Source organism: Pseudomonas kielensis (assembly GCF_030505375.1).
Lineage (GTDB): Bacteria > Pseudomonadota > Gammaproteobacteria > Pseudomonadales > Pseudomonadaceae > Aquipseudomonas > Aquipseudomonas kielensis.
Genome location: NZ_CP130043.1, coordinates 3,326,752 through 3,384,422, shown reverse-complemented (window position 1 = coordinate 3,384,422; position 57,671 = coordinate 3,326,752). Strand labels below are relative to the sequence as shown.

Annotated in this window: 41 protein-coding genes (2 of these 41 only partly in view); 20 read left to right on the top strand and 21 right to left on the bottom strand. The window is 61.8% G+C overall.

Annotation, left to right across the window (positions count from 1 at the left end; translation table 11 throughout):
• Window positions 1-4,914, top strand: the 3' portion of a protein-coding gene (locus tag Q1W70_RS15820) for a dermonecrotic toxin domain-containing protein (RefSeq protein WP_302097558.1). The gene continues 657 nt to the left of window position 1, outside the view; 4,914 of the gene's 5,571 nt are visible here — the last part of the coding sequence; its start codon lies beyond the left edge, outside the window; its stop codon occupies window positions 4,912-4,914.
• Window positions 4,915-4,956: 42 nt separating this feature from the next.
• Here the strand turns inward: Q1W70_RS15820 and metE are convergent, their stop codons facing one another.
• Window positions 4,957-7,269 carry a 5-methyltetrahydropteroyltriglutamate--homocysteine S-methyltransferase gene (gene metE / locus Q1W70_RS15815; protein ID WP_166590045.1) on the bottom strand — a complete coding sequence of 771 codons (2,313 nt, stop codon included), beginning with the start codon at window positions 7,267-7,269 and terminating at the stop codon, window positions 4,957-4,959.
• A 108-nt stretch (window positions 7,270-7,377) separates the two neighbouring features.
• Between metE and metR the strand changes: the two genes are divergently transcribed.
• Window positions 7,378-8,295, top strand: a complete 918-nt coding sequence (gene metR / locus Q1W70_RS15810) for a transcriptional regulator MetR (protein WP_166590046.1) — start codon at window positions 7,378-7,380, stop codon at window positions 8,293-8,295.
• A 49-nt stretch (window positions 8,296-8,344) separates the two neighbouring features.
• Here the strand turns inward: metR and Q1W70_RS15805 are convergent, their stop codons facing one another.
• Both Q1W70_RS15805 and Q1W70_RS15800 read right to left on the bottom strand, forming a co-directional pair.
• A complete protein-coding gene (locus Q1W70_RS15805) occupies window positions 8,345-8,983 on the bottom strand; it encodes a LysE family translocator (RefSeq protein WP_166590047.1) in 639 nt (212 codons plus the stop codon).
• Between the two features lie 24 nt (window positions 8,984-9,007).
• On the bottom strand, window positions 9,008-9,442 hold the full coding sequence (locus tag Q1W70_RS15800; RefSeq protein WP_185819098.1) for an NUDIX hydrolase: 435 nt from the start codon (window positions 9,440-9,442) through the stop codon (window positions 9,008-9,010).
• A gap of 141 nt (window positions 9,443-9,583) precedes the next feature.
• On the opposite strand from Q1W70_RS15800, the gene Q1W70_RS15795 reads away from it, so the two are divergent.
• From Q1W70_RS15795 to Q1W70_RS15785, 3 genes are all read left to right on the top strand, one after another.
• Entirely contained in the window at window positions 9,584-10,393 is an 810-nt protein-coding gene (locus Q1W70_RS15795; RefSeq protein WP_166590049.1) for a helix-turn-helix transcriptional regulator, read from the top strand.
• Window positions 10,394-10,467: 74 nt separating this feature from the next.
• Window positions 10,468-12,084, top strand: coding sequence for an FMN-binding glutamate synthase family protein (locus tag Q1W70_RS15790; RefSeq protein ID WP_166590050.1), 1,617 nt, complete (start codon window positions 10,468-10,470; stop codon window positions 12,082-12,084).
• A gap of 54 nt (window positions 12,085-12,138) precedes the next feature.
• Complete coding sequence (locus tag Q1W70_RS15785) at window positions 12,139-12,423, top strand: putative quinol monooxygenase (RefSeq protein WP_166590051.1); 285 nt, start codon at window positions 12,139-12,141, stop codon at window positions 12,421-12,423.
• 1,209 nt (window positions 12,424-13,632) lie between these two features.
• Here Q1W70_RS15785 and Q1W70_RS15780 read toward each other — a convergent pair.
• Window positions 13,633-15,054: an amino acid permease gene (locus Q1W70_RS15780; RefSeq protein WP_166593065.1), complete on the bottom strand. Its 1,422-nt coding sequence runs from the start codon at window positions 15,052-15,054 to the stop codon at window positions 13,633-13,635.
• 491 nt (window positions 15,055-15,545) lie between these two features.
• On the opposite strand from Q1W70_RS15780, the gene Q1W70_RS15775 reads away from it, so the two are divergent.
• Window positions 15,546-18,656: a transglycosylase domain-containing protein gene (locus Q1W70_RS15775; protein ID WP_166593066.1), complete on the top strand. Its 3,111-nt coding sequence runs from the start codon at window positions 15,546-15,548 to the stop codon at window positions 18,654-18,656.
• Window positions 18,657-18,823: 167 nt separating this feature from the next.
• Window positions 18,824-23,539 carry an NEL-type E3 ubiquitin ligase domain-containing protein gene (locus Q1W70_RS15770; RefSeq protein ID WP_436799865.1) on the top strand — a complete coding sequence of 1,572 codons (4,716 nt, stop codon included), beginning with the start codon at window positions 18,824-18,826 and terminating at the stop codon, window positions 23,537-23,539.
• 97 nt (window positions 23,540-23,636) lie between these two features.
• On the opposite strand, the gene Q1W70_RS15765 is transcribed toward Q1W70_RS15770, so the two are convergent.
• The 5 genes from Q1W70_RS15765 to Q1W70_RS15745 all read right to left on the bottom strand — a co-directional run bounded on the left by Q1W70_RS15765 (window position 23,637) and on the right by Q1W70_RS15745 (window position 29,416).
• Window positions 23,637-24,128: a CS1 type fimbrial major subunit gene (locus Q1W70_RS15765; protein ID WP_166593067.1), complete on the bottom strand. Its 492-nt coding sequence runs from the start codon at window positions 24,126-24,128 to the stop codon at window positions 23,637-23,639.
• A 63-nt stretch (window positions 24,129-24,191) separates the two neighbouring features.
• Window positions 24,192-24,935 (bottom strand): molecular chaperone, encoded by a 744-nt coding sequence (locus Q1W70_RS15760; protein ID WP_302097554.1) that lies wholly within the window; start codon window positions 24,933-24,935, stop codon window positions 24,192-24,194.
• Between the two features lie 59 nt (window positions 24,936-24,994).
• Window positions 24,995-26,260 carry a hypothetical protein gene (locus Q1W70_RS15755; protein WP_409258935.1) on the bottom strand — a complete coding sequence of 422 codons (1,266 nt, stop codon included), beginning with the start codon at window positions 26,258-26,260 and terminating at the stop codon, window positions 24,995-24,997.
• A gap of 32 nt (window positions 26,261-26,292) precedes the next feature.
• Window positions 26,293-28,815, bottom strand: coding sequence for a TcfC E-set like domain-containing protein (locus Q1W70_RS15750; protein WP_185818399.1), 2,523 nt, complete (start codon window positions 28,813-28,815; stop codon window positions 26,293-26,295).
• Between the two features lie 112 nt (window positions 28,816-28,927).
• Window positions 28,928-29,416, bottom strand: coding sequence for a CS1 type fimbrial major subunit (locus Q1W70_RS15745; protein ID WP_182342147.1), 489 nt, complete (start codon window positions 29,414-29,416; stop codon window positions 28,928-28,930).
• A 555-nt stretch (window positions 29,417-29,971) separates the two neighbouring features.
• On the opposite strand from Q1W70_RS15745, the gene Q1W70_RS15740 reads away from it, so the two are divergent.
• Complete coding sequence (locus tag Q1W70_RS15740; RefSeq protein WP_166592568.1) at window positions 29,972-30,550, top strand: PadR family transcriptional regulator; 579 nt, start codon at window positions 29,972-29,974, stop codon at window positions 30,548-30,550.
• Window positions 30,547-31,323, top strand: coding sequence for a siderophore-interacting protein (locus Q1W70_RS15735; protein ID WP_302097553.1), 777 nt, complete (start codon window positions 30,547-30,549; stop codon window positions 31,321-31,323). The genes Q1W70_RS15740 and Q1W70_RS15735 overlap by 4 nt, the downstream gene beginning before the upstream one ends.
• A gap of 28 nt (window positions 31,324-31,351) precedes the next feature.
• Here the strand turns inward: Q1W70_RS15735 and Q1W70_RS15730 are convergent, their stop codons facing one another.
• Window positions 31,352-32,008: a Pr6Pr family membrane protein gene (locus tag Q1W70_RS15730; RefSeq protein ID WP_166592566.1), complete on the bottom strand. Its 657-nt coding sequence runs from the start codon at window positions 32,006-32,008 to the stop codon at window positions 31,352-31,354.
• Window positions 32,009-32,017: 9 nt separating this feature from the next.
• A complete protein-coding gene (locus Q1W70_RS15725; protein ID WP_095166001.1) occupies window positions 32,018-32,248 on the bottom strand; it encodes a VF530 family protein in 231 nt (76 codons plus the stop codon).
• A gap of 278 nt (window positions 32,249-32,526) precedes the next feature.
• On the opposite strand from Q1W70_RS15725, the gene Q1W70_RS15720 reads away from it, so the two are divergent.
• From Q1W70_RS15720 to cmoB, 7 genes are all read left to right on the top strand, one after another.
• Window positions 32,527-33,909: a carbohydrate porin gene (locus Q1W70_RS15720; RefSeq protein WP_302097551.1), complete on the top strand. Its 1,383-nt coding sequence runs from the start codon at window positions 32,527-32,529 to the stop codon at window positions 33,907-33,909.
• A gap of 211 nt (window positions 33,910-34,120) precedes the next feature.
• Window positions 34,121-36,529, top strand: coding sequence for a glucose/quinate/shikimate family membrane-bound PQQ-dependent dehydrogenase (locus Q1W70_RS15715; protein WP_182342156.1), 2,409 nt, complete (start codon window positions 34,121-34,123; stop codon window positions 36,527-36,529).
• 295 nt (window positions 36,530-36,824) lie between these two features.
• Entirely contained in the window at window positions 36,825-39,251 is a 2,427-nt protein-coding gene (lon, locus tag Q1W70_RS15710; RefSeq protein WP_166592563.1) for an endopeptidase La, read from the top strand.
• Window positions 39,252-39,420: 169 nt separating this feature from the next.
• Complete coding sequence (locus tag Q1W70_RS15705; RefSeq protein WP_166592562.1) at window positions 39,421-39,813, top strand: protease inhibitor I42 family protein; 393 nt, start codon at window positions 39,421-39,423, stop codon at window positions 39,811-39,813.
• Between the two features lie 2 nt (window positions 39,814-39,815).
• Window positions 39,816-40,466: a lysoplasmalogenase gene (locus Q1W70_RS15700; protein ID WP_166592561.1), complete on the top strand. Its 651-nt coding sequence runs from the start codon at window positions 39,816-39,818 to the stop codon at window positions 40,464-40,466.
• A 211-nt stretch (window positions 40,467-40,677) separates the two neighbouring features.
• Entirely contained in the window at window positions 40,678-41,421 is a 744-nt protein-coding gene (gene cmoA / locus Q1W70_RS15695; RefSeq protein ID WP_166592560.1) for a carboxy-S-adenosyl-L-methionine synthase CmoA, read from the top strand.
• Window positions 41,418-42,374, top strand: a complete 957-nt coding sequence (gene cmoB, locus Q1W70_RS15690) for a tRNA 5-methoxyuridine(34)/uridine 5-oxyacetic acid(34) synthase CmoB (RefSeq protein ID WP_166592559.1) — start codon at window positions 41,418-41,420, stop codon at window positions 42,372-42,374. Before cmoA ends, cmoB begins: the two co-directional genes overlap by 4 nt.
• A gap of 26 nt (window positions 42,375-42,400) precedes the next feature.
• On the opposite strand, the gene tadA is transcribed toward cmoB, so the two are convergent.
• The 7 genes from tadA to Q1W70_RS15655 all read right to left on the bottom strand — a co-directional run bounded on the left by tadA (window position 42,401) and on the right by Q1W70_RS15655 (window position 49,915).
• Window positions 42,401-42,898, bottom strand: coding sequence for a tRNA adenosine(34) deaminase TadA (gene tadA, locus Q1W70_RS15685; protein ID WP_166592558.1), 498 nt, complete (start codon window positions 42,896-42,898; stop codon window positions 42,401-42,403).
• Window positions 42,898-44,274, bottom strand: coding sequence for a multicopper oxidase family protein (locus Q1W70_RS15680; protein ID WP_302097548.1), 1,377 nt, complete (start codon window positions 44,272-44,274; stop codon window positions 42,898-42,900). Before Q1W70_RS15680 ends, tadA begins: the two co-directional genes overlap by 1 nt.
• A gap of 151 nt (window positions 44,275-44,425) precedes the next feature.
• On the bottom strand, window positions 44,426-44,983 hold the full coding sequence (locus tag Q1W70_RS15675) for a hypothetical protein (RefSeq protein ID WP_185818396.1): 558 nt from the start codon (window positions 44,981-44,983) through the stop codon (window positions 44,426-44,428).
• 189 nt (window positions 44,984-45,172) lie between these two features.
• Window positions 45,173-46,750, bottom strand: a complete 1,578-nt coding sequence (guaA, locus tag Q1W70_RS15670; RefSeq protein ID WP_166592556.1) for a glutamine-hydrolyzing GMP synthase — start codon at window positions 46,748-46,750, stop codon at window positions 45,173-45,175.
• 99 nt (window positions 46,751-46,849) lie between these two features.
• Window positions 46,850-48,319, bottom strand: a complete 1,470-nt coding sequence (guaB, locus tag Q1W70_RS15665; protein WP_095166020.1) for an IMP dehydrogenase — start codon at window positions 48,317-48,319, stop codon at window positions 46,850-46,852.
• Window positions 48,320-48,435: 116 nt separating this feature from the next.
• Window positions 48,436-48,984, bottom strand: coding sequence for a sugar ABC transporter ATPase (locus Q1W70_RS15660; protein ID WP_166592555.1), 549 nt, complete (start codon window positions 48,982-48,984; stop codon window positions 48,436-48,438).
• 163 nt (window positions 48,985-49,147) lie between these two features.
• Window positions 49,148-49,915, bottom strand: a complete 768-nt coding sequence (locus tag Q1W70_RS15655) for a sulfite exporter TauE/SafE family protein (RefSeq protein ID WP_302097547.1) — start codon at window positions 49,913-49,915, stop codon at window positions 49,148-49,150.
• A gap of 99 nt (window positions 49,916-50,014) precedes the next feature.
• Between Q1W70_RS15655 and Q1W70_RS15650 the strand changes: the two genes are divergently transcribed.
• The 4 genes from Q1W70_RS15650 to leuA all read left to right on the top strand — a co-directional run bounded on the left by Q1W70_RS15650 (window position 50,015) and on the right by leuA (window position 55,265).
• Window positions 50,015-50,911, top strand: coding sequence for a LysR family transcriptional regulator (locus tag Q1W70_RS15650; protein WP_302097545.1), 897 nt, complete (start codon window positions 50,015-50,017; stop codon window positions 50,909-50,911).
• Between the two features lie 43 nt (window positions 50,912-50,954).
• Window positions 50,955-52,334, top strand: a complete 1,380-nt coding sequence (gene xseA / locus Q1W70_RS15645; RefSeq protein WP_166592570.1) for an exodeoxyribonuclease VII large subunit — start codon at window positions 50,955-50,957, stop codon at window positions 52,332-52,334.
• A 3-nt stretch (window positions 52,335-52,337) separates the two neighbouring features.
• On the top strand, window positions 52,338-53,159 hold the full coding sequence (locus Q1W70_RS15640) for a M23 family metallopeptidase (RefSeq protein ID WP_302097543.1): 822 nt from the start codon (window positions 52,338-52,340) through the stop codon (window positions 53,157-53,159).
• A 426-nt stretch (window positions 53,160-53,585) separates the two neighbouring features.
• Window positions 53,586-55,265 (top strand): 2-isopropylmalate synthase, encoded by a 1,680-nt coding sequence (leuA, locus tag Q1W70_RS15635; protein ID WP_166592551.1) that lies wholly within the window; start codon window positions 53,586-53,588, stop codon window positions 55,263-55,265.
• A 134-nt stretch (window positions 55,266-55,399) separates the two neighbouring features.
• Here leuA and Q1W70_RS15630 read toward each other — a convergent pair whose 3' ends face one another.
• The 3 genes from Q1W70_RS15630 to der form a co-directional block, all read right to left on the bottom strand.
• Window positions 55,400-56,191, bottom strand: a complete 792-nt coding sequence (locus tag Q1W70_RS15630) for an amidohydrolase (protein ID WP_166592550.1) — start codon at window positions 56,189-56,191, stop codon at window positions 55,400-55,402.
• Window positions 56,179-57,327 (bottom strand): pyridoxal phosphate-dependent aminotransferase, encoded by a 1,149-nt coding sequence (locus Q1W70_RS15625; protein ID WP_166592549.1) that lies wholly within the window; start codon window positions 57,325-57,327, stop codon window positions 56,179-56,181. Before Q1W70_RS15625 ends, Q1W70_RS15630 begins: the two co-directional genes overlap by 13 nt.
• 123 nt (window positions 57,328-57,450) lie before the next feature.
• Window positions 57,451-57,671 carry the end of a ribosome biogenesis GTPase Der gene (der, locus tag Q1W70_RS15620; protein ID WP_166592548.1) on the bottom strand. Its footprint extends 1,243 nt past the window's final position, so only the last 221 of its 1,464 coding nucleotides appear in the window; its start codon lies beyond the right edge, outside the window — the gene reads right to left on this strand; it ends in the stop codon at window positions 57,451-57,453.

Below are 57,671 nucleotides of genomic sequence, written 5' to 3'. Positions count from 1 at the left end.
ACCCTCACGCGCAGCGACACCCGCGTCGTCCCGCTACCCGGCGCCTTTGTGATCAGCCGCGAGGCCCAGCAACTGGCCACTCAACTGCTGTATTTGCCGCAGCAGCAGCCCGCGGTGAAGCGCTTCCGGCAGCGCTCGGAGATGGAAGACTGGCTGATCGAACATCAGCAGCAGGTGTTCGGCGTATCCGAAAGCGCTGCTGAAAACCGCATCACCTACAACCTGCAAGAAACAGCGTTGAATGCAGGGCTCGCGCAGTTGCTGGCGCACCGACTCACGGTGCAGATGCTCAGCGCCATCAAGGGCCGTGACGACGACATTGCCGAGTACGCAGCCTACGCCCTGGACACCGTCGAGCAACTGGAGCAAACGCATCGTACAGATCCGCTGTTCAGCGCACCGCCAGCGCTGGCGATCACGACTCAAGGGGACACTGCTAGCGATGAAGCCCCGCTATTTGGGCTGCTCAACCCCGATATTCCCATGAGCAGGCGCCGGCATTCGCTGGCCCAGCAATGCGCCGCCATCGAGCAGCGTTTTGCACAAGACCCCAATGATCCACAACTGCAAAAACTCAAGCAGGCACTCGACGCACTGAACGCCGCGCAGCAGGCCAGCCGTGACGCCGCTTCGGCGTTGCTGGACAGCCGTGATGCCTCGAACTTGCTCGAACTGCGCCACCCTTCCAACCCGCATTACACCGCCCTTTACCAGGCGCGCCTGCGCGGCCTGCGCGCCGAGGCCGAGATTCAATGGTGCCTGGGCCAGATCAGCCTTGCCGAGCATGACCTGATCACCGCCATCGTGGATGACCCGGATCGGCTGAGTCCTCATCCGCACGTCACGGTTGCCCGATTGACACTATCGAGTCGCGAGCAGACACCCCAAGACAGCCCCCCTCACACCCGGGAGCTGGAAGAGGTGCTGCTGATCACTCACCCCTCTGCCGAGGACGGCCTTTCACCCCCTGGCCAGTTGCTGTATTGGCCCGGGCACTTTGGCGGCTTGCAACGCTTCGCCTCTCGCCAAGCCCTGGAGCAGGAGCTGTTCAAACTTGGCTCGGGCGAGCGCGTATTTGCACTGCACGTGACCGCACTGAGTCGTGCCCCCTTCAAGTACGCGCTCGACAATCAGCTCCACGCCTGTGAGCAGCAGGTCATTGAACTGATCCAAAACAACCCCCTGCCCGCCCACGCCGCACAACGCAGACTTGCGCTGGAGAAACTGCGTGAGCAGATGCTTGCCACATTGACGGTGCCGGTATCGGCGGCTCGGGACCAGGCCTACGCCCGACACCTCGAGCAACATCGCAGCGATACCCTGACCCAGGCGCTGCCGCAGTGGCTCAAGGCACTTGCCGGCGATCAACGCGTGCAACTCAAGCGCCTGATCCAGGCCTACATCGCGGCCATGAAGCGCTCCCATGAAATACTCGAGCGCGACCTGCCACCGCGCGCGGACTTCAGCAACAAACACCTCGAAACGCGCCTGCGCAAGGACTTCAACCTCAAGCACGGGTTTGCGGTGGTGCTCGACCTGCCCGACTCAACCACCTGGCAGAAGCGCGTCATACAAGGTGCCGCGCCGGGTACCCCCCAGGAGAGTGTCCTGGTCGCCAGCCCCGGCCGCAGCCCGCTGTCGCTCGTCGAGCTGGCACAGCGCAACATTGATCAGCCCCTGTGGTGGCGGCTGTCGCTCATGCGCTGCGTGATCAGCGCGGATGACGAAACAGACCGCAAGGCACTGAGCACCGGCATCAATCCCCAGTATCTGCGCGCACTCGTGACCGAGCTCGACCTGGCCGCGAAGTACGAACAACTGATCCGCGAAACCTTCATTGGCTTGCCGCACGCAGCGGCCTTCAGTAACGAACATCGTCGAGAATGCCTGGTCGAACCCTGGCGCCTGATGCTCAAACTGCAGGGTGAGTTCGCCCAGCTGCAACGGCACATCGATGCCGGCGGCCGGCAAGTACTTGAGATCGCAATCGACGCGGCGTCTGCGCAGGCCTATGCCCCCGGCGGCAAAAGAATCGTACTGATACCGGCGCACTTGACCGTTGGCGGTGCGGACACGCCCTCTGAAGGCCCAAGCACCTTGTCGGGCGTCACCTTCATAGAGGAGCAGATCAGCGGCCTGACGCTCCTCTATTTGCCCGACAGCCCAGACGGCGAGTACCTGCGCCAGTTCCCGAGCCTGGAACAGGCCCGTCAACGCCTGTTCGACGTGTGCGTGCAGGAACCCATGGTCGAGTATCTGGCGGGGCGCGCGCTGACAGGCAACTTCGCCCACCATGTCAGCCGCATCAAGCAGGCACAGCTGAACAATTTCGACGCACTGATTGGCACGGGCCAGCCCTGGCCGGCCAGCACTTCACTGGCCGCCCATTTGCTCAATGTCCACATGGGGCGGTTGATAGAAGCCCATCGAGCAACGGCACGCAGCAACGATGCCTTGTACCTTGAACTCTGCGCTCTGAAGTCAGGCGCGATGTTCAATTACCTGAAAATGGCCGTGGGGATGGTGCCTTTCGTCGGTAGCGCCCTGGCGCTATACGATGCCTGGGACGCCGCCAACCTGGCGGTCGCGGCATTCTTGCGCGGGGATGTCGGCCAAGGCCTGGCTGAAGTGGAGTCAGTCCTGTTATCACTGATTGATGCCGCCATGGACATCTTTCCCGCCGCGGGTGTCGGCTCCAGCGCCGCCCCCAGGGCTCGCGCGCTGACGCGAATTCGCCAGCTCAAAGCCTTGGTTAAAGACCCCGCAGCGTTGCATACACCGCTGCAGCGTCCGGCCCGCCAGGCGGTGGAGCGTTTCCTCGGGTATGAGTACGAACAACCGATCAGCCTGGCCAGCCTGCAACCGGGTAGCGACGGTATGTACCGCAACGTCTACCGCCACGCAGACGGTAATTTCATCGTCCGCCAGGGGCGCATCTACCAGATCGAGTGGAGCACGGACTCCAGGAACTGGCGCCTGAGCGGGACGCGACGCAAAACCTATAAGCAACCCATCGGCCTCAATGAGGCAGGTCACTGGGACACTTACTACCATGCCCACGGCGTGACGTTCGAAGGTGGCGGGCTCGGTGGCGGTGCCGTGCTGGGGCGTCTGGCCGACGGGCTCGATCCGATCTGGCCAGAGGCAATTCGCGAACGATTGCCACGCTGGTGGACCGACCGGGTGTTTCGTCGACATCACACCTTGACCGCGGCCGCCGACGATCTGGCCCCGCAACTGGATGCCCAGGTCGCCCGGACCAACACCGCACTTGATCAGTACAACAGCAGCACCGCAGACAATCGTCCCGCACTCAGGCAGGTCGCCGAAGCCGCCTGCACAGTCGACATTGAAATGGCCACCCGGCACTACCAGACGCTGGTTGAGTTACTCCCCCTGACGCACGGCAACAAGCGCCGCACGCTCCTGGAGATACAGAGTAATGACTCCCTGATACTGGCTGATCGGTTCCAGCAGCGCCTGTACATTTCCAATCACAGAGCCGTTGACTTGCTCAATCGCACCGATGAACTCATTCGCCACCTGGACACCCTGCCGGACGAAGCGCTGACCGAACGCCTGCGTGCGCTCGAGACCATCAGAACAATACGCCTGGCGTTCATTGGCGAACTGGACACGATCGACGCTCAACTGCTGGACTTCCATCTATGGCTTGAGCGCGTGACCGTCAGCGCGCAGAAAAGCCAACTGATTCCAACCGCCAGGATGCTGACCGAGCGCTTGAGTGCCGCCAACAGGCTCTACCTGAAAACGGGGCACCTGCTGGAAGTGATCAATCGCTTCGACTCCGCCAGCGAAGTCTCCTGGCTGTATCTGCAGACCCGGGCAAACCCTCTGCGCACCCGGGTCGATCGCGCCCTGTTCAGCCAATTCAGCCTGCCGGAAACCAGCGCCACCAAGGCGCAGCGCAATCAGATACTGCAGGACTGCATCGATGCCTATGCCCAATTCCGACGCGAAATGAACGTCTGGACCGCCAGCTATCCCCAGCACTTTCACCTGGAGGCCGTGCCGCCGCTGATCGAGGGCCTCGAAAAAATGGCCGAGCGTGCCCGCAAAGCCATCGCTCAACCGACATCCGCCGCCATCCCGGGGCAGCGGCAAAAAAAGGTGTTCACCACAGAAGACAATCAGTTGCTGATCGGCACCGAGCGCTGGGAGCCGACCACCCAAACGCGGCAATACGTCCTCACGGGCAAGGGCGGATACACCGAAGTATGGGAACAAGGCAGCCATGAGCGGTTTCGCCTGCTCAACCCGCCGCCGCAAACGTCCCGCATCGCTCAACACAATCTGGACGCCTTGATCAGCGATGCCCGGCAGCGGCTGGAATCGCAAGCGAGCTACCAGGCCAAAGTCCAGGCCTATGCAGCGCAAGACATGCTACCGGTGGACCTGGAGCACATGATGCTCAGCGAAGCCAACGAACTGCTCCTGCGTGCGCGGCATATCGAGCAAGTGGCACCAGACAACACGATCTTAAGCCGTCTGCGGGACAAGGCCGCGGCGCTAACCGCCCAGGGCAGGCAACTGCGCACCCAACAGACCTTGCGCAGCAAAAACCCGACCGATGGCATGCTCGATGACCTGGCCCGCCAAAACGCGGTGGATATCCGTAAAACCAGCCCGATGAAAAACCTGGGCAAACGCAAGGATGGTCGAATCGACTACTTGCAGGAATACGAAATCCACGACCTGGCGCAAACTCCGTCCCAGGTGCTGTGGTATGCCCACTTCCACTACACCAAGGCCACCCCTGATTTGCGGGCATTCGAGAAAGCCCACCTGAAATTACCCGAGCACCGGTTTGCCACCCATGCCGACGCACCCAACCTTCCCTACTCCGATATCGCTAAACACTCAGTCGCGCTGATTCATTTCGAGAACCTTTGACCGACAAGAGAGCGGGTTCGCCCGCTCTCTTCCCGCCATGCATCAAGCCAACTGACTGCGCAACTGGCGCGCTGCTGCCACCATGTTGACCAACGCGGCTTCCGTCTCGGGCCAGGCCCGGGTCTTGAGGCCGCAGTCCGGATTGACCCACAGCCGCTCGGCCGGGATGCGCTGCACCGCCTTGGTCAGCAACTTGACCATCTCCTGGGTGTCCGGCACTCGTGGCGAGTGGATGTCGTACACCCCAGGGCCGATATCGTTCGGGTAGTCGAAGGCCTTGAAGGCTTCCAGTAACTGCATGTCCGAACGCGAGGTTTCGATGGTGATCACGTCGGCGTCCATTGCCGCAATCGACTTGATCACGTCATTGAACTCGCTGTAGCACATGTGGGTGTGAATCTGGGTTTCATCGCGCACCCCAGACGCGCTCAAGCGAAATGCCTGCACCGCCCAATCCAGGTATTCCTGCCACTGCGCCTGGCGCAACGGCAGGCCCTCGCGAAACGCCGCTTCATCGATCTGGATGACCTTGATCCCGGCCCGTTCGAGGTCCAGCACTTCATCGCGCAGGGCCAGCGCCAACTGCTGCGCCTGGACTTTGCGCGACACATCTTCCCGGGGGAACGACCACATCAGCATGGTCACGGGACCGGTGAGCATGCCTTTCATGACCTTGTCGGTCAGGCTTTGGGCATAGGTGATCCAGTCCACGGTCATGGCTTTCGGACGACTGAGGTCGCCGTAGATAATCGCCGGTTTCACACAGCGCGAACCGTAGCTCTGCACCCAGCCAAAGCGGCTGAACAGATAGCCGTCCAACTGCTCGGCGAAGTACTCGACCATGTCGTTGCGCTCTGCCTCACCGTGCACCAGCACATCCAACCCGAGGCGCTCCTGGATCTGCACGGCGTGGCGGATTTCGCTGTGCATGGCATCGGTGTAGTCGTTGGCCGACAACTTGCCCTGCTTGAACGCCTGGCGAGCGAGGCGAATAGCCCCGGTCTGGGGGAACGAGCCGATGGTGGTGGTCGGGAAGACCGGTAGCTGCAAGCGTGCCCGTTGCTGCTCGATGCGCTGGGCAAAGCCCGACTGGCGCTGGCTGTCACTGTCGCCGATGGCCTCGACCCGCGCCTGCACCTGGGCCTTGTGAATGCGTGGCGACTGGGCGCGGCTGGCCTGGATCGCACGGCTTTGCGCCAATGCCGCTTGCACCTTGGGCGACTGCGGGTCGTTCAGGGCATCGCGCAACACGGCAATCTCGCCGCACTTCTGCACAGCAAAGGCCAGCCAGCTTTTCAGTTCCGGATCGAGCTGGTCCTCGCGTTCCAGGTCCACCGGGCTGTGCAGCAATGAACACGAACTGCTGACCCACAGGTTGTCGCCAAAGCGCTCCTGGGCCACTTGCAGTTGCGCCAGTACCGGCTCCAGTTCACAACGCCAGACGTTGCGACCGTTGACCAGGCCCACCGAGAGAATCTTGTAGGTCGGCAGCCGATCGAGCACGTGCAGCAGTTGGTCGGGCGCACGCACCGCGTCAATGTGCAGGCCCTGGACCGGCAGGCCGACCGCCAGCCCGAGGTTGTCCTGCAGGCCGCTGAAGTAGGTGGCCACGAGTTTTTTCAGCGGCGAATACTGCAGGATGTGATAGGCGCGTTCGAAGGCGCTCTTCCAGGCCTGTGGCAGGTCGAGGGTCAGGATCGGCTCATCGATCTGTACCCACTCCACGCCTTGGGCAGCGAGGCGGCCGAGGATTTCGTTGTACACCGGCAGCAGGCGTTCCAGCAGGTCGAGCTTGTCGAAGTCATTGCCTTTGGTCTTGCCCAGCCACAGGTAGGTCAGTGGGCCGATGATCACCGGCTTGACGGTGTGACCAAGGGCGCGGGCTTCGTCGACTTCATCGAACAGTTGTTCCCAGCTCAGCGTGAACTGTTGGTCGACGCTGAATTCCGGGACCAGGTAGTGGTAGTTGGTGTCGAACCACTTGGTCAATTCCTGGGCATAGGGCGCCTGGGCATGTTCACCGCCGCAGCAGGTGGCGGTGGCACCCCGGGCCATGGCGAACAGGCTGTCGAGGGTCGGTTGACCCTGGTCATCACGGGTGCTGTCAAAGCGTTGGGGAATCACTCCGAAGGTCAGCGAATGGCTCAGGACCTGGTCGTACCAGGCGAAGTCGCCCACCGGCAACAGGTCGATGCCGGCTTCTTTCTGCAACTGCCAGTGCCGGGCGCGCAGGTCGCGGCCGACCGCTTGCAGGGCCGCTTGATCAAGGTCGCCCTTCCAATAGGCTTCGAGGGCTTTTTTCAGTTCGCGATCAGCGCCGATGCGGGGAAAACCGAGGGTGTGGGCCAAGGCCATGGCGTTTAACTCCTGAATAAATGATGGGCCTATTGTCGACAGCCTGGCCATCATGAGACAAACTCAACCTTTTCGTGTTCATCACAAAATTTATTCATGGAGGCCACGGTGCTCGAAATCCGTCACCTGAAGACCCTGCACGCCCTGCGTGAAGCCGATAGCCTGGTCGAAGCCGCCGAACGCCTGCACCTGACCCAGTCGGCCCTGTCCCACCAGTTCAAGGAGCTGGAAGAGCGCATGGGCATGCCGTTGTTCGTGCGCAAGACCAAGCCGGTGCGCTTCACCAGCGCCGGCCTGCGCCTGCTGCAACTGGCCGACGCCACCCTGCCGCTGTTGCGCGGGGCCGAGCGCGACATCGCCCGGTTGGCCGGTGGCACCGCCGGCCGCCTGCACATGGCGATCGAATGCCACAGCTGTTTCCAATGGCTGATGCCGACCATCGACCAGTTCCGCGATGCCTGGCCGGAAGTCGAACTGGACCTGGCCTCGGGCTTTTCCTTCGCCCCGCTGCCGGCCCTGGCCCGTGGCGACCTCGACCTGGTGGTGACCTCCGACCCGCTGGAACTGGCCGGGATCACCTACGTACCGCTGTTCACCTACGAAGCCATGCTCGCCGTGGCCAACCAGCATCGCCTGGCGAGCAAGCCCTACATCGTGCCCGAGGACCTGCTCAGCGAAACCCTGATCACCTACCCGGTGGAACGGGATCGGCTGGACATCTTCACCCGCTTCCTAGAGCCGGCCGACATCGAGCCGGCTCAGGTCCGGACTTCGGAGCTGACGGTGATGATGATGCAATTGGTGGCCAGCGGCCGTGGCGTGTGCGGCATGCCCCACTGGGCCCTGCATGAGTACAGCTCACGGGGTTATGTGAAGGCCAAGCGGCTGGGAGAAAAGGGCCTGTTCGCCACGCTGTACGCCGGCATCCGCGCCGACATGCTGGATGCGCCGTACATGCGCGACTTCCTGCTGACGGCCAAGGACACCTCGTTTTCCACCCTGGATGGGGTCAGTGTGGTTAGGTGAGCGGCGAGCTTCAAGCTTCAAGCTCGCAGCTCATAGCTCGCAGCTACCCCTAAACCATCCGCTTGGGTTCAGACAGCAGGCGTACCGCCAGGGCCGCCAGGACGAAACCCATGAAATAGCGCTGCACTGCCAGCCAGGTCGGGTTGTTGACGAACCAGCTGGCGATGCCCGCGGCGAACAGCGCGATCAGCAGGTTGACGGTAAAGCTGACGCTGATCTGGGTCAGGCCCAGGGCAATACTCTGGAAGAAAATCGAGCCGTGCTCAGGGTTGATGAACTGCGGAAATACCGAGAGGTAGAACACCGCGATCTTCGGGTTCAGGGCACTGGTGAGAAAGCCCATCAGCATCAGTTTGCGTGAAGAGTCCGGCGCCAGCTGCTGCGCCTCGAACGGCGAGCGGGCGCCGGGCTTGATCGCTTGCCAGGCCATCCACAACAAGTACAAGGCCCCCGCCCACTTCAGCACCTCATAGGCCATCGGCACCGCCAGGAACACCGCCGTCAAGCCGGCCGCCGCCGCGAACAGGTGCACAAAAAAACCCGCCACCACACCCACCAGCGAGATCACCCCGGCCTTGCGCCCCTGGCAGATCGAACGGGAAATCAGGTAGATCATGTTCGGCCCCGGTGTCAGCACCAGGAGCAAGGACGCCGCGGCGAAAATCAGCAGGTCTTGGAGGGTAATCATCAGGCAGTCCTTGTCAGTGATGGGTCAGGCCGGAGCCTTCAGTGAATGGCGATAAAACGGCAGGATCAGGTCCCGTGTCAATGGCGCCAGCGACACATCCGGCTCCACCTGCGGATCGATCCACAGCACTTCTTCGATTTCCGCCGCCGGGCAAACGTCCTGGCGGATCTGCAGCAGGAAGATTTCAGCCGCGACCACAAAGCCCGGCTCATTCGCCGCCGGCGCGCAGAACGGTCCCAGGTAACGGGCCTGAGCCGTGTCGATGCGCAACCCCAACTCCTCTTCCAGCTCGCGGGCCAGGGCCTGCACCGGCTGCTCATGGGCTTCGATCTTGCCGCCCGGCTGCATGAACGCAGTGGTGCCACGCTTGCGGACCAGCAAGGTGCGGCCATCGGGGCCAATCAACAGTGCAGCGGCGATGCGGATAACAGGGGGCTCAACACAAACGGAATCGGTCATGGACACTCAGCGGCCTTGGCGCAAAGAGCCCAAGGATCCCACGGGCGCCGGGGGTGCGTCACGCCCCACCGATTGCCCCTGCCGCCTGTCTGGGCCAGTATGTTCGGCAACTTCAGGCTGTGAGCCGACCGGGAACGCTGAATGAATCACTCGCTGCAGGATATCGCCTGGCACCGCTCCATCGGGCAGTTGATCGATGCCCTCGACAAACCCAATTTCTGGACCCAACTGGTGCGCCTGCTGGACCAGTACCTGAGCTTCGACAGTTGGGTGGTGGTGCTGTACGACGGGGAGCAGCGGCCCCAGGTGTTCGGCGAATGCCCGAGTGCGGACGGTAGCCCCGACCCACTGTTCCAGGACTACCTGATGGGCCTGTTCCTGCTGGACCCGTTCTACATCGCCAGCCGCGAGCAGGCGCGTACCGGCCTCTATCGCCTGTCCGAAGTGGCGCCCGAGCACTTCGAACTGACCGAGTACTACCAGCGCTACTTTCGCCTGAACGTGGTGGCCGATGAAATCCAGTTCAATTGCCAGCTCGAGGGCGAGCGCACCCTGTGCCTGTCGCTGGGCAGCCAGCAACGTTTCAGCAGCGAGCAGATCGCCCTGCTGTCGCTGATCCAGCCGTGGGTCCTGAGCCTGCTGCGCCAACGCCTGCCCTATGAGAGCGAGGTGCCCGCCAGGCCTGAGCCGCCGATTCAGCACACTGACTGGCGCGTGCGCCTGGAAGCGTCGCTGCAACAGATCAAAGGCGCGCAATTGACCGCCCGCGAGCTGGATGTCGGGCGCTGGATGCTCAGCGGTTGCTCCAGCAAGGAAATCGCCCGTAAGCTGGAAATCTCTGCCGAAACCGTGAAAGTCCATAAGAAACACATCTACAGCAAGCTGGGGATCAAATCCCAGTCCGAGCTGTTTTCGATATTTCTGCAGGCACAAGGAAATCCCGAGCTGTAGCAGCTGTCGAGCAGCGCGACAGCTGCTACAGAAAACTGTGCCGAACTTGATGAGTCCGAACCCAAGGAACCCGTATGAGCCTGTCACTCCTGAGCCGCTACGCCTTCTTTGCCCTGTGTGTCATCTTCACCCTCGCCAGCCTGCCATTCCTACAGTATGAGTGGGTCTGGCCGCTGACCATCGTCACCGGCCTGCTGAGCCTGCTGGGCATCTTCGACCTGCTGCAAAGCCCCCATGCGGTGCGCCGCAACTACCCGATCCTGGGCAATATCCGTTACCTGGTGGAAGGCATCCGCCCGGAAATCCGCCAGTACCTGCTGGAATCCGACAGCGACGCCCTGCCCTTTTCCCGGGCCCAACGCTCACTGGTCTATTCGCGCGCCAAGAATGAAAGCGCCGACAAACCCTTCGGCACCCTGATCGATGTCTACCAATCAGGGTTCGAATTCATCGGCCACTCGATGCGCCCAGCCCCGGTGACCGACCCCAGCAGTTTCCGGGTGATCGTTGGCGGCCCGCAGTGCAGCCAGCCGTACTCGGCCTCGGTGTTCAACATCTCGGCCATGAGCTTCGGCTCCCTCAGCGCCAACGCCATCCGCGCCCTGAACCAGGGCGCGAAACTGGGCAACTTCGCCCACGACACGGGCGAAGGCAGCATCAGCCCCTATCACCGTGAACACGGCGGCGACCTGACCTGGGAACTGGGCAGCGGCTACTTCGGCTGCCGCACGGCCGATGGCCGCTTCGACCCGGAGCGCTTCGCCACCCAGGCCCAAAACCCGCAAGTGCGGATGATCGAAATCAAGATGAGCCAGGGCGCGAAGCCGGGCCATGGCGGGATTCTGCCCAAGCACAAGGTGACCCGGGAAATTGCCGACACCCGTGGCGTGCCCATGGGCGAAGACTGCGTCTCGCCGTCGCGCCACAGTGCGTTTTCCACGCCGATTGAAATGATGCACTTCATCCAGCAATTGCGTGAGCTGTCGGGCGGTAAACCGGTGGGCTTCAAGTTCTGCCTGGGCCACCCCTGGGAATTCATGGGCATTGCCAAGGCGATGCTGGAAACCGGCATCCTCCCGGACTTCATCGTGGTCGACGGCAAGGAAGGCGGCACCGGTGCCGCGCCCGTGGAGTTCACCGACCACATTGGCGTACCGATGCGCGAGGGCCTGCTGTTCGTGCACAACACCCTGGTGGGCCTGAACCTGCGGGACAAGATCAAGCTGGGCGCCAGCGGCAAGATCGTCAGCGCCTTCGACATCGCCAGCGTACTGGCCATCGGTGCCGACTGGGCCAATTCGGCCCGCGGCTTCATGTTCGCCATCGGCTGTATCCAGTCGCAGTCGTGCCACACCAACAAATGCCCGACCGGCGTCGCCACCCAGGACAGCTTGCGCCAGCGCGCCCTGGTGGTGCCGGACAAGGCCCAGCGGGTGTTCAACTTCCACCGCAGCACCCTCAAGGCCCTGGCGGAAATGCTCGCCGCCGCCGGCCTCGAACACCCCTCCCAGTTGTCAGCCAAACACCTGGTACGGCGCATGTCGGCCACCGAGATCAAGCTGTTCTCCCAGCTGCACGTGTTCCTCAAGCCCGGTGAACTGCTGACCGGTGAAGTGAACGGCGAGTTCTATTCACGGATGTGGCAAATGGCTCGGGCCGACAGCTTCGAAGCCAATGACGTGGCGGCCTGACATTACCCCCTGCCCGTCGGCACGGACGACGGGCCTACCCCCAAGGAAGAACCCATGCTCAAAGTGATTGCCCAGGATTTCATCCAGCCCGAACACATCGACACCGTGCGCCCGTGGTACGCCGAGCTGGTGGAGAAAACCCGCCTGGAACCCGACTGCATCGCCTACGACCTGTTCGTCGACCAACACGACCCGGGGCATTTTGTCTTCGTCGAACAATGGCCGAACCAGGCTGCGCTGGACGCCCATTGCCAATCCGAACACTTCCGCCGGCTGGTGCCGCAGATCAACCAGTACCAGGCCCGGGAGTGCGAGGTACTGCTGATGGACGCGTTCTGACACCCCTCACGGCGCGCATCCACTCGCCAACGTAACCAAAAAGGCTTGCCCCAAGCGTACGGCCTGGTTTTTCTGGGTGGAGTATTTCTGTGGGATGCCTTTATGGGAGCGAGCTTGCTCGCGATAGCGCCAGCACATTCAACATCAATGGCGCCTGATCCACCGCCATCGCGAGCAAGCCTTGCGCCTAAAGGTTTGATGGGTATATGCCAGATCTGTGCGTACCCAGAGCCACTGCGGGAGCGGGCTTGCCCGCGATGGGCATAGGTATCTACACAACTGTGGTGCGACGTTGCACCTGTGGAGAGTGAACCTGGCTGGGTCGACCAGGATGTTGGATTAGTCCGAGTACATATCCATTCTTGCGGTAACGGCCACCTATGGTTCCGCTCTTACAGCGGCTCACTTTTGAGAGCGCAAAAGTAAGCAAAACGCTCTTACCCCACCACTCGGCACCTCGCTTGGGCTCGGTGTTCCCTCACTCCGGCTTGAATCCGTGGGCCGCCGCCACGCGCCATCCATGGCGCGGGGCGGCTAACCCGGCGTCCTGCCGGGTTGCCCACGGCTTCAAGCCTGCGTTCGGCCAGCGTGGTTAACGGGGCGCCCAGGATCAAAAGCCAGAGCCAGAGCCAAAGCAAAAGCAAAAGCAAAAGCAAAAGCAAAAGCCAGATCAAAATATGGCTGACTTCGTCAGCGTCTGAGGAAGTAGAAGCTACACCGCGCATGCCCTAGCAATCAGGTCGGCTTTCAGGCCGCCTCGCTTTGTTTTTGATCCTGGGCGCCCCGTTAACCACGCTGGCCGGAGTCCGATATTGATTTGGGGGGTAAACCGGCAGGACGCCGGTTTAGCCGCACTGGGCCAGGGATGGCCCATTGCGGCGGCCCCCCAAATCAATGTCGGAGTACGGGCATGCCGAGCCTAAGCGAGGCACCAAGTGGTGGGGCAAAAAGCGTTTTGCTTACTTTTGTGCTTGTCAAAAGTGAGCCGCTGTAAGAGCGGAACCATAAGTGGCCGTTACCGCAGAAATGGATATGTACCCGGCCTAATCCAACACCCCGGTCGGCCCACTCCCACAGGTCTAGTGACCATACGCAAGATTTGCGGGCAGCCAGGTTTACTGCAGGAGCGAGCCAGGCGGCATGCATACAACACAATGTAAAAAGCCCCGGTCGATTGACCGGGGCTTTCAGGTACAACGCATCAGGCCATCAAGACGCCTGGCTGACCGCACCTTGTGTGGCATTGGTCGGTTGCAGCTTGAACACATAGAACAGCACGGTCAGCAGCACCAGGAACGCCGGGCCGACGTACAGGGCGATGCGGGTTTCCGGGAAGTAGGCCATCAGGCCGACCACCAGCACCAGGAACGCCAGCGCCAGGTAGGAACTGATCGGGTACAGCCACATGCGGTACTTCAGGGCTGCACGCTCGGAGGCGCTCAGGCCGCGACGGAACTTGAGTTGCGCCAGCAGGATCATCACCCAGGTCCAGATTGCGCCGAAGGTGGCGATCGCCGTCACCCAGACGAAGACTTTTTCCGGAACCATGTAGTTCAGCAACACGCCCAGCAACAGCACGAAGATCGACAGCAGCAAGGCCCGACGCGGGACGCCGTTGCTCGAGGTGGTGGCGAAACCGGCAGGTGCCTGACCGTTCTGCGCCAGGCTGTAGAGCATGCGGCCGGTGCTGAAGATGCCGCCGTTGCAGGACGACAGCGCCGCGGTGATCACCACGAAGTTGATGATGCCTGCGGCAGTCTTGATGCCCAGACGCTCGAAGGTCATCACGAACGGACTACCCTGGGTGCCGATTTCGTTCCACGGGTAGATCGACAGGATCACGAACAAGGCACCGACGTAGAACAGCAGAATGCGCCAGAACACCGAGCCGATGGCATTAGGGATGGTCTTCTGCGGGTTCTTCGCTTCACCGGCGGTCAGGCCGATCATCTCGACGCCCAGGTAGGCGAACATCACCATCTGCAGGGACATCAGCACGCCTTGCACGCCGTTGGGCATGAAGCCGCCATGGGTCCACAGGTTGGAAATGCCCAGGGCCACGCCATCGTTGCCGAAGCCGAAGGCAATCACACCGATGCCGCCGACTACCATCGCGATGATGGTGACGATCTTGATCAGGGCGAACCAGAACTCGAACTCACCGAATGCCTTGACCGCGATCAGGTTGATCGAGCCCATGCTGATCAGTGCGGCGAGCGCCCAGATCCAGCGCGGCACATCCGGGAACCAGACGCCCATGTACACCGCCACCGCGGTAATTTCCGCCACGCAGGTCACCAGCCACAGGAACCAGTAGTTCCAGCCAGTGAGAAAACCTGCCAACGGGCCCAGGTAGTCTTGCGCGTAACGGCTGAACGAGCCCGCCACGGGGTTGTGCACGGCCATCTCACCGAGGGCGCGCATGATCACCAGGATCGCCAGACCGCCGATGATGTAGGACAGCATGATTGCCGGGCCGGCCATTTCAATGGCCTTGGCCGAACCCAGGAACAGACCGACACCGATACAGGCGCCGAGCGCCATCAAGCGAATATGCCGTTCGCCGAGTTCGCGTTTAAGCGGGCCGCCCTGAGCGGTCTCGCCGTGGGGCTGGTGATTGCCGACTGGCATAGGGGTACAACCTCGTCTTGTTATTGGATATGACCACCGAGTGTCGAAGCACAGACCGATAAGCCGATACTTCCTGAAACCGGATCCACTTCGTGGGTGGGCCCGTCTTGTAGGACAAAACCTGCAAGATCAGCGGGGCGCGCAGTATAAAAAGCTTATCGCAGTTATTTTCACTCTATAAACGACAAAATTCAGATGGAACTCTCGACAAAAGCCCCATCTGCAGAGGTGTATCACCTGGATTTCGCGCATTCACTGAGCTGAAAAGCGGCGCGGAGTATTGCACAGCGATGGTGCAACGTCATGCCCCTACCTAGGCCGTATTTACCGGTTTGAAGGCTCTAGTGCGAGGATTCCAGCGGTTCGCCGACGACCGGTAGGTGCTGCGCACCACGCGCTGCGATTGTGCTCATACAAATTTTTCACCCCGCGCAACCAGCGTCTAAGCTTCAGACAAGTCCGATCAATCTGCGTGAATGGATCAGTCGACTATGGGCGCTTTGTGGCAAACCGACTCGAGTAAACCTGTGGTGCCAACTGACAGCGTGGAAGAAGCGCCTTTACCGAAAAAAAGCCGTCGCCGCTATGCCTGGCGTTCGTTCTGGCTATTGCTGGTGATCATCCTGATCGTGCTCGCCTTTGCCATTGAAAAAGAGGTGCGCACCTCGCGACTCCAGGCACGGGAGTTCAGCCGCTTCGCGGCGTCCTTGAGCTACTCGATGCACCCGGGGCCCAGCGATTCGATTTTCTACCCGGGCGCCGGGCCTTTCGACAAACGCCTGGGCTACAGCGCCCTGGGGGAATTTTTGCCGCGCTTGCTCAAGCGCGATTATGTGATCGCCGCGCAAACCCGCTTCTCGCCCAAGCTGCTCGAATACAGCAAGAACGGTTTTTTTGTGCCCTACGCCGAGAAAATCCAGGCCGGCCTGTCGATCACCGATTGCACCGGCACCGCGCTCTATCAGTTCAAATACCCACAGCAGCTGTATTCGAGCTTCGCGTCGATTCCGCCACTGGTCACCCATAGCCTGCTGTTCATCGAAAACCGTGACCTGCTCGACCCCAAGGAACCCAAGGCCAACCCCGCCGTCGACTGGCCGCGTTTCGCCAAGGCGGCCTGGTCGCAAGTGGCCAAGATGCTCCACTTGCCCGGACAGACCGCCGGCGGCAGTACCCTGGCCACCCAACTGGAGAAGTACCGCCACTCGCCGGATGGCCTGACCGTCTCCGGTGGCGAAAAGATTCGGCAGATGATTTCCGCCAGCGTGCGCGCCTATCAGGACGGCCCGCAGACCCTCGAGGCCCGGCAGAACATCGTGCGTGACTACCTCAACAGCGTGCCGCTGTCGGCCGTCCCTGGCCATGGCGAAGTCCATGGCATGGCCGAGGGCTTGCGCGTGTGGTACGGCGCCGACTTCACCCAGGTCAACCAGGCCCTGGCCAGCGAGGCCAGCGACCCGCAAAGCCTGGCCCAACGCGGCCTGGCCCTGCGCCAGGTGCTCTCGTTGATGATTGCCCAGCGTCGGCCGTCGTATTACCTGACCAAGGGCCAGGCCGACCTGGCCGATCTCACTGACAGCCATATCCGCCTGCTGGCACAGAACGCCGTGCTCGACCCGGCCCTGACCGCCGCGGCACTCGCCAGCAAAATCACCTACCGCGACTGGGTGCAACAACCGACCATCCAGCCGATTGAAACCAACAAAGGCATCAGCGTTGCGCGCAGTCGCCTGGCTTCGATGCTCAACCGCCCGCTGTATGACCTGGACCGTCTCGACCTGTCCGCCACCAGCACCTTGCAGGGCGACCTGCAGACCCAGGCCAGCGACTACCTCAAGCGCCTCGCCGACCCGACGTTTGCCGCCGAAATCGGCCTGCTCGGCGAGCGCCTGCTGACGCCCACCACCACCGCGCAGGTGCGCTACAGCTTCACCTTGCTGGAGTTGACCCCCGACGGCTCGCGAGTGCGGGTACAAACCGACAGCACCGACCAACCGTTCGACATCAACGAAGGCAGCAAACTGGAACTGGGCTCCACCGCCAAGCTGCGGGTGCTGACCACCTACCTGCAAATCATCGCGGAGCTGCACGACCGTTACGTCAGCCAGACCCCAGCCGAACTGAAAAAAGTCGAAGTCGCCGACCAGGATCGGCTGACCCGCTGGGCCGTCGACTACCTGATTCAGAACAGCGACCGCAGCCTGGCGAAAATGCTCGGCGCGGCCCTGGACCGCAAATACTCGGCGAGCCCCGGCGAAGCCTTTTTCACCGGCGGCGGACTGCACACCTTCAACAACTTCCGCAAAGAGGACAACGGCCGCCTGCCGACCTTGCGCGACTCCCTGCGCGAGTCAATCAACCTGCCGTTCATTCGCCTGATGCGCGACCTGGTGCGCTACACCACCTATTCCGGGCCGGACAACAGCGGCCAGTTGCTCAAGGATGACGTCAACCCGCGACGCCAGGAGTACCTGGCTCAGTTCGCCGACCGCGAAGGCACTTCGTTCCTGCTGAAGTTCTGGAAGAAGTACCAGAAAAAAGACACCCAGGCCCGTCTCGACACCTTCCTGGACAGCATGCACCCCACGGCAATCCGCCTGGCTGCGGTGCACCGCTACTTGCTGCCCGAAGCCTCCCAGGAAAACTTCAACAGCTTCGTGCGCTCGCACCTGAAAACCCTCAAGACCAAGGAAAAACTCACCGACGAACGCCTGGAGCGCCTCTACGCCAGCTACGGCCCCGGCGCCTACGACCTGCCCGACCAGGGCTTCATCGCCAAGGTCCACCCGCTGGACCTGTGGCTGATCGGCTACCTGCTCAATAACCCCGACGCCAAATTCAGCCAGATCGTCAAGGCCAGCCAGTTCGAGCGTCAGGAGGTCTACAGCTGGCTGTTCAAGAGCCGGCACAAGAGCGCCCGCGACAGCCGCATCCGCACCATGCTGGAAATCGAAGCCTTCCTCGACATTCACCAGCGCTGGCAAAAAGTCGGTTACCCCTTCGACCACCTGGTGCCGTCCCTGGCCACCGCCATCGGCAGTTCCGGCGACCGCCCTGCAGCCCTGGCGGAACTGGTCGGCACCATCCTCAACGACGGTGTGCGCATGCCGACCCTGCGCATCGACAGCCTGCATTTCGCCGCCGACACCCCCTACGAGACGCGCCTGATCAACGACCCCGACGCCGGCAAGCGGGTGATGCCCTCGGAAGTGGCCACCGCCCTGCGCGAAGCGCTGTCACAGGTGGTCGATGCCGGTACCGCAAAACGTGTGGCCGGCAGCTTCAAACTGGCCGATGGCACGCCACTGGCCATGGGCGGCAAGACCGGTACCGGCGACAACCGCATCGAAGCCATCGGTTCGGGCGGACGCATTCTCAGCTCCAAGGCGATCAACCGCACCGCGACCTTCGTGTTCTACATTGGCGACCATCACTTCGGCACCCTGACCGCCTTCGTGCCGGGAGCCTCCGCCCAAGGCTTCAAGTTCACCTCGGCCTTGCCGGTGCAAGTGCTCAAGGGCATGGCGCCGATCCTGACGCCCTACCTGCAACCGGGCAGCAACACCTTGTGCCAGGCACCCGTGGCCAGTGCGGCGCGATAACCGCAGATCGAACGGCATTCAAGTGTCGGTAACTATATGTTTTTCACTCTTTGATATTAAATGTATCAACTAACAGACTGGCAACAATCCAGTCTGTATTTGAACTTTTTTTCACCTATCCCTTTACTTAGTCTGATATTTCAACATTCAGTAATCGGATAAAAAACATGCCCATCATTGCGCCGATGCCATTCGAGCCAGGCCTGACTGCGCTCGCCTTGAATACCAACAGCAAACACCATGAGTTTATTAAAAAGGCCATTCCCGCCTGGTTGAAAGAAACCTCTCCCCGCAGAGTCAGCGAACTAAAAAACGTCCCACTGCGCATCCCGGAGTGGAACAAGACCGCCCCGGCGTCCGCGCACCAGCACTTGCAACAGGCCATCAAGGGTCACTGGAGCAACCTGAATGCCTTGGACCAGGCACTCAGTGGCCTGCAGGACGTCTACACCTTTGCCGAACCGCTGCTGCAAAAAGCCCTCAAGGAGCGCTATGGTGTCGAAGTCGACGTCCAGCAAACCTGGCTGCGACTCTATGCCCCGGTGGCCACTTCCTGGTGGACCCATGATTTCGCCTCCCCTGTTACCAGCCGAACGACTTCCCTGCTGGACGCGGCGTTGCATAACTTCGCCAGCCACGAACGTTTTACCAGCGACTCCGAGTTCATCACCCGCCCCGATGCCCGTGGGCACTTCCAGATAAAACCGCTTAAATCCAAGATCAGCATTGAACAGTTCAAGTCACTGTGCCGTGAACTGGATATCGGTGCCCAGTATCAACACCACTTGAGCGCCGTGTTATTGCCCACTAAGACCGTGGCCAGCAGCGCCTTGCAGCACAAAGTCATCCTCAGCCAGAAGAGCGCACTGAATGCCGCCGCCCACTTGGCCCTGATGAAAAAAGACATCAGCCAGGACGCTTATGAGGTTGTACAAGGCATTCTCGAAAGACGCAGGAACCTGAAATGGCATGGCACAGACGTCAGGTACTGCAACCTGGCAATGATGGATACCGCCCTGACCGGGATTACCCTGATTGTTTGTGGGGCATCGAGCAGCGCTGAGCCGCAACGGTTGATTGCCTACATCCCCCACGACCCGGAACACCCTCTCAAGGAGTACGCCTCGTCGATCGAATTCATGACCGAGTTGACGCGCCAACTGCGAGACAGCCAGGTGCCACAAACATCCGCCTCGACCGGCTCGCCAGTGACCCAGAGCTATCAGCAGTTCTTCAGCCAGTTCGTGGCGCACGAGCAACGCGGGTACTTTTTTTCCCGGTTGAATGAACGCTTGAGCAAAGTGACCTGGCGCCCCGCCGCCCCGGGCTCCAATCTCCCCAGCTGGCGCGAAACGCCGGTGGACAAGCCGGACCTGCAGTTCAGCGTATCCAGCATCGAGGAGGATCGCACAGACGCATTCACCGGCGATCTGTGGCGCTACTTCTGCCAGCGCACACTCAACAAGATCCTCAACGATGCCCGGGGCATTGCCATTTCCACCGCGTACGTCGACCGCATGGCGCGGTGGGCCTGGTGGGACAACCTGGAAAAAATGCTCTCGGACATCCTCAACGTCGCCTTGCTGGTCGCGACGCCACTGGCGCCGGGCCTGGGCACGCTGATGTTGGCCTACACCGCCTATCAACTGACCGAAGAAGTGGTCGAAGGGGTGGTCGATCTCGCTGAAGGACACCTGGCCGAAGCCGGTGAGCAGATCATCGGTGTGCTGGAAAACGTGGTGCAGTTGGGTACCTTCGCGGCAGCGGGCGCGGTCGGTACTGTCGCACAGGCAAAGCTCTCGCCATTCTTCGAAGGCCTCAAACCGGTGCAATTGGCAAACGCACAGACGCGTTTGTGGAACCCGGACCTCAAGCCTTACCAATGCGCCGATGTCGTACTTGCGCCGCACGTCCGGCCGGATGCCCAAGGTATTCACCTGCATCAGGGCCGGCGTATTTTGCCCCTGAACAATCAGCATTTCGAAGTGCTGGAAGACGCGGTCACCGGGCAACCACGCATCCGCCATCCGCGACGCGTCGATGCTTACGCACCGACCCTGCGCCACAACAGCCATGGCGCCTGGGTCTGTGAAACGGAAAACCCACGTGAGTGGGAAGGCCCGACCCTGATGCGGCGCCTCGGCCATAGCACCGACGGTTTCAACGATGAACAACTGGAGCAGATTCGTGAGATCAGCGGCACTGAAGAGGGGGAGTTGCGCCGCATGCACGTGGAAAACGCACCACCTCCCCCCCTGCTGAGCGACACCCTGCAGCGCCTCGCAACCACAGCGCCGAGTCCCGCGCCAGCGCCCTCTCCCGAAGTCGCGCGGCTGCTCAAAGACTTCCCCCAACTGCCCGAAAACATTGCCCAAACAATCATCGACAGCGCCACCCCGTCAGAGCGTCGCCAGCTCACACACGACAACCACCTGCCGCTGCGCCTGAAAGCCCAGGCCCGGGAACTGCAATTCGAGACGCAGTCGGTACGGGCTGCCCAAGGCCTGTACCAGGACTCGTTGAGCAGCATCGACACCGAGCGCCTGGTGCTGGGCACACTGCGAATCAACACCGACACCTTCGGCGATCTGCGCATTGAGATCCGTCAGGGTTCCTCCGCCGGCGAGTTGCGTTGCAGTGCCGGGCCAGAGGAGGCGACACAGGTGCGCATCCTGGTCCGTGACGCAGATGCCCGATACCACGTGCGCGACGCCGCGGACCAGCCGCTGCACGCCGCCGATACCTTGCTGGAAGCGATCCTGCAGGCCATGGGCAAGGATCGCCAAGCCGCCCTGGGGTACAAACCGGGCGACAGCGAAGCCTTCCGGCAGTGGCTGCTTGCCAAGACTGCAGCGCCCGGCGAGCGTCGTGTTGCCCTCGCCAGCCCGCCCATTCGTGCGGCTGCCGAACACCAAACCCTGCTGCTGGTGCGCGGCCCAGCGCTCAGCCGGGCCGGCGAGACCTTGCACGAGCGGATCCAGGACCTGCATCCGGACTTCAGCAGCAATGAAGTGGACACGTTCGCCGAGGCCTTGATCGCCCAGGGTGAACCGATGAAGGCCATTGAACAGCTTGAAAACGAGCTGGATCAGTTGCGGGTCATACTCAACCGTTGGGAGTACCAGCAACCCGAAAGCTGGGGGCCTGATACCCAGGGCTTTCGCAACGGTGGCGGCAAACATATCGCCAGGCGCCTGCTCGCGTGTTTCCGGCGCAGCAACACCGACCTGGGCCCGCGTAGCGATCCGGCGCACTACGCCCTCGACCTGTCCCACGAACTGCTGTCCCTGGACCTGCAGACCTGGTGGTCAAAGCGCCCCCCCGAACTGCAACGGTATCTCGACAAAGTCAGCGTGCTGAAACTCGACAACACGCGCTTCAGCGCCGAACCACACGGGCTGCTCAATGCCTTCCCCAACCTTCGCCAACTCAGCGCCAAAGGCTGTGAGCTCAAGCGCATGCCCCACAGTATCGGGAGCCAACGCAAGCTGGAGCACCTGCGCCTGAGCCACAATCAGATCACCCTGGACACCGTCGCCGTCGAACAACTGAAGCTCCTCACCTACCTGGAAGTCCTCAGGCTCGAAGACAATCCGCTGCAACTGTCGCCGGACATTGGCCGCATGCCCCGGCTCAAAGTCGTGGTCCTGAGAAACACCGGGCTCAGTACCTGGCCTACGGGCACGCTGGCCAAAACCCGCCCCCGAGGGTTTCTCCTGGACCTACGGGACAACCCGCTGACGTCGATTCCAGACGTGGTGCCGGGTTCCCCGCAAGCCTGGACCGTGGCCCGCACGCGCCTGAGCATCGGTCAACTGCCGGAGGTGACGGAGGTCGGTTATCAGCAGATCCGGCGCTCGGTGGCGCTGCCACCCGAGCCCAGCCCCATGCCTGGCGCCCTGGCCGACTCGGAGATCAGCTCCCAGTACACCCTTGAACACTGGAGCAACGTGCCCGGCTGGGGCGTTGACCGGGCCAATCTCTGGTCACGCATGATCGATGAACCACAGGCCGAACGGTTCATGGCGGTACTGGCCGATACCCAGGACTTCGCCGACTTCCGCGCCGGTGGCGAGTATCGTCATCAATTGCTGGAACGCGTCTGGCGCATGCTCGATGCCGTGCATATCGACACTGACTTGCGCGACACGCTGTTCACCATGGCGATTGCCCCCGTGGACTGCGCCGATGCCGGCGCGCAACTGTTCAACAACATGGGCATCCGGGTGATGGCGTCCGAGGCCCACTCCTACTCCACCGACCCCGCGCAGCTGGAAAACAAACTGGTGAACCTGGCCAGGGGCGCGGCACACCTGGACCTGGTGAACGACATTGCCCGCGCCGACGTCCAGAGCCGAGGCGGCAACCCAGACGAGGTTGAAGTCTACCTGGCCTATCACACGGGTCTGGCCGAACGCCTGAATCTGCCCTGGCAATCCGCTGGCATGCTCTACCGTCCGGTGTCCGGGGTTACCGATGCCATGATCGATCAAGCCTATAGCACGGTGCAGGCCCTCAGCGAAGGCGACGGACTGGTGAACAAAATGCTTGAGCAGGACTTTTGGCAGGCCTATCTGGAGGAACGTTATCCGGTTCGCCTGGAAGCGAACAAACGACGCTATCAGCGCCTGTCCGATCGACTGGAGACCTTGCGCACCACCCAGCACGAATGGTTCGAGGCGACAACGGATAGCTCGCGAGCCGAACTGCGCAGCCAGCTCGGGGAGCTGATGAACGACTTGCCCGCACAGCCCACCGTGGTACTGGCCGAGCGCCCCATCAGCGAAGCAGACTTCGACAGGATGCTGGTCGATCTGGGCGAGGAAGAGAAACAATTGTCCAGGCGCCTAACGCGCGACGCCATGCGGCGCGCCGGCCTGTAACCCGCCGGGATCATGCAGCCTGACGGTGTCCCGCGTCAGGCTGCATGATCTGGTTGATGTAACACCGCACCGTCTGGATGCGCAGCATGCCGGCGGTTCAAGGTGCTGCCGCATTAAAGATCAGATTGACGCTACCGTAGTAGGTCCCGGGCTGGTAGCCACCCACCGGCACCCTCGGCACGATCTCCAAGGCATAACGCCCCCCAGCCATGGCCTCTGCGGCAGACACGACTTCCCGTGGTTGCGGGTCGTGATTCAACTCCCTGCCGTTAAAACTGACTCGCAAGTAGATGTTCTGCTCAGCACGCCCGTTGGACAGATAGGGCTCCGCCTCCAGCCTCGCCTCGATCGCACTGGTGTCGTGCTTGACGTCGAAGTTCTTGCGCAGGCCCCCCAGCGTCGATGTGTTGATGTTCCACGGCAGGGTCTGTTGCAGATGAATCCAGTTCGATTCGGCCGGTATCACGTAGAAGCCCAGGGTCGGAATATCCACCGACACCTCGAACGTATGCTCCTCCCGCGCGGCGAAAGCCTGGGCACTCATCAGCGCCATCACGCTCCACACAAAGAGGGTCGATTGCTTGATCATGTCAGGTACCTGTTGCGTCAAATAATGCCGCGAGCCAGTCCAGCCGGTTCGCCGCCGACAGACTTACTGGCTGGCGATGCGCATGGTTTTTTTGGCCGCGCCTTCCACCAGATTGAAGCGGTACTCCCTACCGGGTTTCTTCTCGAACTCAAAAGTTTTTCCCGCCAGGATGTGGTGTTTGGTGGTTGGCTCACATTCGGTTTCATTCTTCAGCGAGCAGTTGCGAAACTCATCGATCACCACCACGGTATTGCCGTTATTACGCAGCCGGTAAAGGCCGGTAGTGTCATCGATCACACTGTCGAACCGACTGTTGTTCGGCCGAACAAAAAACACCGTGCCAAACCCGGTCATCACGTTGACCCCCGCCGACAGGTTCTCCTTGTAGGCGTCGCGCTCCTCACTCGAGACGGCGAACTCGTCTTCCTTCTCCGGCACCACAGGCACGAAGCGCACACGGAAGTAGCGCTCGGTGTCACGGTCTCCCATGAGCACCAAGCGTGTGCCCTGCATCCCGTTGGCCGGCACGATCAGACGCGCGGGGCTGGCCATCAGGCCATTTCGACTGCTGCCATCAGCCTGTGGCTCGACCGGTATTTCCCGGTGACTGCCATCGGCGTCGTAGATAATTTCCAGGATGCTGACCTTGACGAACGCGGTGCTGTCGCCGCTGTTGAACACGCGCTTGAGGTAGGTGCTCTTGTCACTGTCCAGGTAGTCATACACCGTTCCGACATTGATCTGGGGACCGGCCTGAACCGCCAGAGAAAACCCACTCAAACCCAACAGCAACCAAAGACACTTCATACGCTTGAACCTCATGAGAGTGAGCACAACACAGGCGCGGTCCATCGATAGACGGCCCATCAGATTTCCGAATCCCAGATCACGGTGACACTGCCGGTGTACGGGCTCGCCACGTTGGGTTGCCGAAGCATCCACTCCACTTCCTCCTTGGATACCTCGAAGTGCAGGACACCTGGCGTCCTGTCCACGTAAAAACCCGGTTGGAAAATTTGCGCACCTTCAGGCCCGCTCTTCAGGCGCCGATGCCTGACCGGCTGGCCGGACGGGTCGGTCAAGCCATTGGGCAGGCTGACGAAAACCTGCAACTCCACCTGTCGCCTGCCGAGCGCGTCCTTGATCGTGCAATCGAAAGTGGACCAGGCCTGACATTCGTAATACATCTTGAAACGCGAGGAGGCCGAGATATTGAAGGTCTGGTCACGGAACAACCGCGCCGGTTTGCGCCCCGCCTGCAACCAGCTCTGCCAGCCACCCGCCGGGACCAACGGGACCTTTTCACCACCCGGCGGGATATCGACCTTGAGGGTGTGCTGCACATCGAGCACGAAATTCAGGGTCAGGTCAGGGTCGTTCGGGACCATGATGTCGCCGAAGTCGAAATCACCACCAGGGCCGAGACGATAGTTCAGACTCCCCGTGTAGAGCCCTGAGGACATTTTCAGCGGGTCAGGCGTACGCAGCTCGTAGGCGAAGTCCAGATAGCCATACGACATGGCCGGAATCTGAAAGTTGGCTACTTTGACGCAGGCGCTTTCACCTCGGGCCATCCAGAAAAAAGCGTACGTGTTGTCCCCATAAAACCCCATGCCGGTGGTGACACAGGGATGGGGGGCATTCACCCAGCTCGAGCCTTTCCATAAGGCTCGGTGCCCATCTCCCGCGTTCGTGAGCCCTGTCAGCTTAGCGGCCGAATCACTCAACACATAATTGGAACCCACACCGGAAATACGTACTTCAACTGTTTGGACATCCCCCGTATCTTCATTCGTGATCGTCAATGGGCGCCACTGCGCCGGCACCTTGAACATCGCACTGTTGCGCGGGCTACCATCGGCTGGGATGGCCTTGTTCGAATCAAGACGCGTCAGCAACCGGATACTGAAGGTATTGCTGTTGCGACAGATATCGGGGTAGTACTCACAGTAGCCACTGGAGGGCGTCTTATTGAGAAACTCGTTACGTTGCGGATTGGCCGAGTCGGGGGTGAACAACGCCCTGATCTCTTGGGTCACCGCGCCTGCCGCGGGAGCCGCGAACATCGTCAGTAACCCAAGCCATTGACCACATTGCTGCCATTGCGGCACATAATTCTTGAGAAACATCAGAACTCTCCTTAAAAGGTACGTAGCCGCGCCATTCAACCGGCCTCTTGCCGAATGATTGAGACGTCCGCCAACGTGTCCGGCGAGCAACGCAAATCACCGATCATCAGCACATTGTTTTCACGGCGGTGTTTGTCGACATCGAGACGGAACTGACAGAGCAACTGGTCGGCATAACGCACCTCCAGGGTCGGTGAGCCGGCATTCATTTCCATCGAGAAAAAGCCATCGACTTCGCTGACGCCACGGCTGGCGTGGTTGATCACGTGGTGGCCCTTGAGCGGCCGCCCCATGGGGTCGAGCAAGCGCCCGAGTACGGTGAGGGTTTTCATCACCCGCAGCTTGCGGTACTCCACGCCGCCCTTGTTCAGGTGATAGCGGGTGCGCGCCGGTTCGATGCTGGCCGCGGGCACGTGATTGCCTTCGAAGTCGAAGCTCACCGAGCTGTTCCGATAAGCCGTCAGCGGTATGAAGTTGCGACCCGGTCGCAAGGCCGCGCTGCCACCGCTCAGGTCGTCGGCACGCAGGGCGATCCCGTCGATATCGGACTCGACGTCGACAATCATCCCGGCGCCCCGCCCTTGATTCTGGCTGGTCAGGGCCATGCGTTGCGCCCCCACCACCAGGGTGCTGTCGAGGTTCACGCCACCGGTGATTTTTTCGCTGAACGATGAGCGTTGGATAAACCCGTCGCCGTTGACGGCGTCGGAGCTGAAGCTCGCCAGGCTCGACAAGCCGACGCCATAGGTATCGGTGAGCGCAGTCACCGAGACGCTCTGCAAGACGTGGTCCTGCAGGTCTTTGCGGTAGCCGAACGAGGCATTGTTGTCGCGGCTGCCATCACGGGCCGTGCGGCTGCCGATGCTGCCGGAAATCTGCTGCCCCGGCCCACCGAGCGCCACGTTGACGCTCAGGTCGACCCCGCGATTACGTGCGTCGCCGCTGCTGTAGCTGCCGGGGCGATCGAACAGCGACAGCCGCCAGTTCGCATCGCTGCCAAACAATTCGGTGCGTTGCGTCCAGCCCAGGTCGACCCCCACGCCTTCAACGTTCCCCTCGCTGTGGGAGACCCGCGCATTGAGCGAGTTTTTGCGACTGATCCGATGATTGAGCGCCAGCGATGAGTTGCTGGCCTCGCCGGTAAACACGTTGCGTTGGCGCACGCGAGTGCCGTCGGGCAGGGTTTCGTAAGTGTTGGTGGTGTCGAGCCAACTGCGGTTGTGGCTGATCACCAGGCTGCCAGAGCCGTAGTTGTACAGCCCTTGCAGGTCAGCACCGGTGCCGTGATCTTCGGTCTGGTAGAGGTTGGCGTAGAGACTGGTGCTATCGCCCAGGCTCCAATCGATGGAGCTGCCGTACTGCAGCTTTTCCTGCACCTGGCGGGCCGAAAGCCCGAGAATCACCCGTGGGTGCAGCAGGTAGTTGATTGATGCGCCCGCGGTGAGATCGCCGCTGCCCTGCTCATCCCAGTTGCTCAGCAGTTTGCTTTCCTGCCCGGCAAACACGTTGTAACGCCAGCGGTCCTCGTGGTTGCGCCAGTTGTTGGGCTTGTAGATCAGCTCCTGGGTGGTCGAGGTGATTTGCCCGTCTTCGATCAAGCGCACCTCCACCTCGTAGATGCCACCTGGCAGCGGACGCGTGTCGAGGGTCTGCAAACCGGCCGGCACCGACTGTGTGTTGATCAGCAGGCCCTCGCGATAGATCTCCACGGATGCCTGGCGGTTGGCCGTGACATACACCGGGTACACGCTGGGCTTGGGGCTGTCGATCGCCAGGCTGTCGGAGCTGCCATACATCACGCCCACTGCGGTGTCGGGGCTGGTACCGAAGGAGCGCGGTTCCCGTGTCAGGCCTTCGGAGCTGGGGGTGAAATAGCCCAGGCGCACAAAACTGCCCTGCAGTTCGCGCTGGGTGTAGAGCTCATGCACGGAGTGGTAGGTCTTGTCGTCCGGACCGCCCAGACGCGCCAATTGCATGTTGAAGGCCTGGCTCCAGTTGCCCAGGCTGGCGCTGGCCTCCAGGCCAAAACGTCCGCCCAGGTCTTGATCCTGGCCGCCGTTGAGATTGATTTGGTTACGTACCATCAACCCGCTGCTGCCGCCTTCGGGCTGATCGTAGAAATGTTTGGCTTGGCTATCGCGCTCGGCATTTTCGGTGACGATCGACAGCAAAGAATTTTCCAGGTTGTAGTGCACCGCCAGCATCTGTTCCGGGCATTGGCCCGTGCAGGCGCCCAGCGCCACACCGGACTTCAGGATATCGGCCCAGGTGTCACGCTCACCGGCGCCGAAGCGGCTTTCGCTGGTGTCGGTGAAATCGAGCAAGGTCACTCGGTCATCGCGGGACAACACAATCATCGCCTCGCCCAGCGGTTGTTGATCAAGCTCGACCCGAACCGCCAGCGGCACATCGAAAAAATGTTCTTCGAACTCGGCCGGCAGGCCCTTGGCCTGTGCCAGCAAACTTCGCGGCGTATTATCAACGGAAGCGGGCGCCGCAAATGCACTGCTACATAACAGCAGCGCGAGCGCAGCCGCGATGGGCGTCATCGGGAACATGAACGAGCTCTCTAATTACAAAGAAGTTCAGCACGGCCGACAAACCGCAAAAGTTTGCCGACCGAGGACGTTACCTAAAGAAAGTCAGTAAGCGTTTACCGCCACGACTCACTTAGCTAACGGAAGGCTCAAAAATCACCACCGCGACGCCAGTGTAATCGCCTGCTGTATAGGTACCATCCAAAGCGCTAATCTCTATCGGTGCGCGGTAAGTAACATTGGACTCAGCAACACCGACGACTTCCTGTGACACGGTGTTGAGCTTTCTACCATTGACGGTGACATCGATATCAATACTCTTGCTCCCAGCGGTCTGCACAAGCTTGGGCATATACTCCAGTCTGGCGTGTACCGATCCAGCAGTATGGAGAACATCGAAGGCCCCCACGATAGTTGCCAACTTACCGTTGGTAGTTGAGTTAGGGCTCATATTCTGATCTTTGTTGACCAGATCCGGATCAACTACTTCTGCCTTGAACTCCGGGGACGAAATCGTAGCAACAAGGCTGATGGTGTGGCGTGCCTCAGTGGCAGCAAACGCCATCGAAGAACTCAGAGCCAGAACAGCCAGGGGAGCAGTGAACGCGATTTTCTTGAACATCTTCAGTACCTGTCTTTTAAAAGGGTCGATGCAGTAAAAGCGACAACTGGCTAGTGACCAGCCAAACGCCGAGATGGCGTTTTGTCTCAACTTTCAAAGCCAGCAAATCATCGAACATTTATTTTTAAAAGTAAGCAGGCAAGTTCCGTCTTTGGCGTAGCTGGAGTGCTACCCAAGCGGAAAGAAAAAACAATAAAAATCAAACACTCAGCTCAACAGCCGTCAGACATTAACCACATACAGATTCTCTGGAAATCCCATACAGAGAGAACCAGCAGTGCAACTTCTGTAAGACTAATAGCACTGCCTTAATAAATAAAGGGGCAAACAAGTTAATTAGAGAGTTAGCACTAAAAATACCCGCTAGTGCAATAAGGAAATTGCCGCCTGCGCAGGATCGAGTCGTCACCAGGCGAGCACACGGCGAGCCCGGCAGATTCGCAGGGGGGGGTCGATCAGGGGGGTTGCATACAACCGGCACCGCTGGTCCGGGGTGCTTGCTTTTTCTAAAAGATATATCTTAAGTTATGTCTAAACACGACGAGAGAAAGAAAAATGAGAGACCATCATTCCCACCGCGAACACGCAGACGGTCGCGACGGCTTCGAAAAACGCCCTGGCCCGGGCCGCGAACGCGGTGGCCGTGGGCCCCGGGTATTCGCCCCTGGCGACCTGAAACTGCTGTTGCTGGCGCTGATCGCCGAACAGCCCTGCCACGGCTATGACCTGATCCGCCAGATCGAAAGCATGTTCGATGGCGCCTATAGCCCCAGCCCCGGGGTGATCTACCCGACCCTGACCTTCCTGGAAGAAAGCGAACTGATCCTGGGCGACGCCGACGGCGGAAAAAAACGCTACGCCATCACCGACGCCGGGCGCCAGTCGCTGGGCGAACAGGCGATTGCCCTGGACGGCGTGCGCATGCGCATTGAAGTCAGCAAGCGCTCGCTGCGCGGCCACGACCGCCCGGCCGAGATCCACGAGGCGGTGCATAACCTGCGCCATGCCCTGCAGATGCACCATGGCCGCTGGAGCCCGGAAGAAATCCTGCGGGTCCGCGACCTGCTCAACAACACCGCCAAAGCCATAGTCGATGGCCCGCTGACACCAGCGGCTCAGGAGAACGCGCAATGACTGAAGTGATCACCCAGACCATCCACCGCGTCATGCACGAAATCAAACGCCGCCGCCTGCAGGTACTGCGGGTCGTCGACCTGACGCCGCGCATGCGCCGGATCACCGTCGGCGGGCCAGAGCTGGCCGGGTTCATCAGCCTGGGCACGGATGACCACGTCAAACTGCTGTTCCCACAAAATGCCGAGGAACAGGCGGCCCTGGAAACGCTCGAACTGGGGGCCAATAGCGAACAGGGGCCAAAGCCGGCGATGCGCGACTACACCCCGCGCCGCTATGACCTGGACACCCTGGAGCTGGACATTGATTTCGTCCTGCACGGCGACGGCCCTGCATCGACCTGGGCGGCACAGGCCCAACCCGGCCAATTCCTGCACATTGCCGGGCCGCGCGGCTCGATGGTGGTGCCGGACATTTTCGACAGTTACCTGCTGATCGGCGACGAAACCGCCCTGCCCGCCATTGCTCGTCGCCTGGAAGGGTTGGCGGCCAATCGCCGGGCACTGGTGGTGGTGGAGATCGAGAATGGCGCCGAGCAGCAAGTGCTCGACAGCCCGGCCGAGGTCGAGGTGATCTGGGTCCTGCGTGAAGGTGGCAAGGATCACCTGCTGACCACCGTGCAGCAACTGGTCCTGCCCGAGGGCCAGCTCTACGCCTGGATCGCCACCGAAGCCAAGGCCTCACGGCAGATCCGCCGGGTGCTGCTGGACGACAAGGGTCTGGATCAGCAGTTCGTCAAAGCCGTGGGCTACTGGCAGCTCGATCCCCGCTGAGCCGTTCGCAGCTGTCGAGCCTGCGAGGCTAGGGGCGTGATCCGCGCCAGCGATCCAACCCCAGCACCACCAGCGCCACCACCACAAACCCCAGCAGGATCCCCGAGGCGTTGAGAAACACCTGGGGATAACCAAGCTTTTCCACATCCACAAAGGGATAAGGGTAAATCCCCAGCGAGCGCCCCCGCAGCAGGACATAGGCAAAGTACAGCAGCGGGTAGATTGCCCACAGGCCGATATGCCCCAGGCGCAAGTGGCCCTTGGGCACGCAACGCCACCAATAGAGCACAAACAGCAGCGGCATCACGTCGTGCAGCAACTCATCGGCGATCAACTGCCAACCCTGCGGGTGCCACAGGTGGCGCAGCAACAGACTGTAGGCCAGGCCGACCACGCTTATGCTGACCGCAATGCCGCTGCTGACCCACGGTTGCAACAGAAACGTCCGGCCGCGGGACTCTCGGGTCGTGGCCGCACTGGTCAGCACGGCGGCCACCAGGGTATTGGTCAGTACCGTGAAGTAACTGAAGTAGCTCACCAGGCCGCCCAGCAGACTGGCCTCGACACTCCAGCGTCCATAAAACACCAGGTACAGCTGGATGCTCAGGCCCAGCCAACCGAGTACGGCCGCCAGACGAATGCATTGGCGTTCGACGGGCGAACCTCGCGTCAGCTCGACAGCCATGGACATTCCTTAGAGCGGGCGTTTGGTGCGCATCAACTTCACGTACAGCTTTTCGACCTTCTCGCGGGCCCAGGGGGTCTTGCGCAGGAAAGTCAGGCTCGACTTGATGCTCGGGTCGCTCTTGAAGCAGCGAATATCGATACGCTCGGCCAACCCCGACCATTCGTAGTGTTGAACCAGCGCGTTGAGGATCTGTTCAAGCGTCACGCCATGCAGCGGGTCGGTGGTGTGTTCGGTCATGCCGGGCCTTTGAACCTAATCAGGATGGGAAGGCGCGCACCTTAGCCGAGGGGGACAGCGGGTGGAAGGATTCTGTGCGCTCAGGGGTAAATGTAGGTCACCTGAGCGGCCACGGACGACTGTTACCGAATCCGAAAGGAAGCATGTCGAGAAAAGCACTTTCTCTATTTGTAACAGATCATTATCCTTACGCCCTTAAGCTGAAACGCTTCCGCTGCCGGCCTTTGCTCCTGCCCTGCAGCTCACTCCCTTAGAAAAAGACCCAGAATTTCTTCTTTATGCCTTACTTGCAGATCTTCCGAGACAGCGCTGTCTCAACACCGGCTGCGCGCCGTAAAACCCTGAACCTGATCGGTGGCTTCACCGCCCTGGGTCTTGCCAACTGCGTTCAGGCCGCTGCGGCGTTCGATAGCCAATCGCCGTGGATGCTCGGCGACTGGAACGGCACGCGCACCGAGCTTGCGCAAAAAGGCTACGACTTCAAGCTCGACTACACCGGCGAAATGGGCAGCAACCTGCACGGTGGCTACGACGACGATCGCACTGCGCGCTACAGCGACCAGTTTGGCCTGGGCACTCACCTGGACCTGCAAAAGATCCTCGGCTGGGACGACGCCGAGTTTCAACTGACCATCACCAAGCGCAGCGGCAACAACATCAGCAACGACCGGATCAACGATCCACGGGTCGGCGGCTTCACGTCGGCCCAGGAAGTTTGGGGCCGGGGCCAGACCACACGCCTGACGCAGATGTGGTACCAGCAGAAATTCCTCGACCAGAAACTCGATATCAAGGCCGGTCGGTTCGGCGAAGGCGAAGATTTCAACAGCTTCCCCTGCGACTTCCAGAACCTGGCGTTCTGCGGTTCCCAGGTCGGCAACTGGGCTGGCGGCATCTGGTACAACTGGCCGGTCAGCCAGTGGGCACTGCGGGTCAAGTACCACCTGAGCCCGGAGGTCTACGCCCAGATCGGCGCCTACGAGCAGAACCCGTCCAACCTGGACAAGGACAACGGCTTCAAGCTCAGCGGCAGTGGTACCCAGGGCACCGTGGTCCCGGTGGAGCTGGTGTGGACGCCGAAATCCAACGGCCTGCCGGGTGAATACCGCGCCGGTTACTACTACAGCAGCGCCAAGGCCAGCGACGTCTACAAGGACAGCAATGGCCAGAGCGCCGCCCTCAGCGGCGAGGCTTATCGCAGCTCGTCGAGCAAACATGGGGTGTGGCTGGGCATCCAGCAGCAAGTGAGCAGCGTGGCCAGCGACAACTCGCGCGGCCTGAGCCTGTTCGCCAACGGCACGATGCACGACAAGAAGACCAACGCGATCGACAACTATGTGCAGGCAGGCCTGGTCTACAAAGGCCTGTTCGATGCCCGCGCCAAGGATGACATCGGCTTTGCCATGGCCCGCGTCCACGTCAACCCGGCCTATCGCAAGAATGCCGAGGCCAGCAACCAGGCCCGCGCGGTGTTCGATTACGACAACCCGGCCTACCTGCCACCGCAAGACACCGAATACAGCGCCGAACTCTATTACGGCGTGCACCTGACCAACTGGCTGACCGTGCGCCCGAACCTGCAGTACATCCGCCATCCCGGTGGCGTGAACGAGGTGGATGACGCGCTGATCGGCGGTATCAAGGTGCAGTCGTCGTTCTGACCCGCGCTACAAACCCTGTAGGAGCGAGCCCGCTCGCGATGAACCCGAAAGCTACGCGGGGTGTCAGGCACCCAACGTCATCGTTTACGTCCATCGCGAGCAGGCTCGCTCCTACAGGGATCACCGTTTTTATCTGAACCACGCCCGCGCACGATCCTCATCTACAGTGAACTTGCGCAAGGCTACTTAAAACGTCACGGAGAATCGCACTATGAGCACTGAAGGTGCTTCAAGTCCAAGCCGCCTGATGCCGAGCCTGCTCGGCATCCTGCTGCTGCTAATGGGCCTGGCCTTGCTGGCCGGGGGGATCAAGCTGAGCATGCTTGGCGGCTCGTTGTACTACCTGCTGGCCGGTATCGGCCTGGCGCTGACCGGCATTCTGCTGCTGGCCGGCCGTCGTGCAGCCTTGGGCCTGTATGCACTGGTGCTGTTGGCCAGTACCGCCTGGTCGTTGTGGGAAGTGGGCCTGGACTGGTGGCAACTGGTGCCGCGGCTGTCGCTGTGGTTCGCCCTCGGCATCGTCCTGCTGCTGCCGTGGTTCCGCCGTCCGTTGCTGCGCCAGGGCCCTGCCCCGCTGGGCACCGCAGCCTTGAGCGTGGCCGTGGTCCTGGCCGGCGCCGCGGCCCTGGGCAGCCAATTCACCCACCCGGGCGAAGTGTTCGGCGAACTGGGGCGCGACAGTGCCGACATGACCAGTACAGCACCGACCATGCCTGACGGTGACTGGCAGGCCTATGGCCGCACCGAGTTCGGTGACCGCTACTCGCCGCTCAAGCAGATCACCCCGGACAACGTCGGCACGCTGCAGGAAGCCTGGCGCATCCGCACCGGCGACCTGCCAACCGCTGGCGACCCGGTCGAGCTGACCAACGAAAACACCCCGCTCAAGGTCAACGGCATGCTCTATGCCTGCACCGCCCACAGCAAGGTGTTGGCGCTGGACCCGGACACCGGCAAGGAAATCTGGCGCTTCGACCCGCAGATCAAGAGCCCGGTCGGCTTCAAGGGTTTCGCCCACATGACCTGCCGTGGCGTTTCCTACTATGACGAAAACGCCTACGCAGCCGCTGGCGCGTCTTCGGCCGTGATCTCCGACGCCGGCAAGGCCGTGGCCCAGGCGTGCCCTCGCCGCCTGTACCTGCCGACCGCCGACGCGCGCCTGATTGCCCTGAACGCCGACACCGGCAAGGTCTGCGAAGGCTTCGGCAACCAGGGCGTGGTCGACCTGACCACCGGTATCGGCCCGTTCACCCCGGGCGGCTACTACGCCACCTCGCCAGCCGCCATCACCCGTGACCTGGTGATCATGGGCGGCCACGTTACCGACAACGAGTCGACCAACGAGCCGTCCGGCGTGATCCGCGCCTTCGACGTCCGCGACGGTCACCTGGTGTGGAACTGGGACAGCAACAACCCGGACGCCACCGAGCCATTGCCAGCGGGCGAACACTACAGCCGCAACTCGGCGAACATGTGGTCGCTGGCCAGCGTCGATGAAAAACTCGGCATGGTCTACCTGCCACTGGGCAACCAGACCCCAGACCAATGGGGCGCCGACCGCACCCCGGGCGCCGAGAAATACAGCGCCGGCCTGGTGGCCCTGGACCTGGCCACCGGCAAGGTGCGCTGGAACTACCAGTTCACCCACCACGACCTGTGGGACATGGACGTTGGCAGCCAGCCAACCCTGCTGGACATGAAAACCGCCGACGGCATCAAGCCGGCGCTGATCGCACCGACCAAACAGGGCAGCCTGTACGTGCTGGACCGTCGCGACGGTACGCCGATCGTGCCGATTCGTGAGATCCCGGTTCCGCAAGGCGCGGTACCGGGCGATCGCACCGCACCGACCCAGGCCCGTTCGGACCTCAACCTGCTGGCTCCGGAACTGACCGAAAAAGCCATGTGGGGCGCCAGCCCGTTCGACCAGATGCTGTGCCGCATCCAGTTCAAGGAACTGCGCTACGAAGGCCAATACACCCCACCGTCGGAACAGGGCAGCCTGATCTACCCGGGTAACGTCGGTGTGTTCAACTGGGGCGGCGTGTCGGTCGACCCAGTGCGCCAGATGCTGTTCACCAGCCCGAACTACATGGCCTTCGTCTCGAAAATGGTGCCGCGCGCCCAAGTGGCGGCCGACAGCAAGCGCGAGAGCGAAACCGCGGGTGTGCAACCGAACACCGGCGCGCCGTACGCGGTGATCATGCACCCGTTCATGTCGCCGTTCGGCGTACCCTGCCAGGCGCCGGCCTGGGGCTACGTGGCCGGCATCGACCTGACCACCAGCAAAGTGGTGTGGAAGCGCAAGAACGGCACCAGCCGCGACAGCTCGCCACTGCCCATCGGCCTGCCGATCGGCGTACCAAGCATGGGCGGCTCGATCGTCACTGCCGGCGGCGTCGGCTTCCTCAGCGGCACCCTGGACCAGTACCTGCGCGCCTATGACGTCAACACCGGCAAGGAACTGTGGAAATCCCGCCTGCCAGCCGGCGGCCAGGCCACACCAATGACCTACACCGGCAAGGACGGCCAGCAATACGTCCTGCTCGTCGTAGGCGGCCATGGCTCCCTGGGCACCAAAATGGGCGACTACGTCATCGCCTACAAACTGCCGAAATAAGCTGCATCGGCCGTGAACAAAAGGCGACTACCGCAGGGTAGTCGCCTTTTTTGTGCCTACCCACATCACAAACCGTGTAGCAGCTGCCAAGCCCGCAAGCGGGCGCCCGCTCCTACAAGGGAAATTCGTACACCAGGAAAAGCCAGGCCGGCCGGTAAGCCGCCATCACCCCAACAACGGATCTGCACACAGCCCCCGCAAGTAACAACCCGCTTACCAAACAAACTCCCCCCACCATTGAAACCACCCGCCACCTGCCCCATCTAACTCCCATACTCCATTGCGCAGGTGCCCCATGAGCGACCAGCAAGCATTCCCCGAAGACCCCAGCGAATACGCCGACCCGGAAAACGCCGAACACCCCGAACACCACGCCGCCGGCACAGGCCTGGCCCTGCCCGGGCAGAACCTGCCGGACAAGGTCTACATCATCCCGATCCACAACCGGCCATTCTTCCCCGCGCAAGTCCTGCCGGTGATCGTCAACGAAGAACCCTGGGCCGAGACCCTGGACCTGGTCGCCAAGTCCGAGCACCACTCCCTGGCGCTGTTCTACATGGACACCCCCCAGGAAGACCCACGGCATTTCGACACCAGCGCCCTGCCGCTGTACGGCACCCTGGTCAAGGTCCACCACGCCAGCCGCGAAAACGGCAAGCTGCAGTTCGTCGCCCAGGGCCTGACCCGCGTGCGCATCCGCACCTGGCTCAAGCACCATCGCCCACCGTACCTGGTGGAAGTCGAATACCCGCACCAGCCAAGCGAGCCGACCGACGAGGTCAAGGCCTACGGCATGGCGCTGATCAACGCGATCAAGGAACTGCTGCCGCTCAACCCGCTGTACAGCGAAGAGCTGAAGAACTACCTCAACCGCTTCAGCCCCAACGACCCCTCGCCACTGACCGACTTCGCCGCCGCCCTGACCTCGGCCACCGGTAACGAGTTGCAGGAAGTGCTCGACTGCGTGCCCATGCTCAAGCGCATGGAAAAAGTCCTGCCGATGCTGCGCAAGGAAGTCGAAGTCGCGCGCCTGCAGAAAGAAATTTCCGCGGAAGTGAACCGCAAGATCGGCGAGCACCAGCGCGAGTTTTTCCTCAAGGAACAACTCAAGGTGATCCAGCAGGAGCTGGGGCTGACCAAGGACGATCGCAGCGCCGACGTCGAACAGTTCGAGCAACGCCTGACGGGCAAGGTCCTGCCGCCCCAGGCGCAAAAACGCATCGAAGAGGAAATGAACAAGCTGTCGATCCTGGAGACCGGCTCCCCCGAATACGCCGTGACCCGCAACTACCTGGAGTGGGCGACGGCCGTGCCGTGGGGCGTGTACGGGGAAGACAAGCTCGACCTCAAGCACGCCCGCAAGGTGCTCGACAAACACCACGCCGGCCTCGATGACATCAAGGACCGGATCCTCGAATTCCTCGCGGTCGGCGCCTACAAGGGCGAGATCGCCGGCTCCATCGTGTTGCTGGTGGGCCCGCCGGGCGTGGGCAAGACCAGCGTCGGCAAGTCCATTGCCGAATCCCTGGGGCGGCCGTTCTATCGTTTCAGTGTCGGCGGCATGCGTGACGAAGCCGAGATCAAGGGCCACCGCCGCACCTACATCGGCGCCCTGCCGGGCAAGCTGGTGCAGGCGTTGAAAGACGTCGAAGTGATGAACCCGGTGATCATGCTCGACGAGATCGACAAGATGGGCCAGAGCTACCAGGGCGACCCGGCCTCGGCGTTGCTGGAAACCCTCGATCCGGAACAGAACGTGGAATTCCTCGACCACTACCTGGACCTGCGCCTGGACCTGTCCAAAGTGCTGTTCGTGTGCACCGCCAACACCCTGGATTCAATCCCCGGACCGTTGCTCGACCGCATGGAAGTGATTCGCCTGTCCGGCTATATCACTGAAGAAAAAGTCGCCATCGCCAAGCGCCACCTGTGGCCCAAGCAACTGGACAAGGCCGGCGTGGCGAAAACCAGCCTGTCCATCAGCGACAGCGCGCTCAAGGCCCTGATCGATGGGTATGCCCGCGAAGCCGGGGTGCGCCAGCTGGAGAAACAGCTGGGCAAGCTGGTGCGCAAGGCGGTGGTCAAGCTGATGGACGATCCGCAGCAGGTGATCAAGATCGGCCCCAAGGATCTCGAGGCCTCCCTGGGCATGCCGGTGTTCCGCAATGAGCAGGTGCTGTCGGGCATCGGGGTGATCACCGGTCTTGCCTGGACCAGCATGGGCGGCGCCACCCTGCCGATCGAAGCCACCCGCATCCACACGCTCAACCGGGGCTTCAAGCTCACCGGGCAACTGGGTGACGTGATGAAGGAATCGGCCGAGATCGCCTACAGCTACATCAGCTCGCACCTCAAGCAGTTCGGTGGCGACGCCAAGTTCTTCGACGAAGCGTTCATCCACCTGCACGTACCGGAAGGTGCCACCCCGAAAGACGGTCCGAGTGCCGGTGTGACCATGGCCAGCGCCCTGCTCTCCCTGGCACGCAACCAGGCGCCGAAAAAAGGCGTGGCCATGACCGGTGAACTGACGCTGACCGGGCACGTGCTGCCCATTGGCGGGGTGCGCGAAAAGGTGATTGCCGCACGCCGGCAGAAGATCCACGAACTGATCCTGCCGGAACCCAACCGTGGCAGCTTCGAAGAATTGCCGGACTACCTGAAGGAAGGCATTACCGTGCACTTTGCCAAGCGGTTTGCCGACGTGGCCAAGGTGTTGTTCTGAGGTCTGTGTAGCGCCTGGACGGGCAAGCCCGCTCCCACATCCCTGTGGGAGAGCGGGCTCGCCCGCGATGGCGGCGGCACCGACATCCCTATCCAGGTCTGACGGTCACAATTTGTCTCATCTTCGGTTATGCTCGCCGTTCGTCGCGAATTCCGGAGTGCCTGACTTGATGTCCCCCGCCCGCCTGCTATTGCCCTTGAGCCTTGCCCTGCTGACGGCCTGCGCCTCGCAGCCGAAACAGAACCTGACGGTGGAGCAGCAGAGCCAATGCCCGGTGCAACTGCACACGGGGCAAAACCTGATCCTGACCCTGCCGAGCAACCCGACCACCGGGTATCGCTGGGCGATCCAGGATTCAGCCGGCGGTGTGTTGCGGGCCATCAGCCCCGAGGTCTACACCAACCCGGAAAACAGCGGCCTGGTGGGCAGCGCGGGGCTATCGACCTGGCGCTTCCAGGCGTTCACCAGCGGTAACGGGCGCCTGCGCCTGACCTCACAGCAGCCGTGGGCCCCGGAAGTCGATCCGGTAGACATTTTCGACTGCGCAATCGTGGTGAACTGAACATGGGCTGGCTGATTCTGGCGTTGATGGGAGCTGTCACGTTCCTCTACGGAGTGAGTGTGCATGCCGAGCTGTTGTGCCTGCTGGTCAAGCCGCTGCCGGTACTGGCGCTGTTGGGCTGGCTGCATGATGCACCGCCCAGCGACTATCGGCGCTGGGTCAGCCTGGGCCTGATCTTTTCCCTGCTGGGTGACGTGCTGCTGGCCTGGCCCGGCGACTTGTTCGTGTTCGGCCTCGGCGCGTTCCTGGTGGCCCACCTGGCCTACCTCAAGGCGTACCTGAGCGATTGCCGGCGCCTGGCCCCCGGGCCGTTGCTGCTGGCGCTGCTGGTCGGCGCCCTGCTGCTGGGAATCCTGATTGCCCATGGCCTGGGGCCGTTGCTGATTCCGGTGATCGTCTATGGCACGGCCATCAGCGCCATGCTCTGGCGCGCCCTGGCCCGCCTGGGCACCGACGTGCCGAAACGCTCGGCACTGCTGGCCGCCGGCGGCGCCCTGGCCTTCGTGTTCTCCGACAGCGTGATCGGCATCGACCGTTTTGCCCTGCCCTTCGCGGCCGCGCCCTATGTGATCATCCTCAGTTACTGGCTGGGACAATGGGGCATCGCCGCGTCGGCGTTTCACCAAAGCCACCGCCCGGAACGCGACCTGTAGCAGCTCTCGAGCCCGCGAGGCTGCGTCGACGGCCGCAGGACGTTCGTTCAGGCTGACAATGCCGGGGCTGCTGCGCAACCCAACGCAGCCTGCGGCAGTGGCTACAAGGACGCTGTTTCTTCTGCCAGGGCGCTTTATCAGACAAGGCGCGCATCTGCGCGCCAACTTGGCTAAAATGCCGGCCCTTTCCAATACCGCCGCTGGAACCGCCGTGAGCAAAGAACCCGACCGCCTTTTCGCCCAGCCTTTGGCCCAGGTACCCGACTTCGCCTTTAACGAGGATGTGGTGCGGGTGTTCCCGGACATGATCAAGCGCTCGGTGCCGGGTTACCCGACCATTGTCGAAAACCTCGGCGTGCTCGCGGCGCAGTTTGCCCAGCCGGACAGCGTGCTGTACGACCTGGGGTCATCCCTCGGCGCGGTCACCCAGGCCCTGCGCCGGCATGTGCGCACCGAGGGCTGCCGGGTGATCGCGGTGGACAACTCCGCCGCCATGGTCGAGCGCTGCCGCGAATACCTCAACGGCCAGGACTCGATGTTCCAGGAGCTGCTGCCGGTGGAGGTGATCGAAGGTGACATCCTCGCCCTCGAATTCAAACCGGCCTCGGTGGTGGCGCTGAACTTCACCCTGCAGTTCATCGCCCCCGAACAACGCCTGGCTTTGCTCGGCCGTATCCGTCAGTCGCTGTTGCCCGGCGGGGCGCTGATCCTCTCGGAAAAACTGCGCTTTGCCGATGCCCAGGAGCACCAGTTGCTCGGCGACCTGCACATCGCCTTCAAGCGCGCCAACGGCTACAGCGAACTGGAAATTGCCCAGAAGCGCAGCGCCATCGAAAACGTCATGAAGCCCGACAGCCTCGAAGAACACACCGAACGCCTGCTGGCCGCCGGGTTCTCGAAAGTCGTGCCGTGGTTCCAGTGTCTTAACTTTGCCTCGTTGATTGCCTTGCCATGATTGATCTGTCTCCCCTCGCCCGCCGCCTGGCCGGCACACCGCTGGCCGACTGGGCCAACACCCTGCAAGCGCAACTCGATGTGAAAATGGACAAAGGCCACGGTGACCTGGAGCGCTGGCAAAGCGCGCTGGATGCCTTGCCGAAGATCCAGCCCAGCACGGTCGACCTGCTCAATGGCCTTGCCCTGGACACCGAGTGCGACGACGCCACCCGGGCGCAGATGCGCAGCGCGTTGATGGGCCTGTCGCCGTGGCGCAAGGGCCCGTTCGACCTGTTTGGCGTGCACGTGGACACCGAATGGCGCTCGGACTGGAAATGGTCGCGGGTCGCCCCGCACCTGGACCTTGCGGGCAAACGCATCCTCGATGTCGGCTGCGGCAACGGCTATTACATGTGGCGCATGCTCGGCGCCGGGGCCGACAGCGTGATCGGCGTCGACCCCAACTGGCTGTTCTTCTGCCAGTTCCAGGCGGTGCAGCGCTACCTGTCCGAACCCAATGCCTGGCACCTGCCGTTCCCCTTTGAAGACCTGCCAGCGAACCTGGAAGGCTTCGACACGGTGTTCTCCATGGGCGTGTTCTACCATCGCCGCTCGCCGATCGAGCATTTGCTGGCGCTCAAGGATTGCCTGGTCAAGGGCGGAGAACTGGTGCTCGAAACCCTGGTGATCGAAGGCAACGAGCAGCAGGTGCTGGTGCCGGAAGACCGCTACGCGCAGATGCGCAACGTCTGGTTCCTGCCCTCGGTACCGGCGCTGATGCTGTGGCTGCGCCGCGCCGGGTTCAGCGACGTGCGCTGCGTCGATGTCAGCGTGACCACGATCGAGGAACAACGCGCCACCGAGTGGATGAAGTATCAGTCGCTGAGCGACTTCCTCGACCCGGATGACCACAGCAAGACCATCGAAGGGCTGCCAGCGCCAATGCGCGCGGTGATTGTCGCGAAGAAGTAAGCCAATCCCACACAGTTCGTTGTTTTTTAGCTTGTTGGCTTGGCGCGCCGGGCCTTGAAGAACTCACTCAACACCGTCCCGCACTCCTCGGCCAGGACACCACCTTCATACAACACCCGGTGGTTGAGAAAGCCCTGGGTAAAAAACTGCCCCTGGCTCTGCACGATCCCGGCCTTGGGCTCCAGCGCGCCATACACCACCCGCGCAATGCGCGAATGGACGATCAGCCCGGCGCACATGCTGCACGGCTCCAGCGTCACGTAGAGGGTGCTGCCGGGCAGGCGATAGTTGTTCACGGCCTGGGCGGCAGCGCGGATCGCGACCATCTCGGCGTGGGCGCTGGGGTCGCTGCCACTGATCGGGCAGTTGAAGCCGCGCCCGATGATCTCCCCCTCCTGCACCAGCACCGCCCCCACCGGCACCTCGCCGAGGGCGGCACCCTGGGCCGCCAGCAGCAGGGCTTCGCGCATGAAGTGCTGGTCACGGCTGCGGTCGATAATGGCGGTCGGACGAATCTGGCGCATCACTTCACCTCGATCGCGGCCATCAGGCCGGTTTCCATGTGGTCGATCACATGGCAATGGAACATCCACACTCCCGGGTTATCCGCCACCAACGCCACTTGCGCGCGCTCGTTCTTGCCCAGCAGGTAGGTGTCGGTGAAGTACGGGATGACCTTGTGCCGGTTCGAGGCAATGACCTTGAAGCTCATGCCGTGCAGGTGGATCGGGTGCTGGTACTGGGTCATGTTCTTCAATTCGAAAAGGTAGCTTTGGCCTAGCTTGAGCGTAGCAATCGGTCGGTCGGCGCAGGTCTTGTCGGTGATGTCCCAGGCCTGGCCGTTGATCTGCCACAGGCTGGGGGGCTTGCCGTTTTCGACATTGACCGAGACCGAACCGACCCACTCGAAATTGAAGTTGAGCTTCTGCGCAGTGGCCATGTCCGGCTCGGCAACCGGGTTGGCGGGCAGCGCAGGCGGCCACTCACCCGGCGCGTCCGTGTTGGCCACCGACCGCAGGGTGCCCAGGCGCACCGGGCCGTTGCGCAGGGACAACTCGGTGCCTGCCGGCGGGGCCTTGATCGCCAGGCAGATGCGCATGCCCGGGCCCAGCCAGTATTCCTTGCCCAGGGGGCGCGGCTGCACCGGGTTGCCGTCCAGCGCGTAGATCTGCGCTTCGACGCCGGGAATATTGATGCGATAGGTCAGGGTGTTATCGAGGTTGAGCAGGCGTACGCGGGTGATCTGCCCGGCGGGCAAGTCGATGACGGGCAACGGCACACCGTTGATGGTCGACAGGCGCCCCGCCGTACCGCCACGGGCGGCTTCCCGGGGGATGCTGAACTCGACAAAGTTGCCTTGTTCATCGATGTGCCAGTTTTTCAGGCTCAGGGTTTGTTCGTACTTGAACCCGGTGGGCTCGCGCTCCTCGACAATCAACGGTCCCACCAGCCCACGGCCCAGCTCTTCGCTGCTGCTGACATGGGGGTGGTACCAGTAGCTGCCGGCATCCGGCACGCGGAACTTGTAGTCGAAATACTCGCCCGGCAGCACCGGCAGTTGCGAGACGTAGGGCACGCCATCCATCTCCAGCGGCAGGCGGATGCCGTGCCAGTGAATGGTGGTCGCCACCGGCAGGTGGTTGATGAAACGCACCCGCAGCCACTCACCCTGGCGCACCCGCAGTTCGGTCCCTGGCGCCGAAGGGCCAAAGGCCCAGGCCTGGGTCTTGTGCCCGGGCACCAGCTCCACGTCCAGCGGCGCGGCAATCAGTTCGTAATCATGACCCGCGTTGGCGTCCGCCACTTTCCCCAGCCAGTAACGCGATGCACCACCGGCCCCGACGCCAACCACTGCCAGACCGGCCAGACCACCGAGTATTTGTCGACGGGTAAAGGACATGGACTCAACTACCTCACGTATCTGCCGCAGGCCAAGGGCCCGCAAAAGGCGAATACGATACACCCGCAATTGTGAAAGAAACAGCAAAGCGCACGTGACTACGGGACGCAGGGTGGCCAGGTTGGCGGCTACCCATGAGCTCCCTGCGCGGTCAGTTTGCGGCGCTATCGACTTTTCGAACGCCAATGGTTTTGCGCTCACCGGTTGCGCTGACTTCGTACACGCTCATGACCCACGTGTCGGCGATCACGGTTTCAACCAGGTAATTCTTCTTGGCGTGCGGCGTGAATTGCTGCGCAGCAGGCTGCTCCTTGTCGAACGGCGTAGGCATGGGAATACCGTTCAAGGTAAACGATTTGGCCTTGACCTCCCCTTCCACGTAAACGGTTTTGTCAGCCTCGACCAGCTGACTGATGCTGTCGGTACCACCGGCGATTTTCTTCAGATAAGCCGGTATGCGCTTGAAGTAAGCGGAGTCATAAACCCGATCACCCGCGCTCTGAAATCCAGCATTGGCATAGCCGTACGTGTAACTGACAGGATGATCACCCTCGCCGCCTATGGTTCGGAAAGTCATGCTGGCTTGATGGTCATTCATGACCAGTGGAACTACCGGCTCTGAAGTCAAATCACCCGCCTGACGGCTACTGCAGCCGGTCATGACAAGCGCGAAAGTGATTGCTAACGGAAAAGCCAAAGAGGTTTTCATTCGATCCCTGAACAAGCTAGAAGTAGGCCTGAGTAGAGCCACTTGCAGAGCTAAAGTTCCTGGAAGTGCCCCTTCTGCCGATGCGCATAGCTGCCTGGTTCTGCCCCCCCCAGAAAGCCAAAAGCCCGCAATTAAGCGGGCTTCAGGGTGTTTCTTGCTAGAGGGTGCCGGTCAGTGCCGGACGCCCAATCATTCCCACTCAATAGTCGCCGGCGGCTTGCTCGACACGTCGTAGGTGACGCGGGAGATGCCTTCGATTTCATTGATGATGCGGCCGCTGACGGTTTCCAGCAGTTCGTAAGGCAGGTGCGCCCAACGCGCGGTCATGAAGTCGATGGTTTCCACGGCACGCAGGGCCACGACCCAGGCGTAACGACGGCCATCACCGACCACACCGACCGATTTCACCGGCTGGAACACCACGAATGCCTGGCTGACCTTGTGGTACCAGTCGGCTTTGCGCAGTTCTTCGATGAAGATGTGGTCCGCGCGACGCAGCAGGTCGGCGTATTCCTTCTTCACTTCACCCAGGATCCGCACGCCCAGGCCCGGGCCTGGGAATGGGTGACGGTAGACCATGTCGTACGGCAGGCCCAGTTCCAGGCCCAGACGACGGACTTCGTCCTTGAACAGCTCGCGCAGGGGTTCGACCAGCTTGAGGTTCATTTCTTCCGGCAGGCCGCCCACGTTGTGGTGCGACTTGATCACGTGGGCCTTGCCGCTCTTGGCGCCAGCCGACTCGATCACGTCCGGGTAGATGGTGCCCTGGGCCAGGTACTTGATGTTGTCCAGTTTGTTGGACTGGGCATCAAACACGTCGATGAAGGTACGGCCGATGATTTTGCGTTTCTTCTCTGGGTCGCTTTCGCCAGCCAGGTTGTTGAGGAACTGCTCTTCGGCGTTGGCACGGATCACCTTGACGCCCATGTTCTCGGCGAACATGGCCATCACTTGCTCACCTTCGTGCAGACGCAGCAGGCCGTTGTCGACGAAGACGCAGGTCAGTTGGTCGCCGATGGCCTTGTGCAGCAGCGCGGCAACGACGGAAGAGTCGACACCGCCGGACAGGCCCAGCAGCACGTTGTCGGTACCGACCTGGGCACGGATGTTGGCGATGGCGTCTTCGGCGATCTTCGACGGCGTCCACAGGGCTTCGCAACCGCAGATGTCGAGGATGAAGCGCGACAGGATGCGCCCGCCCTGCTTGGTGTGGGTCACTTCCGGGTGGAACTGCACGCCGTAGTAGCCGCGCTCGTCGTTGAACATGCCGGCGATCGGGCAGCTCGGGGTGCTGGCCAGGATGTGGAAGTCTTCCGGCATCTTGGTGACTTTGTCACCGTGGCTCATCCACACGTCGAGGCCGAACAGGCCGTCGGCGTCGATGTGGTCTTCGATGCCGTCGAGCAGGCGGCTCTTGCCGACTACGTCAACGCGGGCATAACCGAACTCACGCAGTTCGGAACCTTCGACCTTGCCACCCAGCTGTTCAGCCATGGTCTGCATGCCGTAGCAGATACCGAAGACCGGCACGCCCAGGTCAAACACCGCTTGCGGGCAGCGCGGGCTGTCGGCGACGTGCACGGACTCGGGGCCGCCGGCGAGGATGACGCCTTTGGGAGCGAACTCGCGAATCGCTTCATCGTCCATGTCGAACGGGTGCAGTTCGCAGTACACGCCGATCTCACGCACGCGGCGGGCGATCAGTTGGGTGTATTGGGAACCGAAGTCGAGGATCAGGATGCGGTGAGCGTGAATGTCGAGGGCCATGATTCAGTCTCGTCTTAGTAATTCAGAAACAGTCTTGATTCAGAAACAACTCGGGGCTGAATAAAACAGCCCCGGTTGCTTGATGATTTGCCTGAAGCCTCAACCTACACGGTAGTTTGGCGCTTCTTTGGTGATCTGCACGTCGTGAACGTGGGACTCGGCCATGCCGGCACCGGTGATCCGCACGAACTCAGGCTTGGTGCGCATTTCTTCGATGTCGGCGCTGCCGGTGTAGCCCATCGAGGAACGCAGACCGCCCATCAACTGGTGAATGATCGCGCTCAGGGTGCCCTTGTACGGGACACGGCCCTCGATGCCTTCCGGAACCAGTTTCTCGGCGCCTGCCGAGGAGTCCTGGAAGTAACGGTCGGAGGAGCCTTGTGCCTGGGACATGGCGCCCAGCGAACCCATGCCGCGATAAGCCTTGTACGAACGGCCCTGGTACAGTTCGATCTCGCCTGGCGCTTCTTCAGTACCGGCGAACATCGAGCCCATCATCACGCAGGAAGCACCGGCCACGATAGCCTTGGACAGGTCACCGGAGAAACGGATGCCACCATCGGCGATCAACGGCACGCCGGTGCCTTCAAGGGCAGCGGCAACATTGGCGATGGCGCTGATTTGCGGCACGCCGACACCCGCGACAATACGGGTGGTGCAGATCGAGCCAGGGCCGATACCGACCTTGACCGCATCCGCGCCTGCTTCGGCCAGGGCCTTGGCAGCGGCGCCGGTGGCGATGTTGCCGCCGATCACCTGGACTTGCGGGAAGTTCTGCTTGACCCAACGCACGCGGTCGATCACGCCTTTGGAGTGACCGTGGGCGGTGTCGACCACCACCACGTCAACGCCGGCGTTGACCAGGGCCGCGACGCGATCACCGGTGTCTTTACCGGTACCGACGGCAGCGCCCACACGCAGACGACCTTGGTCGTCCTTGCTGGCCAGCGGGTAAGCCTTGGCTTTTTCGATGTCGTTGACGGTCATCATGCCTTTGAGGGCAAACTTGTCGTCGACGATCAGCACGCGCTCGATGCGGTGCTTGTGCAGCAGTTCACGCACGTCGTTCTTGTCGGCGCCTTCCTTGACCGTGACCAGGCGCTCTTTAGGCGTCATCACTTCACGGACAGTGGCTTCCATACGGTTTTCGAAACGGACGTCGCGGGAGGTGACGATGCCGACCAGGTCGCCATCGTGCAGCACTGGAACACCGGAGATGTTGTGCAGACCGGTCAGTTCGAGCAGTTCGCGAACGGTAGCGTCAGCCTCGATGGTGATCGGGTCCTTGACCACACCGGCTTCGTAACGCTTGACCTTGCGCACTTCGGCAGCTTGCTGCTCGATGGTCATGTTCTTGTGGATAATGCCGATGCCACCTTCCTGAGCCATGGCGATTGCCAGACGGGCTTCAGTGACGGTGTCCATGGCGGCGGAAACCAGTGGGATATTCAGCTCGATGCCACGGGTAAGGCGGGTCTTCAAACTGACTTCATTAGGCAGTACTTCGGAATAACCGGGCACTAAAAGAATGTCGTCGAAGGTCAGAGCTTCTTGGCTGATACGCAGCATCGCGGGGGCTCCCGAGCGGGAAATTGGAAGCGCGACATTATAGTCAGACACCCCCTGCGGTTCAATGTAAAACTCTGTCTATTATCGACGCAGTGATCGACGGGGGTTGTTGTCGCCTATAACTCGACCTTGACCCAACTGACAGGCAAGTCCAGCCACTCGGCAAATTCGTCGATAAAACTCTGCTTGAACCCGGCCTCGGCCCAGTTGTTGAAGATGAAGCCCAGGTTGGAGAACCCGCACTCCTGCAAGAACAGAAAACCATTGATGTCATCTTCGTGCCCACACTCGGGACAGATGAAGTTGTCCGTGCGCCCGGGCATCCAGTCTTCCAGGCTTTCGAACAATGCCTCGCCCACTTCCTTGCGGCACTCGGCGCAGCCGGCCTCCTCGAGAAAGCCTTTGGCGGGGGTATAGATGCAGCGCTTGGTGATGATCTCCAGGCCATTGATCGGCTCACCGAACGGCAACGCCTGCGGGTGCAGCACCACCTCCCGCGCGCCGGGGGCGATGGCGTGGGCCATGCGATTGCCGGTACGCCCGCAGGTAGTGAGTTGTTCTTCGATGATGTTCTTGCGCACCAGCCACCGCACAATCGCCCGCGCCCGGGGTTCGTGCACCGGCAGGGTGGAGATTTTCGGGACGAGGATGCTTTGCGAGTTCATGGGGCAGGCCTGGTACAAATACTGAAAGATTGACCTGTGGGAGCGAGCCTGCTCACGATGGCGGCGGATCAGGCAACATCAATGTTGGCTGTATGGCCTCATCGCGAGCAGGCTCGCTCCCACAGGATTTGCGGCCGGCAGCTTAATCCCTGACAGACTCAGGTCAAGTGCTGAAGTAGCGGGTCAGCAAGGCAATCCCGCTGGCCAGCACCAGCCAGGTCACCAACCGCACAAAGGCCTCGCGGGACAACTTCAGGGCCAGGCGGCGGCCGATCCACGATCCCAGCGCCATGGCCGGCAACAGGCACAGGGCAAACAGTAACAAGGGTAGCTCGGCGTAGACCCCGGCGATCAGGAACAGGCTCAGGCGCACCAGGGTGCTGCAACTGATCAGGGCACTTTGCGTGGCGCGGGCGGCGTCCTTGGGCAGGCGGCTGTTGAGGTAAATGGCATATAGAAAGCCGCCACTGCCGAACAACGCACCAAACAAGCCACCGACCGTGCCCATGGGGATCGCCCAACCGGCGGCCAACTGCGTTGGGCGAACCTTCACCCACAGGCTGTACATGGCGTAGGCACTGATGAACAGGCCCATCAACAGCAGCAACAGGTCGGACTTGAGGTTCAGCAGGAAGATCACCCCCAGGGTGCAGCCCAGCGCCATGCACGGCAGCAGGCGTAACAACTCGGGCCTGGCCACGTCACGGCGCGAGGGCAGCAGGTTGCCAAACGCTGCGACAAAATCCAGCAGCACCAGCAAGGGCACGATTTTCGACAGCGGCATGAACAGGATCAGGATCGGCCCCGCCACCAGGGCCGTGCCAAAACCGGCAATGCCAAACACGATATAGGCCAGGCTGATTGCCAGGGCGATGATCAGCCAGTCCGTGGCGCCAAATGGCCATTGTTGCAACAACTCGATCAGGTTCATCAGGGCTTTCCTTGATTTAGCGCTGATCACTTTAGCCAGCCTGCAGCATTGCGACTAATATCTTCCCGACCCTCTATCCATCTCAAAAAGGCATGGCTCGTGCTTTCGACTCGTCAATTGCGTTACTTCGTGGAAATCGCCGAGTGCGGCAGTTTCAGTGCCGCTGCCGAACGTCTGTTCATCGCCCAGTCAGCCCTGAGCCGGCAGATCAAGGACATGGAGAACCGCCTGCAGACCCCGCTGTTCGAACGTACCGCACGCCAGCCACGGCTCACCGCCGCCGGCCAGGCCTTCCTGCCTCGTGCCAGAAGCCTGCTCAGTGAACTGCTCAAGGCCAGTGAGATGGCGACCCAGGTCGGCAACGGCCAACTCGGCACCTTGCGCCTGAGTCACTCCAGCACCGTTCCCATGAGCGGCCGGGTGTTGGGCGGTATCAGCGCTTATCTGGAGCAGCAGACCGATGTGTCGATGGACATCGTCAAGCTGTCCTCCGAGGCCCAGTTGCAGGAACTCGCCGAGGGTCGCCTGGACGTGGGCCTGCTGCGCTTGCCGGTGCTGCGCCAGCGCGAAGGGGTACAGATCATCGAGCTGTATCGCGAACGTTTGCTGCTGGCGGTGCCGCCTGGGCATGCACTGGCGCGCAACACGCCTGAACAGGGCATCGGGCTGGGGCAACTGAAGGAGCTGCCGTTCATCTCCATTCCTCACCCGCAACGCGGCGGCTTGAGTTACCTGTCTGCCGAGCTGTGCATGCGCCAGGGCTTCTTTCCCAAGGCCGCGCGGGTGGTGTCGCGCAAAACCACTCAGTTGCAATTGATCCAGGCTGGGTTCGGCATTGCCCTGCTCCCTGAATCGATGCAGGACATCGCGCCGCCCGACATTCACTTCCTGCCCCTGGCCGACCCGGGTTGCTACAGCAGTGTCGCCCTCGCCTGCCGGCAAGATCCCACCGCGCTGGTTCAGCAGTTCGTGGAACACATGAGCCGGCCGGCATAGGGGATCGTGCATTAGGCGCAAGATTGCCTTTATCATGCGCCCCATGATTAAAGATCCCTTTGCAAGACTCGGCCTGGACCGCGAAGTCCTCACCGTCAGCCAACTCAACGGCCGCGCGCGGGTGCTGCTCGAAGACGTGTTCAGCAACATCTGGGTCGAAGGCGAAATCTCCAACCTCGCCCGCCCGGCGTCTGGTCATGTGTATTTCACCCTCAAGGACAGCGGTGCCCAGGTGCGTTGCGCGCTGTTCCGGCAGAACGCCGCGCGGGTGCGCCAGGCACTCAAGGATGGCCTGGCCGTCAAGGTGCGGGGCAAGGTCTCGCTGTTTGAAGGGCGCGGCGACTACCAACTGATTCTCGACACCGTCGAGCCCGCCGGTGAGGGTGCACTGCGCCTGGCGTTCGATGCGCTGAAGGAAAAGCTCAGCGCCGAAGGCCTGTTCAGCGCCGAGCGCAAGGTACCGCTGCCGGCCCACCCGCAGCGCATCGGCATCATCAGCTCGCCCACCGGCGCGGTGATCCGCGACATCATCAGCGTGTTCCGCCGCCGTGCGCCCCAGGTGTCGCTGACCCTGATCCCCACCGCCGTGCAGGGCCGCGAAGCCACCGCGCAGATTGTCCGCGCCCTGCAACTGGCCGACGCCCGGGGCTTCGACGCCTTGATCCTGGCCCGTGGCGGCGGCTCGCTGGAAGACCTCTGGTGCTTCAACGAGGAAGCCGTGGCCCGCGCCGTGGATGCCTGCGTCACGCCGATCGTCAGCGCCGTCGGGCATGAAACCGACGTGTCGATCAGCGACTTCGTGGCGGACGTCCGCGCGCCCACGCCGTCGGCCGCCGCCGAACTGCTGGCACCGGACTCCAGCGACCTGCTGCGCCGGGTCGAAAGCCTGCATCGACGCCTGGTGATGCGAATGCGCGACCGCCTGATGCGCGATCGCTTGCGCCTGGAAGGCATGTCCCGGCGCCTGCGTCACCCGGGTGAACGCCTGCGCCAACAAGCGCAACGCCTCGACGACCTGGACATGCGCCTGCGCCGAGCCTTCGAGCGCAGCCTCAACACCCGCCGTGAACGCTTGATCCGCCTGGAAACCCGCCTCGCCGGGCAACATCCGGGGCGGCAACTGGCATTGCTGCGCCAGCGCCTGGACAGTTTTGCCGAACGCCTGCCCCGGGCCATGCGTGAAGGGCTCAAGTCGCGGCGCCTGCTGTTGCAAAGTCAGGTCCAGACCCTGCAAGTGGTCAGCCCGCTGGCGACCCTGGCCCGTGGCTACAGCATTTTGCTCGATGAACGCGGCAATGCGATCCGCAGCGCCGGGCAAACCCATACCGGCCAGCGCCTGACAGCCAGGCTGGGCGAAGGCCAATTGCAGGTGCGGGTCGAAGACAATCACCTGACACCTGTCACCCTTTCTTTACTGGATTGATCGATGCCGCGTTTTTTTGCTCCGCTGCTGCTGTTATGCCTGACCTTCAACGCCCACGCCGACAGTTACATCACCCGCCTGCTGAACAAGCCGGTACCCGGCGGTGTGGCGGTGGTCGACCTCGGCCCTGCGGCACAGGCGCCCAAAGCCAGCTACCAGGGCAAGCCGGTGCTGGTGGTCAAGGAACAGAACAATTGGCTGGCCATTGTCGGGGTACCCCTGACCGTCAAGCCGGGGACCCAGCAAATCAGCAGCGCGGGACGCAGCTTGAGCTTCACGGTGAGTAACAAGAAGTACCCGGAACAACGCATCACCCTGAAAAACACCCAGCAGGTCAATCCCAACCCGGCCAACCTCAAGCGCATCGAGGCCGAGCTGGCCGAGCAGATCCAGGCGTACCGCACCTTCAGCCCGAACATCCCGAGCAACCTGCTGCTGGACAAACCGGTCAACGGACCACTGTCGAGCAAGTTCGGCGTACGCCGTTTCTTCAACGGTGAAGAGCGCAATCCCCACTCAGGCCTGGACTTCGCCGTCCCGGCCGGGACCCCGGTCAAGACCCCGGCCAATGGCAAGGTGATCCTGATTGGTAACTACTTCTTCAACGGCAATACCGTGTTCGTCGACCACGGCCAGGGCTTCATCAGCATGTTCTGCCACCTGTCGAAAATCGACGTGAAGCCCGGCCAGTCGCTGGCACGTGGTGCCGTGGTCGGCAAGGTCGGCGCCACCGGCCGCGCGACCGGTCCGCACATGCATTGGAATATCAGCCTGAATGATGCGCGGGTTGACCCGGCGATTTTCATTGGGGCATTCCAGCCCTGATGCATTGGCGAGGCTAGCGGCCTCATCGCGGGCCGGGCGGCGCTCCGCTTGCCCGCGATGACAATTCCAAAGACAGCGAAGAAGCACCCTGAACCGCCAGCCTTCAATTGCGCATTGCTCCAACCCTACGCAAACATCCAGATAATTTTCAAAACAACCCGCAATAAAATCTCGATAAAAGTGGCTTTTCGAGTATTCCTATCAAAGTTTTCCGACTGCTTGCCATCTTTTCCCGTCGCGGTTAGGGTTGAAGGCATGAAAACCTCTCACACCCTCATTCAGCTTCGCCAGCACCGCAGCCTGTGCCTCGTCAGCGCACGACTGCCGGGCTGAATCGCAGCGCCTCGCCCCAAGATTTATCCAACGCAACAGTGATCCACCGGCAGGCCGCCTCTTTTCGGCCAACAACAGAATAAGGATTCCCAGATGAGCATGCTCAAAGACCCGTCTTCGAAATACCGCGCGTTCCCGACCATCGACATTCCTGATCGCACCTGGCCGTCGAAGACCATCACGTCCGCGCCGATCTGGTGCAGCTCCGACCTGCGCGATGGCAACCAGTCGCTGATCGAGCCGATGGATGCGGTGAAAAAGCTGCGCTTCTGGAAAACCCTGGTCCAAGTGGGCGTGAAGGAAATCGAAGCCTCCTTCCCGGCCGCTTCGCAAACCGATTTCGACTTCGTGCGGACCTTGATCGAAGACGGCCACATCCCGGACGACACCACCATCCAGGTGTTGACCCAGGGCCGTGAAGACTTGATCGCCCGCACTTTCGAATCCCTGCGCGGGGCGAAAAAGGCCATCGTTCACCTCTACAACGCCACCTCCCCGTCCTTCCGCCGGATCGTCTTCAATCAGGACAAGGACGGCATCAAGGAAATCGCGGTCAGCGCGGCCAAGCTGTTCGTCAAGTACGCCGCCCAGCAGCCAGAGACCGAGTGGACGTTCGAATACTCGCCAGAGACCTTCAGCGCCACTGAGCTGGAGTTCGCCAAGGAAGTCTGTGACGCGGTGATCGAGGTCTGGAACCCGACGCCGGAACACAAGATGATCCTCAACCTGCCTGCCACCGTCGAGTGCGCCACGCCGAACATCTACGCCGACCAGATCGAGTGGTTCGGCCGCCACATCAACCGTCGTGACAGCGTGCTCATCAGCCTGCACACCCACAACGACCGTGGCACTGGCGTTGCCGCCACCGAGCTGGGCCTGATGGCCGGCGCCGACCGTGTCGAAGGCTGCCTGTTCGGCAACGGCGAGCGCACCGGTAACGTCGACCTGGTCACCGTGGCCTTGAACCTCTACACCCAGGGCGTGAACCCTGAGCTGGACTTCTCCGACATCGACGGCGTGCGCAAAGTCGTCGAAGAGTGCAACCAGATTGCCGTACACCCACGTCACCCGTATGTCGGCGACCTGGTGCACACCGCGTTCTCCGGCTCCCACCAGGATGCCATCCGCAAGGGCTTCGCCCAGCAGCAGCCGGACGCCCTGTGGGAAGTGCCGTACTTGCCGATCGACCCGGCCGACATCGGTCGCAGCTACGAGGCGGTGATCCGCGTCAACAGCCAGTCCGGCAAGGGCGGGATCGCCTACCTGCTGGAACAGGAATACGGCATCAACTTGCCGCGCCGCATGCAGATCGAGTTCAGCCAGGTAGTGCAACGCGAGACCGATCGCCTGGGCCTCGAGATGACCGCCCAACAGATCCACGCCTTGCTCCACAGCGAGTACTTGCAGGCCAACACCCCGTACGCGCTGGTCAGCCATCGCTTGCAGGAAGAAAACGGCCACAGCGCCGTGGAAGTGGAAGTCTCGAGCAAGGGCCAGGGCGAAACCAACCTGCACTGGCGCGGCAAGGGCAATGGCGCCCTGGAAGCCCTGGTGGCCGGTTTGCCGATCCCGGTGGAGATCATGGACTACAACGAACACGCCATCGGCGCCGGCACCAATGCCAAGGCCGCGGCCTACATTGAACTGCGAGTGAACGGCGAACGTGCGGTGCATGGCGTGGGCATCGATGAAAACATCACCACCGCCAGCTTCAAGGCCCTGTTCAGCGCGCTGAACCGTTCCCTGAGCCAGCCACAGGCCAAAGCGGCGTAACAGGCTGAGCGCAAGACAAAAGGCCCCGCGGTGAGAACCTCGGGGCCTTCTTATTTGCCTAATGTTTATGCGCCAGTAGGAGGTCCGCCATCGCGAGCAGGCTCGCGATGACGGTCTGTCAGGCAACAATCAACTCAGGTGAACTCAAAGGTATCGGCATCCAGGTTCGCCGGGAATCGCGTGCGGTAGGCGGCCAGTTCGGCCGCGTCGAGCACCACCTGGAACACCCCATCGGCCTCGCCGGCGCTTAGCAGGGTCTCGCCCTGGAAGTCCAGCACCTGGCTGTCGCCGGTGTAGGCAAAGCCCTTGCCATCGGTACCCACGCGGTTCACCGCCGCGACGTAGCACAGGTTCTCGATGGCCCGGGCCGGCAACAGGCGATTCCAGTGCTGGCGGCGCGCGCCCGGCCAGTTGGCGGTGTACAGCAGCAGGTCGGTGTCCTGGGGATCGCGACTCCACACCGGGAAGCGCAGGTCGTAGCAAATCAACGGGCGTATGCGCCATCCCTTGAGTTCGAACTGCACCTGGCGCTCGCCGGGCGTGAAGTGATTGTGTTCGCCCGCCATGCGGAACAGGTGACGCTTGTCGTAGTGCCAGACTTCACCATCGGGCCGCGCCCACAGCAGGCGGTTGCGATGGCTGCCATCGGCGGCCTGGACGATGATGCTGCCGGTGATCACTGCATCCAGCTTCGCCGCCTGGGCCCGCAGCCATTTGCTGGTCGGGCCGTTTTCCGCTTCGGCGAGGGTGGCCGATTCCATGGAAAAACCCGTGGTGAACATCTCCGGCAGGATGATCAGGTCCGCGCCGCGCGCCTGCTCCAGCAACAGTTCGAAGTGCTCGAAGTTCGCCTGGCGGTCGTGCCAGGCCAGCGTGGTCTGGATCAGTGCCAGGTTGAGGTTGGGTAGATTGCTCAGATCACGCATAGTTTTTCCGCCGCCTCACGCAGCGTCTCCTCTCGCTTGGCAAAACACAGGCGCACCAGGCGTTGTTCCTGCGGTGGGTTCTGGTAGAACACCGACACCGGAATAGCGGCCACGCCGTGCTCACGGGTCATCCAGACGGCCATGTCGACATCGTTCAGGTCCGGGCGAATCTGCGAGTAATCGACCAGTTGGAAATAAGTCCCGGTGACCCGGGTAAAGCTGAATCGCGATGGCAGCAGCAGATCGCAGAACAGGTCACGCTTGCCCTGATAGAAGGCTGGCAGTTGTTCGACGTGTTCCGGATGGGCCGCCATGTAGTCGGCCAGCGCGTACTGCAATGGGGTCACGCCGCAGAAGCTGACGTACTGGTGCACCTTGCGCAGCTCTGCCGTGAGGGCCGGTGGCGCCACCACGTAGCCGGTCTTCCAGCCGGTGACGTGGTAGGTCTTGCCGAACGAGCTGACCACAAAGGCCCGTTGATACAGCTCTTGATGGGCCAGCACGCTGACATGGGGCACGCCGTCGTACACCAGGTGCTCATAGACCTCGTCGCTGACCAGGTAGATGTCGCGGTCACGGATCAGCTCGGCCAACTGCTCAAGCTCGGCGCGGGAAATCAGCGCACCACTGGGGTTGTGCGGCGAGTTGAGGATGATCATTCGCGTACGCGGGCTGAGCGCATCCTTGAGGGCCTGGAAATCGATCGCGAAGTCGTTCGCCGCCAGTTGCACATGCACGCAGCGTCCGCCGGCCAGGGCGACCGAGGGCTCATAGCTGTCATAGGCCGGGTCAAAGACGATGACCTCGTCACCGCTGTGGATCACCGCCTGGATCGCGCAGAAGATCGCCTGGGTGGCACCCGGGGTGATTGTCACCTCGTCTTCGGCATCAACGCTGACCCCATAGCTGCGGGCGATCTTCGCCGCCACTTGCTGGCGCAATGCCGGCAGGCCTGTCATGGGGCAATACTGGTTGTGTCCATTGGCCACGTGCCACCCCAGTGCATCGCGCAGGGCTTGCGGGCCGTCGAAATCGGGGAAGCCCTGGGACAGGTTGAGCGCGCCGCTCGAAGCCGCGAGCTGGGACATCTGGGTGAAGATAGTGATGCCGACATTCGGCAACTTGCTGGTGATCATCAAGTGTTCCCTACTGGACGCTCGCGCTGACAACGGCGCGGGAGAGCCCGAGGATAGCGCAAACACCAGACACGAAAAAGGGCGCCCGCAGGCGCCCTTTCCGATGTTGCACAGCAGCGGCAATCAACGCTTGTCGCGGCGTTTCTTATCGGCTTTCTTGTGGTGCGACATCAAACGACGCTTCTTGTTGACCTGACGGTCGGTGAGCGTGTTCTTGTTCGCCTCGTACGGGTTCTCGCCACCCTTGAACTCGATGCGGATCGGCGTACCAACCAGCTTCAGCACACGGCGGTAGGTGTTTTCCAGGTAACGCACGTACGAGTTCGGAACCTTCTCGACCTGGT

What these genes read in the sequence shown, in the direction of transcription:
- metE (WP_166590045.1), bottom strand. Translation starts at nt 7,269, where the DNA reads ATGGCCTTGGCCCACACCCTCGGTTTTCCCCGCATCGGCGCTGATCGC.
- Q1W70_RS15805 (WP_166590047.1), bottom strand. Translation starts at nt 8,983, where the DNA reads ATGATTACCCTCCAAGACCTGCTGATTTTCGCCGCGGCGTCCTTGCTC.
- Q1W70_RS15800 (WP_185819098.1), bottom strand. Translation starts at nt 9,442, where the DNA reads ATGACCGATTCCGTTTGTGTTGAGCCCCCTGTTATCCGCATCGCCGCT.
- Q1W70_RS15795 (WP_166590049.1), top strand. Translation starts at nt 9,584, where the DNA reads ATGAATCACTCGCTGCAGGATATCGCCTGGCACCGCTCCATCGGGCAG.
- Q1W70_RS15790 (WP_166590050.1), top strand. Translation starts at nt 10,468, where the DNA reads ATGAGCCTGTCACTCCTGAGCCGCTACGCCTTCTTTGCCCTGTGTGTC.
- Q1W70_RS15785 (WP_166590051.1), top strand. Translation starts at nt 12,139, where the DNA reads ATGCTCAAAGTGATTGCCCAGGATTTCATCCAGCCCGAACACATCGAC.
- Q1W70_RS15780 (WP_166593065.1), bottom strand. Translation starts at nt 15,054, where the DNA reads ATGCCAGTCGGCAATCACCAGCCCCACGGCGAGACCGCTCAGGGCGGC.
- Q1W70_RS15775 (WP_166593066.1), top strand. Translation starts at nt 15,546, where the DNA reads ATGGGCGCTTTGTGGCAAACCGACTCGAGTAAACCTGTGGTGCCAACT.
- Q1W70_RS15770 (WP_436799865.1), top strand. Translation starts at nt 18,824, where the DNA reads ATGCCCATCATTGCGCCGATGCCATTCGAGCCAGGCCTGACTGCGCTC.
- Q1W70_RS15765 (WP_166593067.1), bottom strand. Translation starts at nt 24,128, where the DNA reads ATGATCAAGCAATCGACCCTCTTTGTGTGGAGCGTGATGGCGCTGATG.
- Q1W70_RS15760 (WP_302097554.1), bottom strand. Translation starts at nt 24,935, where the DNA reads ATGAAGTGTCTTTGGTTGCTGTTGGGTTTGAGTGGGTTTTCTCTGGCG.
- Q1W70_RS15750 (WP_185818399.1), bottom strand. Translation starts at nt 28,815, where the DNA reads ATGTTCCCGATGACGCCCATCGCGGCTGCGCTCGCGCTGCTGTTATGT.
- Q1W70_RS15745 (WP_182342147.1), bottom strand. Translation starts at nt 29,416, where the DNA reads ATGTTCAAGAAAATCGCGTTCACTGCTCCCCTGGCTGTTCTGGCTCTG.
- Q1W70_RS15740 (WP_166592568.1), top strand. Translation starts at nt 29,972, where the DNA reads ATGAGAGACCATCATTCCCACCGCGAACACGCAGACGGTCGCGACGGC.
- Q1W70_RS15735 (WP_302097553.1), top strand. Translation starts at nt 30,547, where the DNA reads ATGACTGAAGTGATCACCCAGACCATCCACCGCGTCATGCACGAAATC.
- Q1W70_RS15730 (WP_166592566.1), bottom strand. Translation starts at nt 32,008, where the DNA reads ATGGCTGTCGAGCTGACGCGAGGTTCGCCCGTCGAACGCCAATGCATT.
- Q1W70_RS15725 (WP_095166001.1), bottom strand. Translation starts at nt 32,248, where the DNA reads ATGACCGAACACACCACCGACCCGCTGCATGGCGTGACGCTTGAACAG.
- Q1W70_RS15720 (WP_302097551.1), top strand. Translation starts at nt 32,527, where the DNA reads ATGCCTTACTTGCAGATCTTCCGAGACAGCGCTGTCTCAACACCGGCT.
- Q1W70_RS15715 (WP_182342156.1), top strand. Translation starts at nt 34,121, where the DNA reads ATGAGCACTGAAGGTGCTTCAAGTCCAAGCCGCCTGATGCCGAGCCTG.
- lon (WP_166592563.1), top strand. Translation starts at nt 36,825, where the DNA reads ATGAGCGACCAGCAAGCATTCCCCGAAGACCCCAGCGAATACGCCGAC.
- Q1W70_RS15705 (WP_166592562.1), top strand. Translation starts at nt 39,421, where the DNA reads ATGTCCCCCGCCCGCCTGCTATTGCCCTTGAGCCTTGCCCTGCTGACG.
- Q1W70_RS15700 (WP_166592561.1), top strand. Translation starts at nt 39,816, where the DNA reads ATGGGCTGGCTGATTCTGGCGTTGATGGGAGCTGTCACGTTCCTCTAC.
- cmoB (WP_166592559.1), top strand. Translation starts at nt 41,418, where the DNA reads ATGATTGATCTGTCTCCCCTCGCCCGCCGCCTGGCCGGCACACCGCTG.
- tadA (WP_166592558.1), bottom strand. Translation starts at nt 42,898, where the DNA reads ATGCGCCAGATTCGTCCGACCGCCATTATCGACCGCAGCCGTGACCAG.
- Q1W70_RS15680 (WP_302097548.1), bottom strand. Translation starts at nt 44,274, where the DNA reads ATGTCCTTTACCCGTCGACAAATACTCGGTGGTCTGGCCGGTCTGGCA.
- Q1W70_RS15675 (WP_185818396.1), bottom strand. Translation starts at nt 44,983, where the DNA reads ATGAAAACCTCTTTGGCTTTTCCGTTAGCAATCACTTTCGCGCTTGTC.
- guaA (WP_166592556.1), bottom strand. Translation starts at nt 46,750, where the DNA reads ATGGCCCTCGACATTCACGCTCACCGCATCCTGATCCTCGACTTCGGT.
- guaB (WP_095166020.1), bottom strand. Translation starts at nt 48,319, where the DNA reads ATGCTGCGTATCAGCCAAGAAGCTCTGACCTTCGACGACATTCTTTTA.
- Q1W70_RS15660 (WP_166592555.1), bottom strand. Translation starts at nt 48,984, where the DNA reads ATGAACTCGCAAAGCATCCTCGTCCCGAAAATCTCCACCCTGCCGGTG.
- Q1W70_RS15655 (WP_302097547.1), bottom strand. Translation starts at nt 49,915, where the DNA reads ATGAACCTGATCGAGTTGTTGCAACAATGGCCATTTGGCGCCACGGAC.
- xseA (WP_166592570.1), top strand. Translation starts at nt 50,955, where the DNA reads ATGATTAAAGATCCCTTTGCAAGACTCGGCCTGGACCGCGAAGTCCTC.
- Q1W70_RS15640 (WP_302097543.1), top strand. Translation starts at nt 52,338, where the DNA reads ATGCCGCGTTTTTTTGCTCCGCTGCTGCTGTTATGCCTGACCTTCAAC.
- leuA (WP_166592551.1), top strand. Translation starts at nt 53,586, where the DNA reads ATGAGCATGCTCAAAGACCCGTCTTCGAAATACCGCGCGTTCCCGACC.
- Q1W70_RS15630 (WP_166592550.1), bottom strand. Translation starts at nt 56,191, where the DNA reads ATGCGTGATCTGAGCAATCTACCCAACCTCAACCTGGCACTGATCCAG.
- Q1W70_RS15625 (WP_166592549.1), bottom strand. Translation starts at nt 57,327, where the DNA reads ATGATCACCAGCAAGTTGCCGAATGTCGGCATCACTATCTTCACCCAG.